Consider the following 57,671-nt stretch of genomic DNA (forward strand, 5'->3'; position numbering starts at 1 on the left):
GGATTAAAGAATTATACAATTAAACTATATGTGTTATTGGCTTTGTATTTTCTGGTTTTTCTTTAAGCAAGTCTTTAACTTGAAGCTCTAGTTTTGAAAGTCTGTCCTCAGTTCTAGGGAGATTTCGAATTTTTGCTATTAGACGATGTATTTCTTGATATGGGCGAGCAGGGGCTCCTCCATAAACTCCTGGAGAGGAAATAGATTTTGTCACTCCAGTTTGAGCCATCATAATAACGTGATCTGTTATAGAGATATGGCCGGTAATTCCCGATTGACCTCCAATAATCACATGATTTCCTATTTTTGTAGAACCAGCAATTCCTGCTTGCGCAACAACAACGCTATGTTTACCAATTTCTACTTGATGAGCAATTTGTACTTGATTATCGATTTTGCTTCCTTCTTTGATGAGGGTTTTTTTGAAACGACCACGATCAATAGTTGTATTTGCTCCGATTTCTACGTCATCTTCGATGATTACTTGACCAAGATGTTTTAGATGCTTATGATGACCAAAAGCATTTGTTATGTATCCAAATCCACAAGAGCCAACGACAGCTCCGGATTGAATAATGACACGCTTCCCAATAGAAATGCGTTCTCGAATAACAACCTTTGGATAAATTAAACAATTTTCTTCTATAGAACTGTGAGCTCCAATCACGCTTCCTGCTCCTACTCTTGTCCCTGATTTTATATGAACATTTTGGCAAATAACAACATAGGGCTCTATATGGACATCTTTTTCTATACATGCAGTTGGATGAATTACGGCAGTTGGATGTATGTTGTTAAACCCTGATTCTGCTGGCTCGATGAAAAGTTCTATACATTTTTGAAAAACTAAAGAGGGGGAATCAGAAGAAATTAGAAAATTTTTATTGAGATGAGAATGCTTGGCTGCTTGAAGTTTTGATATTACAATAGCTCCAGCTTCTGTTCTTTTCATTAAACTTACGTATTTTTCATTATCTAAAAAAGTAACATGATTAGCCTTAGCCTCACCAATTTCTTCTACTCCGGAAATAAGGGTTTCTAAATCTCCTTGAGCTTCAACTTGTAGTATCTTTGCTAATTGTCCAAGGGTATAGCTTGACTCCTTTAACATAGAAAACCTCTTAAATCATAGAATTAATTATTTTGTTTGAAGGATATATCGAGAGCTTTGATAATGGCATCAGTTCTGTCTGATCCTGGAGTAATTGCTAAAACAGCTTCTTCATTAAGAATAGCTTCTAGTTTTTCTTGAGTCCTAACTTCTTCCGAAGCTTTTCTTACAGCTTCAATGAGCTTTTGAATTCTTTTTACATTACTTTGATTAACGGCTTGGTAACATTGAGATTGATAAGCGTTATATTCTGCTGATAGATCGTCAAATTTCTTTTTTAATTCTTCACAAGCTTCTTTAGAGAGGCTTTCAACGTAATCCTCATCTTGTAACTTGTTATAGAGAGATGTAAGTTCTTCTTCCATTTTTCCCGCATTTTGCATAAAACCGCGCTTCATTGTGTCGAGTTCTTCTGACTCTTTTTTCCCTAATTCTGACTCTTCTAAACATCGTTTCAAACTTACAACTCCAATTTTTGCATCTACCGGAATTGTTTGAGTTAATAAAACAAGTGCAGCAACACTAAGTAATTTTTTCATAAAAACCTTCTTGTATCTAAAGATCAACAAAAGAGGAAGCTATAAAGCATCCTCAAGAAAACTTTTAAAATGTCTTCTTTATTTAGAACATTCCTCCCAAAGCAAAGAAAAATCTTTGAGAGACATCAATTTTCTCTCCATTAAAGATTTCTGTTGGTCGAAATGGCCATCCAAACCCTATCATGACCGGAACATTATTCATAACATCAAATCGTAAACCAAATCCTGCACTTCCACAAAGGTCTTTTAAGCGGATAGAATATTCTTTTAGACCGACAAATCCTGAATCTAAAAAGATGAATGCGCCAACGTTAGGTTGATGAACAAGGGGATATTGGAATTCTTCTGAAAGGAGAAGAGAAGTTAGACCACCTTGAGGTTCTGTAGGGGAATACTTGGGACCAAGGATAAAAGATTTATATCCTCGTACAGATGTTTCTCCTCCTAAGAAGAAACGTTCACTAACAGGAATACCTTCTGTTTTTGTATCTCCAAAAGGTTTTATAAATTGAGCTTCACCTTTAATTTTCAAAATACCTTTTCTTGTGAGTTTTCTGTATATAGAACTATTAATTGTAAGTTTCGTAAAGTGATATTTTCCTCCTAAGCCTGAGACTTCGAAGTTAGTTCCTCCTCGGATACCTGTTGTAGGATTGCGAGGATTGTCAACAGAATCGTAGTTTAAATTCAAGCCTATAGCAGAAACAAACCCCTTATTGTTGTCTATATTCGGTCCTAATAAAAACTTACGTTTTTCATGAAGGCTAGTTTGACTACCTCGGTAGTACAGACCATATTTTAAATTATTATTCAAAATATATGTTGTGCTGATATTTCCTCCATATGTCTGAACTGCATAATCTTTAGAAAGAGCTCTATTAATAGACTTATCTAATTCTATGCCTAAAATCCATGGAGTGTTTAGAAAATGTGGACGAGTCCATTTGAGTGTATAATCTGTGACTTTATCTCCAAAATTTGCTTTTAAAAATAAGTATTCTCCTCCCCCTCTTAAACAGCGAAATCCTTTAGAAAATATATGACGAATCCCAAAAAGATCGAAATTGCTTTCTGATAATTCAATGCCACCAAAAAGATTATCTAAGGAACTAAAGCCTAAAAATAAACCTAAATTTCCTGTTGTAGTTTCTTTTACTTCAACAAATACATCTCGATATTGCTCAGAGCTATTCATTGGGTCAAGCTGAGAGCGAACAGTATAAACGCTAACACTTTGGAAATATCCTGTATTACGTAAGCGTTGCTCTGTCTCTTCTAGTTTAAGCCGATTAAATGTATCTCCAGGAAATAAACTGGTTTCATGTAAAATTATATTAGGTTTTGTGTGAGTATTTCCTGTGATTTTAATTAAACCAACTTTGTAAGGGGAACCCTCACTTATTAGATAAGTGATATCATAAACAGGTTTATCTGAATGTGGTGAAAAGATCACATCAACATTTGTATTAATATAACCGTATTTTGCATATGCTTGTTTAACTTTTTGAGCTCCATCCCAAATTCTTTCCAGACAATAAAGATCATTTGGGCCTACACACATTTGTTTTTCTATTAAACGCTTAGGTAAGACGTCTAATCCTTCAATGTGAACATGGCCTAAAGAGTAGCGAGGACCTTTTTCAACGTTTATAGTTAAAAGAATATTATCACTAGAGTCTAAAGAGTATCTTGGTGTGACAATAGCATCAGCATAACCTAAGTTTTGTAAATAATTAGTAATAGCTAAAGTATCTTGCTCTACAATGCCCGGGTGATATAATCCTGCACCAGTGAACCAGCTAGTTGTAGTGGAGTATTGTTTAGTTTGAATAAGCTCTTGGATATCAGTCTTTTCAGATCGAGAAAGACCTTCTATTTTAAGTTGTTTAATTTTTCCACAAGGACCCTCTTTAATTCGAATAGTAATATCAATATGGCCTTGTTGCTGATTATGATCTAACTCATAACTCAAATTAGATTCAAAATATCCTCTCTTAAGATAATACGTTTTTAAGCTATCGAATCCTTTAAGAAATTTTTCTCTTTCAAAAGAATCATTTGTATATACTTGTAATGTTTTAAAAATTTTATGTTCAGGGACAGCTTGGTTGCCAATAACCAGAATTTTACGGACGAAGGGTTTTGGTATTAAGTGTAATGAAATAAAAGCTTTTCCCTGAGAAAAGCTTACTTTTGGTTCAACGCTATCATACTCTTTAGATAAGGCACGAAGATCTTCATCAAAATCTATTTGAGAAAAAAGAGATCCGCTTTTGGTCTTAAGTTTAGTTTGAGGGGGAGGGGATTGATTTGAAGTGTCCTCTCTCTCTACTGTAATGACAACAGAATCTACAATAATACATCCTTCTTTAACAACTTCATTACCCAACAAAGTTAGAGAGGTTAAAGCTAAAATAGAAAACAGTAGAACGATTTTATTTCGCATGATTATTCCAGAGAATCTTCCTAAATTTGGAAGGCTTGTTTATGAAGTAAGCACAAAATAAGGGCTGAAGTGTTTTTTAACAAGGCCTTACTATTTGGAATGTGGCGTGTTTAGAGACTCCTAGGCCATCTTACTGGCTGAAGAAATCTTAAGAAAAAAAAACCTTTTATTTCAATTATTAATATAGACTTCTCCCCGAGAAAGCTCTTGCTAAGGTTCCTGTGTCAATGTAATCAAAAGATAAACCAACAGGAAGACCTAAAGCTAGACGAGAAATTGTACCTTTAAAGGATAAAGCTTCTAGTTCTTGTTTTAAAAAAAGAGCTGTAGCATCTCCTTCAAGGGTTGCGTCAAGAGCAAGAATAATTTCTTTTGGAGAAAGAATTTCTATACGTTGTTTTAGAATAGAAATTCTTTGAATGTCCACATGTTTTCCTGTAATTGGAGAAAAAAGAGATCCAAGAACGTGATAATGCCCCTTGAAAATATGGGATCGCTCTAGAAAGAAAACGTCTTTTTGCGCTGCCACTACACAGAGAATCGATGCATCACGTTCTTGAGAACAAAAGTCACAATCTGTTAGAGATGATTCCTTGAGACAAAAACATTGAGAACAATGACTTCGTGTTGTTTGTGTTTCATGAAAAACGTTTCCCAAAGCTTTAAGTTTTTCGTCATCCCAGGAGAGAAGTTCAAAAGCAAGCTTCTCTGCTGTTTTAAAACCTATTCCAGGGAGTTTTCTTAAAAAAGAAATTAATTTAGAAAGATAATGAGGATATTTGACCATGTTATTTTATCTGTTGTCGTATTTTTTAAGGCAGTTGGTGAATCTAATTTAAAATTAGGGTATAAACTCTTTGAATAGTATACTAGACTTTTTCTTTACTTCGGTTGTTTGTGGATAAAATAAAAAAAGCTGCGATTCTAGCGACTGGTTCATATCTTCCTAAAAAAATTCTTTCTAATGCTGATTTAGAAAAAATAGTAGACACGTCTGATGAATGGATAATTACCAGAACAGGAATTAAAGAGCGTCGTATAGCCGCCGACAACGAGTTTACTTCAGATATGGGTGCTAAGGCTGCGGAAGAAGCTATAAAAGCATCAGGACTTAGTAAAGATCAAATAGATTGCATCATTTTTGCTACTTCAGCTCCTGATTACATCTTTCCTTCTAGCGGAGCCTTAGCTCAAGCTTTATTAGGGATTAAAGAAATCCCAGCTTTTGATTGTTTAGCTGCTTGTACAGGGTATTTATATGGGCTATCGATAGCAAAAGCTTATGTAGAGTCTGGGATTTATAATAACGTACTACTTATAGCTGCAGATAAGCTCTCTTCTTTTGTTGATTATACAGATCGAAACACTTGCGTGCTTTTTGGAGACGGTGGAGCCGCTTGTGTGGTTGGTTTGAGTCGTCCAGGAGCTTTAGAGATAAACAAAGTTTGCCTTGGTGCTAATGGAAACTTAGCTGAGTTGTTAAGCCTGCCCGCAGGAGGAAGTCGTAATCCTGCAACTGAAAAAACATTAAAAGAAGGGCAACATTACATAGCTATGGAAGGGAAAGAAGTTTTTAAACATGCTGTTAGAAAGATGGAAGCTGCGTCTAAAAATTCTATAGCAGTTGCAGGTATTGATGAGGAACAAGTCGATTGGTTGGTCCCTCATCAAGCTAACGAACGCATTATTGATGCTATTGCTAAACGTTTTAATATAAATGAAAATAAAGTTTTTAAAAGTTTACATAAATACGGGAACACAGCTGCTTCGTCCTTGGGGATAGCTCTTGATGAACTACTTCATACTGAAACAATTCTTTCTCATGAGCATTTGCTTTTGACTGCTTTTGGTGGTGGACTCTCTTGGGGTGCTGTAGTTCTGGAACAAGTTTAGGAATAAAGCAATGACTCGGTATGTTTTTTTATTTCCTGGCCAAGGAAGTCAGTATGTAGGCATGGGGAAGGATTTAGTAGAACATTATCCCGAAATCTCAGATCTCTTTTCTACTGCAGATCAAATTTTAGGATTTTCTTTATCTTCTATAATGTTCGAAGGTCCTGAAGAGATTTTGATGGAAACTGTGCATAGTCAGTTGTCAATATATTTACACAGTTTAGCTATTGTAAAAATTCTTGCTTTGCGATCATCTATTTTCCCAACAATAGTTTCGGGACTTAGTCTTGGGGAGTATACAGCATTGGCTGCTTCTAATAGGATTTCTTTAAAAGATGGGTTGAATCTTGTGAAAAAGCGAGGAGAACTTATGAATGAGGCTTGCAAACAATCTTCAGGAGCCATGGTAGCTCTACTAGGTCTTTCTGTCGAGGCTGTAGAAGAAGGCATCAAAAGTTTGGGAGAAAATGTTTATATTGCGAATTATAATGCCCCAAAACAAATAGTTGTTGCAGGAGCTTCTGAAAAAATTGAAGAGGTTGTTAGTGTATTTCAAGTATTAGGAGCCAGAAAAGCTGTTAAGCTCAAAGTTCAAGGAGCTTTTCACACTCCCTTAATGCAATCAGCTCAAGATGGGCTAGCACCATATATATATAACTTAGAGATAAAGGATTCTTTGATTCCTTTAATGTCTCATGTAGATGCGGAGTTTCTAATTGACTCAGAAGCAATCAGGGAAACTCTATCTCGTCAAACAGCTTCTCCAACTCTTTGGTTCCAAAGTTGTTTGCAATTAGAAAAAGAAGCAGATCAATTTTTAGAAGTTGGTCCAGGAAGAGTTTTAGCAGGTTTAAATCGTTCTATGGGAATAACTAAGCCAACACATAGTCTTGGTTCTGTAGAGAGTTTAGAGAATTTTTTCGCGGAGTTATGATTTATGGACATGATGATTACTGGAAAAAAAGTTATAGTCACCGGAGGTTCTCGAGGTATTGGTTTAGGAATAGCCAAGCTTTTTGTTGAAGAAGGAGCTGATGTAGAGATTTGGGGAGTAAATGAAGAACGAGGAAATTCAGCGGCGGAATCTCTTAATAAGGGTTTAGGCTCTGCTTCCTTTACTTGTGTTGATATTGGAAACTTCGAAGCAGTAAAGATTGCAATACAAAACTTTTTAAAGAAACATCAAAAAATAGATGTATTAATAAATAATGCAGGAATTACCAGAGATAATTTACTAATGCGAATGTCGGAAGATGATTGGCATTCAGTAATTCGAACAAATTTAGATTCTCTTTATTATACATGTTCGTCTGTTATCAGATCTATGATTAAAGCTCGTTCTGGGTCTATTATTAATATATCTTCTATTGTGGCAAAAACGGGAAATCCTGGTCAGGCTAATTATTCAGCGGCAAAAGCTGGTATGATTGCCTTTTCACAATCTTTAGCAAAAGAAGTTGCAGGAAGAAATATTCGTGTCAATTGTATAGCACCAGGTTTTATCGAAACTGATATGACAAATGTTTTAAGTGATACTTTGAAAGCTGAGTGGTTAAAGTCTGTTCCTATGGGAAAAGCTGGTACCCCAGAAGATATTGCAGGAGTAGCGTTATTTTTAGCCTCTCCTTTGTCTAAATATATAACTGCTCAAGTATTCGCTGTTGATGGCGGAGCTACATATTAGAAATATACATAGAACAATAGGTGGCTGGAAAAAGAGATTTTTTGCAATACTAGTTTTCTCCTTTTGTTCAAAAATAATAAAAATTCTGTATTAGAAAAATTGTAAAGGACATAGCAATGAGTTTAGAAGACGATGTAAAAGCAATTATTGTAGAACAACTTGGTGTTGATCCAAGCGAAGTTACCGAGAGTTCTTCATTTATCGAGGATCTTAACGCTGATAGTTTAGATTTGACAGAATTAATCATGACTTTAGAAGAAAAATTCGATTTCGAGATCTCAGAAGAAGATGCAGAAAAACTTCGCACAGTTGGAGATGTCTTAACTTATATTCAATCTCGACAAAATCAACAATAAGAAGTACTTTTTAATTAGGTATATCTTTTTCTTTGCAAAAGAGCTGCGGCAATTGTCTCAGCTCTTAAATTAAGTTTTATTTTTAATAATTCTTGCTAGAGTTTTCATGTGATGGAAGTCTAAAGCTTACTTGTCTGCTATAAAGTTCTAGTAAAGATAAAGCAACAGAAGGACATTCCTCAATAATATTGAAGAGTTGTCCTTTGCTAAGAACTAAAGTGCGGACTTGTGTTGTTGCAAAAGCATTATATTCTCTGGATTTATTGCTAAACAAGCTTTCCTCTCCGAAGCAATCTTTAGGTTTTAGATTTACTACTTCTTTAGTCATATTGTGCGTTATTGTCACAAATCCTTCTTTAATTACATAGAGGCTATGTCCTTGCTGTCCTAAAGAAAATATAGTTGTTCCTGGCTTGAAAATCATAATTTCAGTTTTATCTGAAATAGCAAGGAGTAAATCCATATCTAAGGAGTGGAAAAATTGGGTTTTTTTCAGCAAAAATGCTCTATCAATTAGATTCATGAATTCCTTGTCTTGAGATTAACTAGTAAAAAAAGGGATTAACGTATCATCTTTTATTAACCCTTCTTGCTCTTCTTCTAGAATTTCGGTAATCCGTTGAGAACGAAAATCTGAGTCACAGTGCATAAGTTCTTGTTTTAGTTGCCGAGCTGTTAGTTTACTTAAGTGAGAAGGTGAATTTTCCATCATGTTTAGTAGTTCCTTTAATGTTAAAGGAACGACACCACATTTGAAGTAATATTTTTCGTTATGAGATACTATGGACTGGTTTACAAAAGGTTCGAATAGGGAGAATAAATAGCTGTCACAGTTTTTCTCTAGAGATTCTAGAGCTTGAGCCTTTACTTTTTGATTTTTCCCAATGAGTGCTCGAATAAGAATATCAGAATGTTCTACAGAACCTAAAATTCCAAGCAATGTGAGCATAAAATTAACTTCAGCATGATAATTAAAATTTAAAGTATCGACTAATAAACTAAGATTATACGAAGGATTCTTCTTTTGAATAAAGAATTTATGATAAGAATAAAAAAGAGCCTTACTAGCTTTGATTTTGATAATTTTGTATGCGTATTTTTTGAGTAACCAATTATTAATTTTGCAAAGAGCTTTGGCTGCTAAAATACGACAACGATTATGTAAACTTTCATCAGAAAAAACCTGTAGAAGTGCTGGAACAAAATCTTTTGAGAGATCACCAATAATAACTTCTGCATATTTTCTAGATGAACTTTTAAGAGAGGATATAGTGATCAAAAATTCTTTAATAAGAGTTGGATCTAAGGCTGTGTTAATAGTTTTTAAAAGATATTGGCAAGCTTCGTCATTATGGGAAACTTGTTTGAGGGCAGCAATAAGTTTGCGACAATAGGGTTTATGTACAGCTCTTACAGAAGTGTTTAAAGCTTTGCATGCTTGTATCAGAATCTTTTGATCTGAAGTATCGAGAAAATCTAACAGAATTGGAAAGTTTTCCTCATTTTTTTCTAAAGTTAGAATAGTTAGTGCCTGGGATACTCCTTGAATATTATTAGAATTTAGTAACTCTTTGAGACGAGAATCTGCTAGATCTCTGTAGGGACCGCTGATTTTCTGGCGTCGTACAACAAGAATTGCGACTAATAAGCGATCTCCTGAAGAGTCATAAAGGTCGTCCGCTATATTTGTAATGTGAAGAAGATCGTGTTCAGCAAGGTATAAGTGAATGGCTGAAGAAATAAGTGGATGGGGTAGTTTAGTTGTCCATCGTTTTAGAAGCTCTAAAGTTAAAAAATCCTTAGCCCAAAGGCTGTTTTTCAACATATCTATAGCTTTAAGTTTATTAGGAAGGCTGAGTTTGCTCATATGTGCCAAAAGATTAGGTAAAGTGCTACGACTTCCTAAGTCTAATAAATGTTGAAAAGCAAATCTTTGATGATGTTCATTAGGATATTTTAAATGTGTTAGAAGCAAAAGCTCTACCTGGCGCTTTTGCTTTGTGGACATAGTTTTGATCCAATCTTTCATAGATCTATTGAATTGAAGAGCTTGAGTAGAAAGATTCTTAAGAATTCCTTTTGCATAATAAGAACGAACTAAATAGACGAGAATAGTGGCTAAAAGAGAAAGACTAAGACAAAGTATATGTTGTTTTGTTGTTAGAAAGCATACAATAGCCCAAAAAAGCATCCCAACAGGTTCTATAAAGGATTCAATAACAATACGAATTTGGTTACGAATTTTGTTGGGGACGCCATAAATTAAAAGCTGAAGATTATTATCGTCTAGAGCATAGGTAACTCCTTCTCTAACAATCATTGCAATTATGACAATTCCTAGAGGATTTTTGAATGTCCAATAGAAAAATAGATTCAAGAAACATAGAGGAGCAAATAAAATGATATTATTGACTCCTAGTTTTTTAGTAATCCTACTATAAGCGAATAAAGCAAAGCACATGTTTCCAAGAGAAATCCAAAGAGAACATGTTCCAATATAAGATATCAGTTGAAACTCTTCTTTGCCTGCAAATCGTATATCTAAGATTTTCAAGTAATTAAGTTCTGTCGCAATAGCAAGAAGTTGCATTAGAAAATAGAAACAGAGAAGATAGAAAGTATATTTATCTTTAAAGCATAATTTTAAAGCTTGTGATGCTGGCGGTGGATGTCCTGTATCAATAAACAGTTCGTGATCATCAGAAAGTGATTTCAAAGTTTTGGATATATAAAAAACGATTGGGAAAGTCACTATGAGAGCTGCATTAAATAAAAGGAGGATCCCACGAATTCCTATTTCATGAATAAAAAATGCTACGACACCAGAGCCAATAGCGTCGCCGAGAAAGACTATTGCATTAAAAATACAGAAATGTCTTTTACCATCTTGTAAATTAAAAAATTGATCTACAAACCCCCAGAAATTTGTATACGAAAGAATCGTCAAACTCCAAATAAGAATTCGATAAAATGATAATGGAATTTTTGGAAGACTTGGAGTTGCAAGGGTACAGAATAGCAGATATAGATTACAAATTAGAGTGCTTGCAACAGGAACAAGAAAAAGGATTGTTGGAGAGACGCGTTTTTTAAATAAATTATAAAGGATGAAAGAAGAAAAAAGACAAAGAATTAAAGAGGAACCGAGGTAAATTTTGGGAAGTTCAGAAGAACCTAGAGTTTCGATGAATAACCCTTCTGCGAGAGCAAGCGTGCCATAACAACCTACACCCCAAATTAGTCCTAAAGCAAGAAAAAGAAGAGCACGCCTCTCTTCTCCACAGCGCAGATTAAATAGCAGGCGCAAAGCTTTTTGCATGACTTATACTCCATCAAGCAAAAGAAAAAGTTTAAAGGGTGAAGTATTTATTTTCAAGAAGGTTGAAAGGTTTATTTATGTTGCTTAACCCACTAAATTCTATTTAAGTAAGAAGAGTCGGTGTAGGTTTATGTCGGATTAATGTTACGCATAAAACGCTAATCAAGCAAATAACTGTAACAATGGAAGCACTAACCATAGCCCAAATAAGATTGGAGTGATTTTCGAGTAAAAGAGCGAATTGAGGGAGAATACCAGCTAAACCTAAAGCAGCAAGAATAATTATAATGATAGCGACAAAAGAGATTGCAAGTAGAAGTGCTGTTAAAGCCATAGCTCCAGAACATACTCCTGATGGGGTTCCTGCATGTGATACTGTAGTTTTTAATGCTGCTACTTCAGTTTTTAATGCTGCCAAGTTTAGTTGTATTTGGCTTATCTGATGAGTTTGAGATTTTATCACAGGAGAAGATAGTAGCTCGTCATGTGAAAATGCATGTGCTACGGGTGGAGATGGATAAAAGTATGGTAGTGGTTGTTGATGAGGTTGTTGTGGGAAAAAACCCACTAAAGCTGACTGCAAAGCATTCAGCTTTAACGAAATGTCTCTTAAAGAAGTCTCTTGAATCCCTCCTCCGCTAGATTGGGCATTACTTTCTTCTTGACCGAGAAAAACACCTTCTCCAGACAAAGCAGATATGGGGCGACTTGTACTCACTAAGCAAACTTTCTTTTTTCTGATTATGTTTATTTATACTCTAAATACTGGGGAGCTTTAGCTTGTTGATTGTTGCTCTTGAATAACAAACATTGGATTATTTCTACTATTAAGAAGAGTATTTAAAGCAAACATTGCAAGAATCATTAGAGCAATAGAAACGCAACCAATAATAGGAAGAGAAAGACATGCTCCTAGAGTCACCATGTTAAGAGCAGAAACAAAAATAGGGAAATAACCGAATGCAGCAACAACACAAGCAACAAGTAGGGCAATTGCAGCCAGAGCTACTAAACATAGAGATGCTATAGTAGTTTTCTCACATACGCTTAGTTTTTTCTTTTCAATAGAGACTCTACCAGGTTCGCCTGCGCGTGTAACTATCATACCCGTTACAACTTCTTCTAACAGTGACTGTTTATTTAAAATAAGGTTAACATCGGATTGCAAGTTGTCCAAATTTCTTTGAATAGTAGGTATTTTTGAGGATGGTTCCACAGTTTTCTCATAGTTTTTTGTTTTTAATGAAAACAGGATAAAACAAGAATAATTTTATATCAACAATAAAAAATTCTCAATATTATATCAAATTGGCGCTCTTTAATTTACATCTAATTATTTCGAATAAATTTAAGATAGATTTTTTGATTTAGAGTCCAAAGAATCGCAAAACCTGCAAGCCATTGTAGTAATAAACTAGAAAGACTATAGGTTGAAATTGGATTCCACCATTTGCCATCAGTAGGAAAGATTCCTTCATAAAAATACCATCCTAAAAGCATCAATCCTTCAATAGGAAGTAAATATTTTACTATACTATCGAAATAGTTATTTAAATGAATATCGTTAGGAAGTGAGAAAATAGTTTTTTCTTTCAGAATACGGAGACCATAAACAAGGGCTGCATAAATAAAAATAAGACCGTTAACAATAAGGCCTATTCCCCAAACAGTATCTTGGTTAGTAAAGAATGCTAAACTCAAAGCAGAAGGAATTCCTAAAATAAAAGCTATAAATGTTGCTGAGATTTCTGCTAGGTATTTTTTCATTCCTAGCTCAGACAAAGTTTGAGATAAGAGAAAGAGCATAGAAATCATAGAGGAAAGAGCCGCCATACTGAATGCTAAAAAGAAAATCGAACTAAATAAGGTCGTAAGGTGTGAGCTTCCTGGAAAACGTGTAAAGAGTTCTGGAAGATAGACAAAAGCAATACCTATACTGGAAGATCCTAAGCCATCTTTTAATTGTGTAGCTCCTAAAACGTCTAGGGATGCACATGTAGCAAAAACTATGATTCCCATGACAAGAGAAACTAAATTGTTACATATTGCTGTGAGAGCTCCATTTGTAACGATTCCAGTTTTTTTTGTCGCAAATCCGGCATAAACTAAAAGTAAGCCCCAACCAGCTCCTGTATCCCACGCATTTTGTGTAAGAGCTTCTATCCACACTTTATGATTGGTAAGAGATATCTTACTAAATGAAAATAATTGCTTAATTCCACATAAAGCACCTGGTAGAGTAATTGAACGTAGAAGTAGACATAATACACAAAAGAAAAAAGCAGGGATTAAAATTTTATTACACTTTTCTATGCCTTGAACTATACCCTTACGAATAATAAGATAGGCTAACCCTATAGAAATAAAATGAGACCATAGGGGCGTGCTTCCTTGGTGATACATTTCCCATAGTAAAGAGAAATCCTTCCCAGGCTGAATCTTTCCGATTACAGAATAATAGAAATAACTTAATCCCCAACCGACTATTACAGAGTAATAGGCTAGAATGCAGGTTGTTACTAGAGTGATAAACCCTCCTGCCCAAGCATATTTTTTCCCTGCAGTCTTTATAAGAGCACCTATTGGAGCTTTTTTCGTAAGTTTTCCTAAGGACAATTCAATAATTATTAGAGGAATAGACCATAAAAATAAAAATCCTAGCCATAAAAGAATAAAAGCTCCACAACCGTTTTGTGCAACGATTCGTGGGAAACGCCAGATATTTCCTGCTCCAACTGCAATGCCCATCATAGAAAGAATGAAACCTAGTCTGGAAGAAAAATGAACATGTTTTTGAGTCATCTATTTTCTGTCTTATTAAAGTGTTTTTTGAAATTGTTTGTTGGATAAGCTTACTACACAGCAATCGGACCAAACGTTTAGAGATGTCTCAATCATATCTAGAATAGTATAGAAAGGTAGGATAAGTCCTAGAATTGCAAGAGGAACTTTCATAGATACCAAAAGAGATAATGTTAGAAAATAACATCCCATAGGAACTCCAGCATTTCCTATGGCGGCTAGAGTCGCTATGAAAACCAAGGCTAGCATAGAAAGAGGAGAAAAGAATATTCCATTGGATGTCCCAACAAATAATATCGTTATCAGGATAAAAGCTGCACAGCCATTCATATTAATAACAGAGCATAGGGGAAAACTAAACCTTGCAAGTCTAGGATGGATTTTTAGGGAATCTTCAGCGAGTTCCATGGTTAACGGCAATGTTGTTGCTGAAGATTTAGAAAAAAAAGCTGTAACTAAAGCTGGAGACATAGCTCGTGCTATCTTGATGGGGGAAAGACGATGAATTTTTAATAACAAAGGAAGAACTACTAATGCTTGGAATAGATTAGCACAAACTATGCAAATAAGATACTTACTAAAGCTTGTTAAATTACTGCAACTAGTTATATCTCTATAAATAAGAGTAGAGAAAGCCATAGCGGCAATAGGAAGAAGCTTTAAAAAACCTTTGGCAAGGTTTAAAAACATAGAAAATGCTGCATTAAATAAATTTTTAATAATGGTTTTGTCTTGCTCTTTTAAAAAAAGCGTAGAGAAACTAAACATAGCGGCAATAAGTACTGCTGCGATTACATTTCCTTCAAGAAATGGCTTGAAAATATTTTCTGGGATAAGGTTAGAGAGAACCGTTAAATATCCAGTAGGTTCTGTTGAGATGGAATCCACTATTACTGGAGGAGAAACAGTAGGGTGGATGCATACAAATAAGAATAATCCTGTAAAGGCCGCTATTATGGTGGTTAAAAGTGTATAGAAAACCACATGTTTTCCAAGAGAAAATATAGTTTGTACGTTTTCTATAAGGGTTATAGTAGATCCTACAGCGCAAAAAACCAAAGGCAAACTGATTAAACGAAGAAGTTTTAAAAAAACTTCTGAGATTAAGACCGCACCTTGATTTATCCATGGAAAATCAAGAAAACCCAAGCATAATCCAATAGAAATAGAGAAAAGCAGAAACAAATTTTGTTTTGTAAAAGAGGTTTTCTTCTTCATATTGACACTAAAAATTTTTGATAAAATAAGTCAGAGAGTATAATGATATTCGATTTTTTTGTTTTTAATTTACAAAATAAAAAGTGCTTTAGAAATTTTTATGTCGTGCTTCAATCTTCAAGCTGTTAATGAGGCTCTTAAGCCCGTTTGTTCAACAGATTTTCCAGACACATTGTCTTGGAAAAACAGTGTCAAACGTATCATCGATAGCAATAGTGTAAAGAGCGTTTCAGTCACTCCCAAGTATCAAGTTAGTCGGAAAGCTCGAATCTTGGCTGTTGTTATGGGTGTAATTGCAGTTATTGTTTTGTTGGCCATAGCGTTAGGGTCTCTGAAGAGTCATGCATTAACATTAACATGGCCTGCAATTGTGATCGCTATTCTTTTGCCCACTGTTTTAATTGTCGGAGGAATGTTTATTCTCTTTCGAATTGGGAAAAGGACAGATATTCTTTCTGGAACAAAGATCAAGCCTTTTGGGGAGCGATGTTGGGTTCCAATGCCTCTTTACTGGGAAAATAAAGATGGGGTTATTTTAAAGAATAATACAGATGACTGTTATGCTGATTTATCTACGTTGGATACTTCTGGATCTGGGATAGCGCTGGTTTATTCGTATCCTAGAGCTATAGAAGATAGAGTGCCTACATTTGTTTTTCCTTTTATAGGAACCCCTTTTTTTGTTTTGTTGAGAATGGTTTATAATTTGATCCGAGCTATAGTGATTCCTTTTTATATTTTACTTCGGATGCTTATTGATAAGCTTTGCTTTAAAGAATTATCTAAAGAAGAACATTTTACTTTTACAGATATCTTTAGAGAAGAAGCTCGTTCATGTTGGAACGTGTTAAAGGCTCCATTTTATGGCTCAGCTTATTATATGACTTTATTTTATGGTTTATTAGATCCTCTTGTAGGGCGCGTTTCTTTGGCACGTTTGGAACGAAGCTGGAATGATCATGTAATTCGATCTCGAGGTTTCTGGTTGCTTGTTCCTCAGCGTTTTTTTCGTTTTGAAGGTGGGGGTGGACGCTACGGCTTGGGTCAACAGGCTTTTTATTCTATGGGCTGTTTCCAGCCTCAAGCTCTTCTATTGTTTCATAAGGGGAATATTGTTTCTGGAGGATCTGCTTCTTTGAAATATTCTAAAGAAAATTCACCAAAAGCAATTCCTGCAATTAACCTTATTCCCGAGAAGGAATCTTGTACAGATCCTTTGATTTCCAATGTTCAACAAGAGATACAAAATACAAACTCTTAAAATTTCTTTAGTTTCATTTTAGATATGTCCTTTGGATTGGAGGATCTAAAAAAGTTTCTTAGAATTATTTAAAAAGGTCTTAATTTCAGATAGAGAAAACAGTGATATGAAGTTATCTACACCTTTTATCTCCTTTAGAAAGTCGATCTTTTTAGAGGAATCAGATTATGATCAAGATTATCTAGGTTTCTTAATTTCAGAACTAGAGTTCTTAGTGTCTCAAGGAGATGCTAGTGAAAGCTTTTTAGCTTTAGCAGAGACTATCCTCATGCTGACTCATGATCACCCAGTCTTTCTAAAAAAGATTATTTTTTATGGGATGACTTGGGGAATGAAGTATAAGGATCCAAAAGTTTTTACGGATGTTTTAACATATATTGATATTTTATTTCCTAAATTAGGAATCAGTACTTCTGATCGTCTATCTTTATGTTCTGCAAGAGTATGTATTCATTTTGAGATGTTCATTCTTTCTGGGAATATAGATTATATTATGAAAGTTTTAGAGAATGCTAACTTGATTAAACAACTTTTAGAACTTCATTCTCAATTAGAAAATAGTTTAGGATGGGAACATTTCCGATTAGGAATAAATAGGGAAGAGATCTCTTTTATTGCATCTGCAAATGTTTATCATATCATAGGTAAAAGTTTCATAATTTTATATCAAAGATACTTAGAGTTAGATGATCTAACTTATGGAATACAAAATCTTTCGCGATCTGTGGATCTATCTCCTAATAATTTAAAAATGAGAGAGGATTATGCAGAAGCATTGATTTGTGCTGGAGTTAGAAAAGGAAAGTCTTTGTATATAGAACTTGGAATGGAGCAGTTATCTCGAGTGATTTTTTTAAGCTTTGGAAGAATAGAGGATGAGGGAGATCAAGAAAATTATCGTTTTAGATACGCATTAGCTGCTGTACAGTTGTTTGATGTTAGTTATAAAAAGGAACATTTTCAGCAAGCTATACAAATACTCTACCAAACTATTCAAGCTTTTCCTCATCTTATATATTTATGGGAGATTTGGGGAGAGTTATTGATTCGTTTTGGGTGGATCAATAACAATATGAGATTTATTGAATCAGGTTTAGAAAAGTTAGCTTCTGTTCAAAAAAAATCAAGAGACCCTATTTCACTTTCAGGTTCTCTTGCTGCAGGAATTTCTATTTTAGGTTTATATCTAGAAGAACCTGGGTTATTTAGAGAAAGTCGTCAACGCTTAATTACAGTAATGAAAGCATTTCCTGGAAATCATACTCTGGTCTATGCTTTAGGAGTCATACAATTGTGTTCTGCATTGTATTTTGATGATGATACGAATTTTGCTTCGGCGATATCTTGTTTTCAGTCATGTCTTGAATGGGATCACAATTCTTTGGGATCTTTACAAAAATTATTTGATGCATATTTTTCTTGGGGGGTCAAAAAGAAAAATCCGAAGTTGTTGCATAAAGCTGTGGACGTTGCTAGTAGGCTATGTGATTTAAGACCTGAAGTATTTTTATTTTGGAGTGATCGAGGGTTAGCTTTGAAGTGTTTAGCAGAAGCTTCTTCAGATGTTGTATATAAAGAGATTTTCCTTATGGAATCCTTACTCCATTATCAAAAAGCTTGGGAGTTAAGTTTTCGTGTTGAAATTTTAGAGCTTTGGGGACATTCATACTACTTATTGGGAGAGCTACAAGAAAATCTTACTTATTATAATGAAGCTTATAATTTACTATCTAAAATCGATCCTTCTGTATCTTCATTTAAAGTTAAGTTAATATTAGCTGCAACTCTTTTAGGAAAAGGAAGCTTACTTCAAGAAGAGAGCTTTTTTAAAGAAGCTGAAGCTATTTTAAAAATTTTAAGACAAGCATATCCTGAAGATGAAAATGTTTTACTTTTGTCAGGAAAAGTATATTTGTTTTTATTTTGGAAAAAAAACACCTTATCTTTAGGAAAGCAAGCTAAATTTTATTTAGAACAGGCGATCTCTTTGGGATGCCCAGAAGCTTTCTATGTTTTAGGAAAGCTCTATGCAGTAGAGAAAGATGTAGAACGAGCATGGAAAATGGTTGTCAGCTCCATTTGTCATGGCGTGGTAATTACAGAAGCTCAATGGTTAAAAGATCCTTATTTAGCGAACCTTAGAGCAATACATACTTTTCATGAAATTCTAGCTGATCAGAGAGGCGGTCTATGGTTGGGGAGCTAAATCGAAATGAAGATAAAGTAGATGCAACTCTTAGTTCTGGGAATTTGATGGACTCAAAAACAAGTCATCTGGACGATGAACTAAGCTTTAAATTGGAAAAAGCTTTTACATGTTTATCTGCGGATATACACTCACACGATCTCTCTAAAATTGTTAGTGAATATAATCCTATAGACCTTGCTTATGCAGTTTCGTGCCTTCCTTCGGAATCCCGAGCTATCCTTTATAAAAACCTTTCTTGTATGGCTTCTAAAGTTGCTTTCATTATTAATACAGATTCTGCTTCAAGATGGGCTATTTTTCGGAGACTATCAGATGCTGACGTATGTATTTTAATAGAACAGATGCCTCCAGATGAAGCTGTTTGGGTTCTTGATGATATTCCTGATCGTCGTTATCGAAGAATTCTTGAATTAATAGATGCCAAGAAAGCTTTAAAAATTCGTGATTTACAAAAACATGGGAGAAACACTGCTGGAAGGTTAATGACAAATGAATTCTTTGCATTTTTAATGGAAACTACTGTTAAAGATGTTTCAGCCTGTATTCGTAGTAATCCCGGGATAGATTTAACTCGATTGGTTTTTGTTTTAGATTTTAAAGGAGAGCTTCAAGGTGTTGTTACAGACAGAAGCTTGATCATCAATCCTCCAGAAGTTTCTCTAAAGCAGATTATGACTCAAGTAGAACATAAGATTCTTCCAGATGCTACGAGAGAAGAGGTCGTGGATCTTGTAGAGCGTTATAAAATATCAGCTCTTCCTGTAGTTGATGAAGAGAACTTTCTAATTGGAGCGATTACTTATGAAGATGTCGTTGAAGCAATAGAAGATATCGCTGATGAGACAATCGCAAGAATGGCAGGAACAACGGAAGACGTTGGTTATCATAGTTGTCATGTCGTACAGAGATTTTTACTTCGCGCTCCCTGGCTTTTAGTAACTCTATTTGCTGGATTAATTAGTGCCTCTGTCATGGCTTATTTCCAAAAAATTTCTCCAGAGTTACTTTCCTTACTTATTTTCTTTATCCCATTAATTAATGGGATGTCTGGAAATGTCGGAGTACAATGTAGCACTATTTTAGTTCGTAGTATGGCAACAGGGACATTATCTTTTGGTCGTCGCAGAGAAACGATATGTAAAGAGATGGCAATTGGTCTATTGACTGGAGTAGTGCTTGGAGTTCTTTGTGGTGTAGTTGTTTATTTAATGGGCTGTTTACGCTTAAATATTTTTTCTGGAGGTAGCTTACAATTGGGGATTACTGTAGCAGCCGGAGTTCTTGGAGCTTCTTTAACAGCAACAACTTTAGGAGTGCTCACCCCTTTTTTCTTTGCCAAGCTAGGTGTTGACCCAGCTCTAGCTTCAGGACCTATTGTTACAGCATTAAATGATATCATGTCGATGACAATATTTTTCTTAATAGCAGGTTGTCTGAACTATTTCTTTTTTAGTTGATTCATTGAAAATATCCAATATTCAGAGGTGCTATTTCTTCTCAAATCCCCCTTATAAAAGAAGACAATGTTAAAGCTGCTCTTATTGATATAAAGCATTACCACAATCTTGTGTCGAGAGACGTTATTATCACGACAATATTTCTCTCTATTATTGCCTTATTATCGATACTTGCTGTTATTCTTGTATCGTGTCAGGCAATAGTTTTTTCTGAAGCAGTGATATATTTTCTTCCAGCTATTGTTGTAAGTTGTTTTCTAGGGATTCTTTTAATTTTTGTTTTAAATATGGGGAAGTCTTCTGTTCCTCAGTTGCGACCTATTGATGAAATAACATTTTCTAGAAAGGAACGTAAATTTTTAGAATATATTTTGAATCTTTCCTTAAGACAAGATGAGCAGCCTCCTCAACCTATTTCAGCGCACACAGACTTTTTGCAAATCTATATAGAAACTTCATGTTATCGAGAAAATACTCCTTTTTTGAAAAATATTGAAAATCGTTTGAAAATATTAGAAGAACACATTTCATCGTTAATGGTAGAGATCTTTCAAGCGATTTCAGAATGTCAAAAAAAATCGGGTATAATTCTAGGAATTTTAGATGAGATAAAGAACCTCTTCATTCCGAAATTTCTTAGTCGTAGATCGAAGTATTCTTTATGTAAATGTTTGAACGATCTTGCGGAAATTTTAATAAAACATCCTTGTGCAGATTTCATTATTCTTATTCTTAAAAACAAAGATTTGATGCAAGTTTTAGCAAACCAATTAATTTCTTTATCTCCTTCAGATAATAGTCAAAACGGAGTTTATCGAAAGACTTTGGATTTTTTAAATCTTTGGTTTTATGGATGGTTTAGAGAAACTGAAACAATTCAACAAATTGAAGATTATGATTCATCTTTATTAACCCTAGAAATTCGACATTATTTAAATAGTGGGAATTTTGTAGAGCTCGTATTTTCTTTTCAAACAGAAGAAGTTAAAGAACAAATCAAAACACTATTTGATTTAAATACGCAAGCAATTATCCCTGCAATAGATCATGCCCAGTATTCAACTGGGATGAATTCTATAGAATATATGCAAAATGATCTGCGTTTACGAGCTTTTATGGATTCATTGAATTTACATTTTGCTTTTTGTCTAAACTTACGAGATCCTACGGACAGGATGTTTCCTTGGTCTATAGCTAGACATTATAAAGAGCTTATTGGTTTATATGATTTTTATTTTAAAGAACATCAGATAATAACAAAAAACCCCTTTCTCCTCTTAGAGGTCTTTCAAGGTAATACAAAATATCAGAAATTTATTCGCGGTTTATTAAAAAAAGCTATGCCAATAAAACTATGGGAGGTTTTGTTTCTTCCTATAATCTCAGCAATGTTTCGAGTTGGAATTGCTAAAAAGAAAGAGTTAGAAGTTTTATCTACTCATTTAGGAATAAACTTAGAGTCTCTTATAGAGGCTATTAAAATGGGTGAAATCTTAACATTTTTATTACCTCATGTATTTTCTGAGGAGCTTCCTTAGAAATTTTATTCTAAGAAAAAATGAGAGGAAAGATTGATTCTGAAGAAGTTTTTACTATAAACAAGAGATGTTGATAAGGTTGTTTTTCCAAAGAGGTATCTTAATACTTTGGTGGAGTAAGGTATTCTTGTTAAGCATACGATACAACAGCTTTCGCAAACTACTAATGTAGTTAGGCAATTTTAGGTTTATTTTGGTTCTGCTTGGAAAAGAATTTGATATCCTAAAAAAGGATATCAAATTTCATATTAGTTTTTTGATGCGAAGTATTTTCTAGAGAAATAAATTCCAAAAGGAATAAGGCAATTCACACTGAATGCAAAAAGGAGAAGAGTCGTATAGCTTGTAGACAGTTGGGTTAACTCCTTTGGTGGAAGAAAGCTAATCCATAAAGCAAAAATACATGAAATAATTCCTAAACAGGATAATACGCAAATTCCCCAGAATTTCCCTGGAATAGAATAAAGTCTCTGTGCAGAAGGCTCTTTGATGCGCAAAACTGGCCCTGCAATAAATAAGCACATGTACATGGCTAGATACATCTGTATACTAAGAGCACTTAAAATCCAATAAACAAGATCAGCAGAATCTAAACACAGGAATAGTAAAGTAAATATAGTCACTACAATTGCTTGGAATAACATGAGATTCGTGGGAACATTTCTAGAGTTCACCTTTTTAAAAAATCGTGGCAAACAATCATTCTGTGTAGAAACGAAAAGACCTTTAGTACCGGCAAACATCCAGGCATTCAGTTCTCCTAAAGAACCTGTAATTGTCATAAAGACAACAATACCAATCATCCATGATAAGTTATATTTTTCGAAAAATAAGCTAAAAGCTTTCACTAAACCAGAAACCAAGCTGATTTCTTCTTTAGGAATAACGATTGCTATTGATAGAGATCCTAAGACTAAAATTGCTAAGGTTGCAATAGCTCCAATAAAAACTGCTTTAGGATAGTTTTTTCTTGGATTTACCATATCAGAGGCCAAATTAGCATTAGCTTCTAAACCACATAAAGCTAAGAGCATCCCAGACAGTAAAACAAAAGATGATGTATTGCTAAAATCTGGAAGCATATCACCCCAGGAAATAGGCAGGGCTATGGGATTTCCTGATAAAATCCAAAAAATAGCAAGAGCTACTAAAATAACTCCCGGAATTAAAGTTCCTAAGATCACACAAACCGAGCTGAAAATAGCAGAAGTATTGATTCCCAAAAAGTTAAAGAGAGTTAATGCCCAGAATCCTGCAAGAATCACCATGGCTAAGTAAATCTTATTATGAGCCAAATTTGGATTAATTTTATAAACAATACTACTTGCAATGAAAGCTAACATTGCAGGATACCATGTCATATTATGAAACCACTGCATCCAAATAGCGAAAAAACCCCACCATTTACCCAAAGCATCTCTAGTCCACACATAGATTCCTTGAGGCTTAAAAGATGCTAATTCTGCAGCAATAAGTGCATAAGGAATCATGAAACATCCAACAGCAACAGCGTAAAAAAACAACGTAGAAAGGCCATGTTTTGCTGTAAGAGGAAGATTACGTAAACTAATTACCACAGCTAGAGACAGCATTCCTACTGTGAATGTTCCTAGAGGTTTAGTAGATTTTGAATGTGTATGCATAAGAATCCTTATAAAAATTAAGCGATAGTAATATTCGGATCTAGATAGATATCTTGCACCAAATTAAGCAGTTGAATTGCTTCAGAAAATGGTCTTTGGAAAGCTTTTCTTCCTAAAATTAATCCCATACCACCAGCTCTTTTATTAATTACTGCAGTTCTAGCTGTATCTTTAAAATCATTGCTACCTGAGGGACCTCCAGAATTTATTAAACCGATTTTACCGCAATAACTATTTAATACTTGGTAACGACATAAATCTATAGGATGGTCTGAAGATAATTCGGAATAAATTCTATCATCAGTTTTACTGAAATTAACAGCCTTAAAGCCTCCTTGACAAGTGGGAAGCTTTTGTTTCACAATATCTGCTCCTAAAGTCGCCCCTAGATAGTCTGCCTGACCAGTAAGATCTGCAGCAGTATGATAATCCGTACCGTTAACTATAAATGCAGAATTTCTTAAATAGCACCAAAGAATGGTAGCCAACCCTAAATCTCTAGCACGAGCAAATACTTTAGAGACAGCAACTATTTCTTCGTTAGAGGTTTCTGAACCAAAATAAATAGTTGCTCCAACAGCTATAGCTCCTAAATTATATGCGCTTTCTATTTGGCTGAAAAAAATCTGATGATAAGAAGTCGGATAAGAGAGAAGTTCATTATGATTTAGCTTTAAAATAAAGGGAATTTTATGAGCATATTTTCTAGAAAGAAGACTTAACACACCATAAGAAGAAGCAACAGCATTAGACCCTGCCTCCATAGCTAATTTTATAATATTTTCTGGGTCAAAATATAGAGGATTAGCAGCAAAAGAAGCTCCTGCGGAGTGTTCTACACCTTGATCTACAGGTAAAATTGATAAATATCCCGAACCCCCAAGCTTTCCGTGAGAAAATAAAGTTTGTAAAGAACGTAACACACGATTATTTCTATCTGAAAAGATAAAAATTTTATCAACAAAATCGTGAGAAGGAAGGGCAAGACTCTCTTTGCGTATGTGTTTACATTCGTGAGTTAGGAGGTTTTCACCTTCATCACCTAAAAAATCATAAATATTCATTGTAGAAAAAGCCTCCTTAGTAGGGTTCATTATATTGGTTGTATTTTGGTAGTTTTGTCAAGAATCTTTATATGAAAAAGTGTTGAGTACACAAATACTCTAATTAAAGATATGCTTCTATTTTTTCTCCTAATAAAATAAAGATATCACAAGATGTTGTAATTATTTTATGGTTAGTTTGCCAGAAGCTTATTCGAGAATAGCGAGACACACGCTTTCTCCTGAGGACAAGCAAGTAGCAACATCCATTCTGAAGAGGCAAACGATAGCTTTAATTTCTGCAGTTTCGGCTGCAGCTCTTCTTTTAGCTGTAGTTTTACTACAGCTAATTCCTGGAATACCGATTGCTGTCGGTGTTACTCTAGGAGTTGTAGCTATTGTTCTTTCTGGAGTGGCAATAGGTTGTTTAATCTCTCATATTCGCGCGACAGATCGTTTAACAGAAGCTCTTTCGGATTCTATTGAAGTGATGAAATTAAAAAGCCTTGAGGAATCACGTCCGTCGCAATATAAGCATCTGAAAAGACCTACCAAGGTTAAAAAACGTCAAAAGCCTAAGAGTATAGAAATTAAAGCTGATCCTAGACCAATTCCCAAAGATATACCCTCAACAGGTGACTTACCTTCTGAAGAAACAACACTACTTTTCCCGGAAACAAAAGAGGAAGAGCCACCTTCTGAAACAGAGTCTTCGGCAATAAGTTCTAGTAGTGGTGATGAAGAAGAAGTTTTAGAACAACATTTTATGGCAAGCACCTTAGATCTCCGTAAGTACATTGTTCCGAATAAAACAAACCCTTCTGTAGCATCCTGTCCTTTCTATAAAAAACGCCAAGATGCTGTTAAAAAAGCTTTGGACACTCTATGCAAGACTGTATCGAAAATTGTTGCTAGAAAGTTGAAAAAAGAACCGCTCATCTCAAGAGAAGATATTACAGCGATTTTTAATCCTATAGGCTCAAAAGATAGTGTTATTTTAAGTGTTCTTTCTGGAGCTTCAGAATTATTATCTAGCTCAGAACTTGGAGCAACTTGGCTTCACAACGCTTTTCATAATTCAGAAAATGCCTTGCAATTACTAGTTTCTATATCTGAGGCTTTTAGAAGTCAAGAAGGGGGGGCTGATGAACGAAAGAATGTTCTTTTAGGATTAAATATAGTTTTGACAGGTTGGATATTTGGAGATCCAAATCTTTATCCTAATATTGTTGGCTCAGTACAAAGTCTTCCGAATTCTTCTGAAGAAAAAGAAGTCATATTAAATTTACTAGAGAATGGTAACATTATAGGATCTATCATTTCAGCATGTTCTGGGCATTATCCTAATTTTGAAAAAGTTATATTGGACCGTAGATCTCTTGAAGATATAGAAAAATCTCTAGATCAAACCTTAATCCCTCGTAATGAATTGTCTCCTAAAAAACTTCGAAGATACCTCGCTTCTATAGATACTCAAGTAGAAGAGTCGAATGAAAGTCTTGAAGAGTTTTCTTCCGAGTGTCAAAAAGTTCTAGGACAGTTAGAAAAGGTTCTTCCGAATTCGAAAATTCTTCTTGGTGCTGCTATAGCTAAAGGCGCTCCAGAGATAGTCCGTTCTTTTAAAGAATTAAAAGAATTTTTTGATAAAAATAAAAAAATATCTCCACAACGTTTATTCAGACTTTTGGATATTTTTAGAAAAGCTTCTCGTTTACAAAAAGTTTTAAAAACGTATTTACCTTCAAAAGCTATTTTCATAATAAATGGTCTTATTATGTCATGTTTGAGAGGAGCTTTTGTATTGGGAATACCTACTTTACAGCAGCGTTGGGAGCTTGCAACTAATTTAAAAATATCAGAATCAGAACTTACAAGACTTATTACTACAGGAGACTTCTTAAAGCATCTTTTTCCAGATCTTATAAAGTAGCCTTGTTTTTCGATTATCCTTTCTTGTAGAAAGGATAGAACTTTACAGTTTAATTTATAGAAGCTTTACTTTAAATTGGAGTCCTTAAAAATAAAACCAATTAGATTCATGGACTTATTGTGTGTTAAAGGAATCTCCTCCAATTATTTCTGTTCAAAATCTTAGTAAGAAAGTTGGAAATCAAAATCTTCTTAGTGAGATTTCCTTTTCTGTCTATCCAAAAGAGGTTTTTGGTGTCGTTGGACATAGTGGTTCTGGTAAAACAACTTTGTTGCGATGTCTTGATTTTCTTGAAACACCTTCTTCAGGAACTTTTTCAATAGCAGGCTTTCAGAATAATCTAAAACCTTTTTCAAGGCAGAGCTTTGCAAAAAAAGTCGCCTATATTTCTCAAAATTACGGATTGTTTTCTACAAAGACTGTATCAGAAAATATTGCATATCCCTTGGAAGTACATTATTCTAAAATGTCTTCAGCCCATATTCAGGAGAAGGTTTCTGAAATATTAAATTTTTTAAACCTTGATCATAGAAAAAATGCTTATCCAGGGAATCTGAGTGGAGGACAAAAACAAAAAGTTGCTATTGCAAGAGCTATTATTTGTGACCCAGAAGTCTTACTTTGTGACGAGATTACTTCAGCACTTGATCCCAGATCAACAGAAGATGTTATTGAACGATTATTTTATTTGAATGAACATCGGGGGTTAACACTTGTTGTTGTATCCCATGAAATGGATGTGATAAAAAATCTTTGTTCTCACTCTTTAATTTTACATAATGGGAGAGTAGAAGAGGTGGGAGCCACTGATGAGTTATTTTTAAGAACCCAGAACTCTATTACAAAAGAGCTTTTTCATGAAACTTCTAAGAAATATTCTTTATTAAAATCTATTGCAAACCTAACAAAAAATAAAGAACTTCTTAGATTAGGTTTCCCTAAAGATCTCGCTGTACGAGGTATCATTAGTCATATTACTAAAATAGGTCTTGTTTCTGTAAACATTCTTTCAGGAAATATTCATCTATTTCGGAATATTCCTATGGGGTTTCTTATTGTCGTATTAGAGGGATCTCAAGAAAATCGAAAAAAGACCAAAGCCTTTCTTTTAGATCAAGGTGTTATCATTAAAGAACTTAACCCTTAGGTAATTTGAATTCCTATGCAAACAAATATTGTTCAACTTTTACTTCTTGAAACTGGGAGCACTATTTATATGGTAGGAGCAGCCTTTTTTTTTGCTTGTATTTTGGGTGGTTTATTAGGAACAAGTTTATTTTATACGGCTTCAAGAAGCTTGCGTCCTAGAAAAACTCTATATACAACCATCTCTATGGTTCTTAGTTTTCTTTCTGCAATACCCTTTGCCATATTGATAGTCATTCTTTTTCCTTTAACTCGCTGGATTGTTGGAACTTCATTAGGTGCAACAGCCTCTATAATACCTCTTACTCTTGGTGCAACTCCTCTTGTTGCCTTCTCAGTATCCGATGCTCTTCAACATGCTTGTCGTACTCATCTAGAACCTGCAATTGCTTTAGGAATTCCAAGGCGAAAAATTATTCAAGATATCCTTTTTCCTGAGGCTTATCCTCAACTCATTTTTTCCCTTAAAAATCTAGTAATCCACCTTATTGCATGCTCTACTTTAGCTGGTTTTGTTGGGGGCGGGGGATTAGGTCAAGTTTTGTTACAATATGGATATTATCGTTTCGAATGGAAAATTACAGCGCTAGTTTTAATCATTACGCTTTTTTTTATTGAAACCGTACGTATTCTTGGAGATGTTTGTGGTCGAAGTATTCTAAAACATCGAGGTCTTTTATGAGTTTCTTTCAAAAGTTCGGTGGAACTGTTCTATTTTTATCGTTACTTTTAGGATCATGTCATAATCAAGGATCCCAGGATCTTATACGCATAGCAGCAAGTCCAACACCTCATGCGGAGCTTCTTTATTTTTTGGAGAAAGAAGCTCAAGACCTTGGATTACGTCTAAAAATTCTCCCTGTTGATGACTATCGTATTCCTAATCGCTTGTTATTGGACAAACAAATAGAAGCTAATTATTTTCAGCATGAAGATTTTTTTCTAGATGAATGCAAACACTATAGATGTTTAGACGACCTTATTCCACTCATCAAAGTTCATCTAGAGCCCATGGGACTTTATTCCAAAAAATTTGCAACAATAAACGATCTTAAAAATGAAACTAAACTTACTATTGCCATTCCAGTTGATCGTACAAATGCTCAACGAGCTTTAGATCTTTTAAAAACTTGTGAACTAGTTTCATTTAAACAATCAAGTTTTCTAAATGCAACAGCAAGAGATGTGTGCCCTAGAAATGGAATGAAAATCTCTATACGTGAGATTGCTGCTCCATTGCTTATGTCCTCTCTTCCAGATGTAGATGCTGCTATAATTCCTGGAAATTTTGCTATTTCTGGGGGACTTTCTCCACAAAAAGATAGTTTGTTTTTAGAAGATATAACATCTTCTAAATATGCTAATATTGTCGTTGTTCGTAGAGAAGATCTAAACACTATACCAATTCAAAAATTAAAGCAGCTTTTGCAAAGCGATAGAGTTAAAGATTTTTTTGAGAGTCGATATCAAGGAAATATTTTGACTCTAACTTCCTCTTAAAATTTTTCGATTTTTTATGTCTTATTTAGTCCCACCATTAAAGTCAGCTTTCTCAGTATTTTTTTCTCCACAAGATTTCGGAAAAATTCTTCTCGGCTCTATCCCTATTGTTGGGATTTATATGGGGTATAAACGAATCGTGATGATATCAACATACGCCGAAGTAATTGGTAAAAATAAAATTTCTACTATTCTTATTCAAAATGTCGACTTAGGTTTCTTTTCTGAAAAATCGATAGAAGTTGAGACTATAGAAAAATATAAGATAAAACATTATATCCGAGGAGCTCTAGAAATGGCTGGGTTAGGCATTGTGCTGACTATTTTAGAGCTTGTTTTGATTTTGTTTTATCATTGCCTTATAGGTTTTTTGTACGGTCTTATATTGTTTTACATGGTTTGTCCAGGGATTGTTACCATTATTTTTATGCGGGCTTTAGCTTTTCTTATATCTGTTCTTGAGGGAGCTTTAAAGCAAAGATCTCTATCAAAGTCTTAAAAAAAATCATTGAATTGATTGTCATATCTATATAGTATTTTTTTATTTTTTTATTCTAGTAAGCTTATGTCAGTTACTGTAGCTCCTCCAGCTCCCTATGGCTCCGCGTTTTCTCCTTTTGTATCAAAAGATATTGTAACAAACCTTCTCGGCTCTATCCCTATTCTTGGAATTTATATAGGGTATAAACGAATTTGTGCTGTTTCGGCATATATAGGAAGCATGGGAGACGAAAGAAAAGTAGCAAGGGTTATTGTTAGAAGCCTAGGTGATAACGTATGTCAAACAGAATCGACAACAAAATACAAAGTAAAACACTATATACGTGGAATTATGGAGATAGCCGGGTTAGGGCTTGTTGTAACCATTATAGAGATTTTTTCCACTTTCATTTGTTTTTTTATTCTTGCTTTAGGCTATCTCTTAGGACTTTGTTTGCTTATACTTTACCATCCTATCGACTTCTTACATCACCGTGTAGTTAAGTTTTTTATGGATTGGCTAGAAAGCGATAATTTAATCATAGAAGAAAAACCTATCCAGATAGATAATACTACTGCTTCTCCAACAAAATAAATTAAACGGAGGTGTCTATATGATCAGTATCAATCCAAACGTTTCTCCTTTTGGGATTACCTCTTGTTCAAAATTTTTGACAAATTTTCTAGGAAGTATTCCTCTTGTTGGAGCTATTGTCGGCATGGAAAGAATTCGAGCAGTAGCTTTAACAACACCTAAAGAAACGAACATCAAAGTTCTTGAAAATAGCTCTTCTTTCCAATCTTCTCCTGCCTATGCTACAGAACATTGTTTTCGTGCTGTTTTTGAAATTCTTGGTGTTGGAAGTCTCATATTTATTACAGAAATTGTTTGTAAGCTACTAGGTTTTCTCGTTCGTCTTATTGGATATGTTTTGCTTGCTGCAATCTGTAGTTCTCTAGCTATTCTTTTCGTTATAGGTGCAATTGTAGCCGTATTTTTATATGGAATTGTAAAATTAGTAGCCAAAGCTATACCATTGTATGAGCAACCAGAAAAAAGTGTGACAAAAGAAGAAATTCTTGCCGTATTTCATTCTCTTGCTTTTAGAATTAGTGAGCTAGTTTGGGCATCTGCTGATAAGTTAATAACAGCCACTACAGATGCTTCTCACACAAGTAATGAAAATACGCACTCTCAAAAAGACCCTTTTCAAAAAGAAAATGTAAGAAACGAGACTATTGTTTAAAATTTTAAGCAAAAAAGTTTTTGCTAGATTGACTTTTTTCGTTTCACTACGATATACAAGGCTCTTCTTTTGATATAGTATAATATCAAAAATTTATACTCATCGTCTTTCGAGGGAAGTATGTTCTTAAAAAGAAAAAAGCGAGAATTTTCAAAAGCTTATAACAAAAGAACTGCATCTCCGATTAAACATGCAAAACATCGTTTACAAGTTTATTTGAAAGAGATTCAACAAATTATGTCTTCAAGGCCTCACGAAGTCATAGACGCTTGGAATCAGTTTCTGGGTGATAAGTATGTGGGAATGTCTCAAGCTATAGGCTTTAAGAATCATGTTTTATTGGTAAAAGTGTATAATTCTTCTTTATATGCGCAGCTTAAGCAAACGAATCAAGGTGAGTTAATTTCTTGCGTACATAAAATAGCTCCTCATGCCAAGATTCAGGAGATACAGTTTTTGTTGGGATAGTTTATGGACTTAAAAGAAAAAAATTATGACGCCTCGGCTATCACCGTATTAGAAGGGTTACAAGCTGTCCGCGAGCGCCCCGGAATGTATATCGGCGATACAGGTATTTCTGGGCTTCATCATCTAGTATATGAAGTTATCGATAACAGTATAGATGAAGCTTTGGCTGGATATTGTTCTGAAATCCATGTTCGGATATTGGAAGATGGTGGAATAACAGTTACTGATAATGGTCGTGGAATTCCAATAGAAATCCATAAAAGAGAGTCTATAAAACAGGGAAGAGAAATCTCTGCTTTAGAAGTCGTTTTGACAGTACTTCATGCTGGAGGTAAGTTCGATAAAGATAGTTATAAAGTTTCTGGAGGACTTCATGGTGTAGGGGTATCCTGCGTAAATGCTTTAGCAGAAAAACTTGTGGCAACAGTCTTCAAAGATCATCAAATCTATCAAATGGAATTTTCTCGAGGAGCACCAGTAACCCCATTACAAATTTTAGGCTCTACAGAACGTCAAGGTACTGAAATTACTTTTTATCCCGATACAAAGATCTTTTCTGTAAGTACATTTGATCGAGCTATTTTAATAAAACGATTAAGAGAACTAGCCTTTCTTAATCGTGGAATAAAGATTTATTTTGAAGACGATCGAGATGTAAGTTTCGATCAAGTTATTTTCTTTTATGATGGGGGTATACAATCTTTCGTTAGTTATCTCAACCAGAATAAAGAAAGTCTATTCTCAGAACCTATTTATATTTTAGGAAATCGAACTGGGGATGATGGTGATATTGAATTTGAAGCGGCTCTTCAATGGAACTCTGGGTATTCTGAGTTAATTTATTCTTATGCAAATAATATTCCTACCCGTCAAGGAGGAACACATCTTACAGGATTTTCTACAGCACTAACTCGAGTTTTAAATGCCTATATTAAAGCTCACAACCTAGCAAAAAATGAAAAACTTTCTCTCACAGGAGAGGATATTCGAGAGGGATTAACTGCTGTAATTTCCGTAAAAGTTCCAAATCCCCAATTTGAAGGACAAACAAAACAAAAACTAGGAAATGGGGATGTAGGTTCTGTAGCGCAACAAGTGACTGGAGAAGTATTGTCAACATTTTTTGATGAAAACCCTCAAGTCGCTAAAATGATTGTTGAGAAAGTTTTCGTTGCTGCTCAAGCAAGAGAAGCAGCAAAAAAAGCTCGAGAATTAACTTTAAGAAAAAGTGCTTTGGATAGCGCTCGACTTCCAGGAAAACTTATTGATTGCTCAGAAAAAGATCCAGAGAAGTGTGAAGTATACATCGTTGAAGGAGACTCCGCAGGGGGCTCAGCAAAACAAGGTCGGGATCGCCGATTTCAAGCGATTTTACCTATCCGAGGAAAAATCTTAAACGTAGAGAAAGCCCGTCTTCAAAAAGTCTTTCAAAACCAAGAAATAGGTACAATTATTGCCGCTTTGGGATGTGGGATTGGTTCCGACACTTTTAATCTCGGGAAACTTCGTTATAGACGAATTATTATTATGACAGACGCTGATGTTGATGGTTCTCACATCCGTACTTTATTACTTACTTTCTTCTATCGTCATATGACTGCACTCATAGAAAATGAGTGCATTTATATTGCTCAGCCTCCGTTATACAAAGTAAGTAAGAGGAAAGAGTTTCGTTATATTCTTTCTGAAAATGAAATGGATGACTATCTTCTAACTTTGGGTATGAGGGAATGTAAGATTGTTTTTGCTGATACAAAAAGAGAATTATGTAAAGAAGCTCTTGAATCTTTTATAAAGATAATCTTAAGTATTGAAAATTTCATTACAGCTTTAGAAAAAAAAGCTATCCCTTTTTCAGAATTTTTAGAGATGTATAAAGAACCTCTAGGATACCCTTTGTATTATCTTGTCCCGTCAAGTGGGAAACAAGGAGGTGTTTATCTTTATTCTGATGAAGATAAGGAAGAAGCCTTAGTCCAAGGAAAAGATTCATCTAAGATTGTAGAACTTTATAAAATTGCAGTGTTTTCAGAGATTCAGAATCGACTTAAAGATTATGGATTAGAAATACGTCACTATCTTGCTCCACAAGGTCATACTATTCAAATTTTAAGTGATGATCCAAAAAATCCTCCTTACAGTTGTTATACTCTTCAAGAAGTCATTAACTATCTTAAAATCATAGGAAGAAAAGGGATAGAGATCCAACGTTATAAAGGTCTTGGAGAAATGAATGCTGATCAACTTTGGGATACAACAATGAATCCTGAACAAAGAACTTTGATCCGAGTATCTTTAAAAGATGCTGTAGAAGCAGATCATATCTTCACCATGCTTATGGGAGAAGAAGTCCCACCAAGAAGAGAATTTATAGAAAGTCATGCCTTATCCATTCGTATGAATAATTTAGATATCTAGGAGTCTAAACCCCTCATGTTGCACAACGACGAAATCATTATTCCCAAGAATCTAGAAGAAGAAATGAAGGAGAGTTACCTTCGTTATTCAATGTCTGTGATTATTTCTAGAGCCCTTCCAGATATCCGTGACGGACTTAAGCCCTCACAAAGACGTATTCTTTATGCTATGAAGCAATTGAATCTAACTCCAGGAGCCAAACACCGAAAATGTGCGAAAATCTGTGGGGATACCTCTGGAGATTATCATCCTCATGGCGAAAGTGTTATTTATCCAACTTTAGTACGAATGGCTCAGCAATGGGCAATGCGTTATCCTCTTGTTGATGGCCAAGGGAACTTCGGCTCTTTAGATGGGGATCCACCTGCAGCCATGCGATATACAGAAGCTCGTCTAACTCACAGTGCTATCTCTTTAATGGAAGACCTGGATAAAGACACTGTTGATATGGTTGCCAACTATGATGAAACCAAACATGAACCCATAGTTTTTCCTTCAAAATTTCCGAATCTCCTTTGCAACGGATCATCAGGAATTGCTGTTGGAATGGCAACAAACATCCCTCCTCATAATCTTGGAGAGCTGATTGAAGCAACTTTACTGCTTTTAAGCAATCCCACTGCTTCTATCGAAGAAATTCTTCAGGTTATGCCTGGTCCAGATTTTCCTACAGGAGGAATTATTTGTGGTTCCGAAGGAATTCGCTCGACTTATCATACAGGCAGAGGAAAAATAAAAGTTCGAGCACGTTTTCATATTGAAGAAAATGCTGATAAGCATCGTGAAAGCATTGTAATCACAGAAATTCCTTATAATGTAAATAAATCTCGTCTCATAGAGCAAATAGCAGATCTTGTGAATGATAAGACTTTAACAGGAATTTCTGATGTTCGAGATGAATCTGATAAGGAAGGAGTTCGTGTTGTTCTCGAGTTAAAGAAAGGAGAATCTTCAGAAATTACGATTAACAGGCTCTATAAATTTACCGATATTCAAGTGACTTTTGGAGCGAACATGTTGGCTTTGGATAAAAATCTTCCAAGGACTATGAACATCCATAAAATGATTTCAGCATGGGTTCGCCATCGCTTAGAGGTTATTCGAAGAAGAACACGTTACGAACTTAATAAAGCTGAAACACGAGCTCACATCTTAGAAGGTTATCTAAAAGCTTTATCATGTTTAGATGCTGTTGTTAAAACAATTCGAGAAAGTGATAATAAAGAACATGCTAAACAACAAATTATAGAATTATTCAGTTTTACAGAAGCTCAAGCTATTGCAATTCTAGATCTTCGATTATTTCAACTTACAGGACTAGAAGCAGAAAAAATACAAAAAGAATACGATGAACTACTTAATAAAATTATTTATTATAAAAAAGTTCTCTCTAGTGAGGAATTAGTAAAAGATATTATAAGAACAGAATTACAAGATCTTTTAAAGCACCATAGAATTCCCCGCAAAACAACAATAGAATTTGACGCTGATGATATTCGTGATATCGAAGATATCATTACAAATGAATCTGTAATCATTACCATATCTGGAGATGATTACGTAAAAAGAATGCCAATAAAAGTTTTTAGAGAGCAGCGCCGAGGAGGACATGGCGTTACAGGCTTTGATATGAAAAAAGGCTCTGATTTCTTAAAAACTGTGTACTCCGCTTCAACAAAAGACTATCTTTTGATTTTCACAAACTTAGGACAGTGTTATTGGCTAAAAGTTTGGCGGCTTCCAGAGGGAGAAAGAAGATCCAAAGGAAAGCCTATTATTAACTTTTTAGAAGGTATTCGTCCTGGAGAACAACTTGCAGCAATTTTGAATGTTAAAAATTTTGAGAATGCAGGATTCTTGTTCCTTGCAACAAAACATGGAATTGTAAAAAAAGTTTCTTTAAATGCTTTTAGTAATCCAAGAAAGAAAGGTATTCGAGCATTGGAAATAGACGACGGTGACGAGCTTATTGCCGCCTGTCATGTTACTAGTGAGCAAGATCGGGTAATGTTATTTACAAAATTAGGAATGGCAGTACGCTTCCCTCATGATAAAGTCCGCCCTATGGGAAGAACTGCTCGTGGAGTTCGTGGAGTGTCATTAAAAAATCAAGATGATTGCGTTGTTAGTTGTCAAGTCATTACAGATAACCAATCTGTGCTTGTAGTTTGTGAAAATGGATTCGGAAAACGTTCTCTAGTTACAGATTTTCGAGAAACTAATCGAGGCGGCATTGGAGTTCGCTCTATCCTAATCAACGAAAGGAATGGAGATGTTCTAGGAGCAATACCAGTTACAGACAATGATAGTATTTTACTCATGTCTGGGCAAGGGCAAGCTATCCGTATTAGTATGCAGGATGTTCGTGTTATGGGAAGATCCACTCAAGGAGTTCGTCTCGTACATTTAAAAGAAAGAGATGTTCTCGTTGCAATGGAAAAATTATCTTCTAATGAAAACGATGAAACAGAGTTACTAGAAGAAGAAAATGTTTATAGTTCTTGAAGGAGGTGAAGGGGCTGGAAAGAGTTCTTTAGCAAAAGCTTTGCAACAGCGTTTGATTGCTAACAATCATTCTGTTGTTATGACGAGAGAACCTGGTGGTTGCCCTTTAGGAGAACAGATTCGAAATATTATCTTACAAAAATCTGAAACAGAGGTTTCTCGATATGCTGAGCTTTTTCTATTTTTAGCGACAAGAGCTCAGCATATACAAGAAACTATAATACCAGCTCTAAAAAAAGGACATATTGTTCTCTGCGAAAGATTTCATGACTCTACAATAGTGTATCAAGGAATTACAGAAGGACTTGGTACAGATTTTGTTTCTAATCTTTGCAATCATGTTATAGGAGATGAACCATTTCTTCCTGATCTTGTTGTATTGCTTGATGTTCCTGCTGAAGTAGGACTTCATAGAAAAATACAACAAAAAACTTTAGATAAATTTGAAGAAAAGCCCTTAAGTTATCACCAAACAATTCGCGAAGGTTTTTTAAGTCTTGCTCAAACTCATCCTGATCGTTATTTAATTTTAGATGCTCAACAAACACTTGAGAATTCTATAGAACAGATTTTACATTTTATACGGTAAGCATGTCAGCAGAAAATTCAGATTCTTTAAGTTGGTCTGCTTTATTACGTAAAATTCAAATTCAAGAGACTCCTTCAACAATTTTATTACATAATCTTCAACAAGAAATTCTTAAAACTAAAGCATATTATCTTGCTTCGGAAATCATTCTGAGAACATCACCAGAAGCTAAACATAAAATTCTTAAAAGACTTCATCCAGATATTTATGAATTTTTTCCTGGGGGGAAAGGACAAATACATTCTATAGATCTTGCCAGAGAAATTAAAAAGGAGATTTGGATAAAACCTTATGAAGCATCTCATAAGGTTTATATTATACAAGAAGCTGATCGTATGCCATTAGCTGCGATTTCAGCTTTTTTAAAAATATTAGAAGAACCTCCTATACATGCAGTTTTAATATTAACAACAACGAAGCTACAATGTTTACCCTCAACAGTTTTATCTCGAAGTTTAACAATTTTTATAGAAGGGGGAGAGGCTTTTTCACCAAATGAAGAGATTATAGAATATCTAAAATGTTATGCTTTAGGAAATCTACCTCTTACAAAAGTAGCACAGATCGTAAAAGGCGGTGCAGAAGAAGAGAAATATCTTCTTAGAAATAAAGTAAAGCACCTGTTAGAAGTTCTTTTATATCTATATCGTGACCGTTATATGCTTAATTTGGGATGCAAAGCTTCAGAATTAACTTATCCACAATATATAGAAATCTCCCTTCAACTACCATTACTCTCTTTAGAGAAGGTTCTAGCAACCATTGAAAATGCCTATCAAGCATTGGAGAATTCTTCATCAGCAGGTAGCATTTTGGAATGGGTTGCCTTGCAACTTATATCTTTAAAAAATCAAGCTTTGCAAAAAAAATCTTAGCTATAATTTGCCCAAAAAGGGACAAATTCTTGCATCTTTTGTAAAACACTTGTTCCAATTTCATGTCCTCCAGAGAAAGAAACAAATTCCCCATGTAATTTTTCTGATAACAAACTTTGAAGCTGCGTCCCCAAGAAATAGGGTAGTATGGCATCTTCGAATCCATGACTTTGTAAATAGGGAACATCAGCACATGTTTGTATCCCAGTTTCCCAACCTTTATTAAATAAACGCGCTCCAGAAAGAATTAATGCTCCACCGTAAGCGTTTTGTGATGTTAAAACTAAGTGCGTTGTTAAAATAGCTCCTTGGCTGAAACCTCCTATGAAAATTTCTTTAAAAGGACGATTAAGACTTGCTATAAGATTTTCTATTGCTTCTTTGGGACGTTCTAAATCTATATCAAAGAGTTGTTTGTACTTAAGTTCTTTTGTAGGAGAGACTGAATTATCGGATATTAAAGATTCAAATAAAGGAACATCTAAAGGAAACCAAGCACGTCCATAATCTAAATTTTGAGGCAATCGCTCTATTCCATTAGGAAAAATCCATGTGGGACGCATATTTGCAAAGACACAAACAGAAGGAAAAAAAGTTAGATTATCAGCTGTTGCTCCATAACCATGACATAAGATAATCACAGGATCCTTGGGATTTCCTGGGCATTCAATGACATCAATACCAGCAATATTGCGACGAAAAAAAGAATACTTTGTCATAAGAACTTTAAAAAATAAAAAAAATAATCTTAATCTTATTAGATATCAAGAATTTATTCTGTTTCAAAAAAAAAGGTGAAGCGTATAATTGTGATGAAAAAAATAGATTTGGAATGTTTTGATCTTATTTTTATTGAAAAGCTTACTCTTCAATTCGTAAAACCTAAGTTAAAGTTTTGTGTCTAGAGCTTACTTTACCACCTCTTTAAAAGACCTTATAGAGCACATATACTCTGAAAAAGTTGTAGCTATTCCTACAGACACTGTGTTTGGTTTGGTATGTTCTATTAATTCTCTTAAAGCACAAGAGTGTCTCTATCAAATAAAAAATCGTAATAAAAATAAAAACCTAGCAGTTTATGCGAATTCTTTAGAAGCTATAGAAAGCTTGACTTTACGGTCTCTAAATGATAAAGAACTTAAACTGATAGAATCTTTTCTTCCAGGGCCTCTTTCTTTAGTGGTTAAAAATAACAACCTGTCTTACCCTCAAGAAACTCTTACATTTCGCATAATAAATCATCCAATAGTTCAGAGTCTCATAGAAGCTTGTGGACCTATAGTTGGGACCTCAGCAAATATTTCTAATAAACCTCCAGCTCTATCTGCAGAGGAAGTTTTTGAAGATTTTTCATCTGAAGACCTCTGTGTATTCGATGGAGTTTGCTTTAAAGGCTTAGAATCTACAGTTGTAGCTGCAGATCCTCTTGTTCTTTATCGAGAAGGCTTGATTCCATGTTCTTTAATAGAAACGCGCTTACAAACATTAGCTCTTCGTTCTTGTACCACTCAGCATTCTTTTTCTAAAAGAATTACTATTCAAACGATTTTAAATACCAAAGATCTGAGAAATTTTTTAGATCTTCATCAAAAATACCAAGGTCTTATTTGTGAGAATCCAGAGCCAAAAAATTTTTTTCCAACACTAAGAAAAGCTCTTCAATTAGGCTCACCTTCAGCTCTTTTTATTTATAATCCTCAGACTTCCATTTACCCCGAACTTTCCCCATATCTATCTCCCTATATTATAAAAGAACTCGTAGGACCATTATGATTATCGATATTCATGGAGATCTTCTCTCTCACCCAACGTTTTCCTCTTGCGACCCAGCAGTACGTTGTTCTCCAGAACAATTACGCTTAGGAGGAGTAAAAAAACAGGTCTGCGCTCTATTTGTTTCTCACAATGAAGACAATCCTAGCTTTGCTCAGCAAAATCAGCTTTTCTTTTCTCTCCCAGAACAAGATCCTCATGTTGTATTAGCTACCTACGAAAATTTTCGACCTTTAACAATATTAGAGAGACCCTACCTAGCAATTATTCGAAGTCTTGAAAATGCTTCTGGGCTTGGGTCTGATAATCAACCCCTCCAAGAACTTTTTACTTACCTTATACAACTAATAAAAGAAGGTCCTATAGCCTATCTCAGCCTAGTCTGGAATTGGAAAAATCGTTTTGGGGGAGGTGCTTTAGAACCTGGAAAACTTTCCTGTGACGGGAAAAACTTATTAGATCTTATGAATCAACTTGCTATTCCCGTGGACTTAAGTCATTGTAGTGATAAGCTTACAGAAGATATCTTAGACTATACCTTAAACAAACTTCCCAATTTAAAAATCCTTGCTAGTCATTCAAACTTCAGATCAGTAGCAAACCACCCTAGAAACCTCCTTGACGCTCATGCTAAAGAAATTGCCGCACGCGGAGGAATTATCGGTTTAAATGTTGTAAAAGCTTTTGTGGGGGAATCTTTGAACGACTTACGTCTTCATCTTTTTCATGCAGAAAAATTGGGGATTTTATCAAGTCTTGTTCTAGGAACAGATTTCTTCTATGCAACTAAAGATGAAGATAAGTTCTTTATAGAATGTGGTTCAGCGGCAGATCATCCAAAAATTCATCAAATTATTCAAGAGCACACAAGTGTAGAGAGTTCCCAAGAAATTCTATTTAAAAAAGCAGAAGACTTTTTAAACCAAGTGATAGTGTCTCAAGCAAACATGGAGGCTGAATCCTAAAGATAGGAAAGTTTTTATTTATTTGGATCCTCTTGATCCTCCTTATCCTTCCTTTTTTCCTTTATCCTAGACCATGCAGCTCCCAAGGCTCCTTTCAAAGTGGTTTCTTGTTGAGTTGGGGTTGCTCCTGCTCCACCGGTAGTAGTTAATTTATTAAGATTTTCTCGTAAACCATCGATTAATATCTTTTGCTGTTCTATCGTTTTTGATAAAGCTTTATTTGTTTCTTCAGTGTTCGCTAACTCATCTAAACTATTTTTTAATTCTATATTTAAGAGTTTTTGGTCTTCTAATTTACTTTGCAAATCTCGATTATTTTTTGTGTATTTGCCAACGTCAATAGTCAAATCTGCATTCAATTCGGTTAAAAGAGCCAACCGCGATAATAAGGTCTCTTTTACTGAACTTAGTTCTACAAGTTTGCTTTCGAGATATTTTTTTTCTGCTTTCTGTTCTTTAAGCGAAGCTTCTAACTTTGTAACCTTCTGTCCTAATTCATTCTTAAAACAAACTTGTTCTTCTTGTACTCTGATTCTTTCTTTGATTTCAAGCTCTTGAGCACTCTGAGCTGTTTTTAAACGATTTCTCAAAGATGTTTCTTCTTGACGAAGCTTCTCAATCTCTTCTTTAAGATCGTTAAGTTCTTCATTAAGATTGGCATTTTCTGTAATAACTTGTTCATGAAGACGCTTTAATTCGGCATCTTTATTCGTTAAAATCTTACGGGTATCTAATAACTGTTCTGTTAAATCTATGATTTGTTTTATCGGTTGACGTCTTTTAAAAATATAGATAGAAATAGAAATAGCAAGTAGAGCTGCTCCTATTCCAATACTAATTGTTCCAAGGGACATAGCTATTGCGGGGACAACTCCAGGAAGTGTGAGTAGGAGAACCCCTGCAAGAAGAAGTAGAATTCCTAAAACAAGAAAAGAGATGCTTATAGCTTTAGGACTCATTTGAGATTCTCGAATCATTTGTCCTAAAACATTAGTATTGACTAACGAGGTTTCAATTTGAGAATGTGGATTTGAGTTTATACTCATAATAACAAGTTGACATTCAAAATATAAATACTTATTGAATTATATAATATTTTATTATTTATCTCTCTTTAATAAAAAGATTACTAGAAGTTCAACTCATTAAATCCAGAAAAAAGTATTTTTATAATTTCTTAACATAAATTTTCTTCTTATCCGTCTGTTTTTAGAGAAAAAATAAAGATATTGTAAATTCAACAAGCCTTTTTAAACTTTTTAAAGAAGAAAAATATTTCTTGATTTTTTTATTAAAATTATCTAACAGTTACTTCATCTAGCGATTCTTAATAAAAGAATCTTGACCATTCCCAAACGCTACTACCATTACTTCCAAAAGGTAGAACTTTTAGTGAGCGAGATAAGCTCGCTATCTCCTGACGCGCTTTATGAAGCTCTTCTTCCAATTTTTTATTCTTTTCTTCAAGAAGAGCTATTGTTTGATTACTCAACTTCTGATTCAATTTTAATGATGTATTGAGGTTTTCTATTTTCTTTTTTTTAACAATAAAAGAAGCATATAGGTCATCGTATAGACATTTTTGATAACGGTTTAAATAAATATAGGAAGCCCCTTGAGCAGCAAGACTGTAAAAACGAGTCGCAGATAAACCAGCGACTAAAAAACAAGTCCCAACAATTCCAAGCCCTAAGTCTAAACGTATTTTTAAAGAACACCACAAAATAGAGGCAACAACAGAAAGTATAACGAGGCTTATGCCAATGATAATGCTTGCTATTGAAAGTACTACTCGTGATGATGATAAGGGGTGAAGCCATGATTTCCCATAAAACTCTACATCTAGGGGGGAGCTACATAAAAATGTAGAAAGCCAAGAGGAATGTTTTTGTTGGGAGATCACTTGAGGGAAATGTGACTGAATAAATTTTTTTAACTTAACGAAATCCTTTAGCCATACACACATTTTTTGAACAGTTACTACTAAAACGTAAACGAGAACACAGCTGCCAATAATTGTAGTGCATAAACCTAAGACTATAGAAGCCACAAAACTTAAACCTATAGAAACGTTAGAACATAGCAAAAAGGTTCCAGTTAAGATAAGAATCATAGCAATGGCAACAGCACTAACTACAGCCAAAAATATTTGCCTATCATTGTTTATGTAATTACTATTCCAAGCTAAAATTGGTGGGGGATTACTACTTTGGAACAGCGAAGTAGAAAAATTTAAAGCCATATTATAGATAAACTCTTTACCAATCTAACTATACTAGTATAGATAAACTTTTCTATATAGAGAAAATAGTTGTAATGTTAAAAATATTTTTTAACTTTTTATTTATTTAATACTCCTTTAGAAAAACAATCTATGCACTCTTTCGAAGAGGATATCTGATTACAACCTGCGAAGATTTTTTTTCTATGATATCAGATGCTTCTTCTGCAGAATCCACGATATACACGTAACTTAAATCTTCTATAAAATTATAATTTTCAATAAAAGTTTCTTGTAACCAAGAGAGAAAAGGAAACCAAAATTCTCTTCCTACAAATACTAGGGGACAAGTTTTATTAAAACTTCTCAATAAGTGAAAGGTTGTTACTACCCCATCCAAAACTCCTAGCCCTCCTGGGAAAAAAACACAGGCAGAGGCGCCATAAACCATAAGATTTTTTCTGTCAGACCAACTTGGCAAAGACAAAAGATGGTTTTCAGAAATTGCACTATTTACAAACTCTCCAGGTAAGTAAATCCCTGCAGAAATTCCTCCAGCAGCAGTAGCACCAAAATTAGCTGCTTCCATAACACCTTTTCCTGCTCCGGTAAGGACAGTTCTGTATTCCTTCGCCAACCTAAAACCCAACTCATAAGCCTGTTGGTATTCTTTTGTACAAGAAATTAATGTAGAGGATCCGAAAATTGCAACCCATGGGGCGTGACCTCCTATAAAACTTTCGGATAGCTGAGCAATATCTTTTAAAGAAGATTGGGCAGAGTTTCCAAAAACAATTGTAGGAGAAAAAACAACAAAATAACAAAACAAACGAATTAATTTTGGGCGCAAAATTTTCCCTTTTTATGTGTTTTTTAAACAAGAGAGAAGTATTATAGCCGACTTAATAAAAAAGACAAGCCCTGTAAAACAGGGCTCTTTAAAGATAAGGCCGAAGCCAAAGTGAAGAGAGTATACTATAAAGTTACTATAGTTAAACAAATAAAGTATTGTTCGCATCTAAGTCAACAATGAAATTAGATTTTTTTTTAAAATTAATCAATATTAAAAGTGTTGTTTTTTCTTTATTATTTTTATTAGCCTCTTCTTTTTTTGCCCTCTCTATTCCAAGAATCTCTGAAAAACTTCTCTTTCGACAGACCCTTTTTATTATGAGTATAGGAGGAGGTGCTACAATTTTTGCTCGAATCCTAGGAATTGTCATCAATCAATATATCGATAGATTTATAGACAAAAAAAATCCCCGTACAACATCTCGAATCTTGCCTAGCGGGCTCGTTTCTTTAACTTCTGTAAAAATCCTATTATTTATTTGCTGTTTAATATTTTTATTTTCTTGCATTCTCTTAAATATTTTAGTGTGGGGGCTTCTTTCTATTTTGCTCTTCGTGCTCTATCCCTATATGAAGCGCATATCCCTACTGTGTCATTGGGTATTGGGTTTTATTTATACTATCGCCATTTTGATGAATTTCTCAGCTCTATCCCAAGGAGAGATTCCTAAATCTTTAAAAATTGTCGCAATATCTTGGGGAATAAGCGTAGGACTTGTGATTTCAGCAAACGATATCATTTATGCTATTCAAGATATTGCCTTCGATCGCTCAGAAGGACTTTGTAGTGTTCCAGCACATTTTGGAAAAGAGAAAAGTATATGGATTGCTTCAGCGTGTTTAATTTGCAGCTTAGTGTTATATCTATCTTTAGGTTGGCAAGGATCTTTAAATAAAATCTTTTATCCTTTAGCTGCTCTTCCTTTAGGAACCATTTGTTATGTTCTTAAAAGCTACCATGCAATAAGAAAATCTAAAATAGCAAAGGAGTCGTGCTTTTTCTTTGCAAATATTTTTATAGCATTATCTTTTTTTATTAGCATGACCTTATTATTTTTAATCTCAACATGTACTAAGCCGTGAAACGTTTTGTTATTGGTATCTCAGGGGCTTCGGGGATCATTTTAGCTGTAAAGCTGATAGAACAACTTGCTGCTATGAAGCATCACGTCGATGTTGTGATTTCTCCCGCAGGCATGAAAACATTATATTACGAACTCAGTTGCCAATCTCTCACAGCATTATTTTCCCAGGATATTCTTCCATACATCCATGTTCACAGGATAAAAGCTATAGAAAGTCCGTTAGCTTCAGGATCTTATTCCGTAAATGCAACTATCATTATTCCTTGCAGCATGGCAACAACAGCAGCTATCGCTATTGGACTTGGAGACAATCTCTTAAGACGCGTTGCAGATGTTGCTCTTAAAGAAAAACGCCCCCTCATTTTAGTTCCTAGAGAAACTCCTCTTCACACAATTCATTTAGAGAATTTATTAAAATTAAGTAAAAATGGGGCTATAATTTTCCCTCCTATGCCTATGTGGTACTTTAAGCCTCAATCAGCAGAGGATATAGAAAATGCTATAGTGGGTAAACTTCTTGCTCTTCTAGAAGTTCCAAATACTCTAACTAAAGAATGGTCAGGCCCTTCTTATTGTTAGCTAGTACGCCTTCCATTAATAACTTCATGAAGGTTTTCAATGGCGATAAATGCTGTAGGGTCTTCTCTATGCACAATTTCTTTTAATTGCGAAAGTTGAAGACGCTCAACAACAATGTAAAGTAAATTCCTAGGTTCTCCAGAATATCCGCCTTCAGCATGAATATAAGTAAGACCTACTCCCAAAGAATCCATAAGAATATGACCAAGTTTTCTTGGAGAAGATGTGATAATTGTTACAGATTTAGTGTCTTCAAGTCCTAAAATTACTGTATCCATTACCTTTGTTGCAATTCCATAAGTTAGAAAAGAAACAAAAGCTGTATGCCAATTTTGATAGGCAAAGCCTGCAAAAGCAAAAATAAAAAAGTTTACAAATAGAATAACTTGTCCAACTGTATAACCTCTTTTTTTGTTGATTATAATTCCAAGAATCTCTGTTCCATCTGTGGAACCACCATGACGAATAATCAAACCACAACCAACGCCAATAACAGCACCCCCTAAAACTACGGTTTCCATTTCAGATCCTTTGAAAACCACGGGACTAATCCCTAACCATAAAGGAAGCACATCTATTAACCATAAGGCAAAAGAAAAGATTATCACTGCAGTCATCATCTGAATGACAAAATATTTTCCGATTTGTCGAAAAGCTAAAATGACAAAAGGAAGATTGAAAATAGCTAAACAAAAGGGGAGATATTTATGCCCAAGAAAATGCGAAGCGATAATAGATACTCCAACAATCCCCCCATCAATAAGTTTATTGGGAACTAGAATCATTTGGATCCCACAGGCAGCAAGAAACCCTCCTAGAACAAACCAACTTAAAGTCTTAGAGAAATATAAAGGAAAACTAAATTTTTCAGGGCGAGGGCCGTGGGACATCTTTAGACCTTTAAGTGAAAATTTCGCGAGAGACGGGGCTTGAACCCGCAACTTCCGCCTTGACAGGGCGGTGCTCTAACCAATTGAACTACTCCCGCAATTTGGACACGACAGGATTTGAACCTATGACCCCCTGTGTGTAAGACAGGTGCTCTAACCGCTGAGCTACGCATCCAAAGAAGATAGGATGGTTAGGCTACCAGAAAAAATAGTTTATCTACAATCATTTTGTGATGATTCTTAATCAAAATTCACTCTATAAAGGTAGAATCTTAGCTAAAAACTTGACTAAGGTCAAAGTTGGTTAAGAAAGTTTCAAAACTCTTTTGGGTTTGCTGAAATTCCTGCTCACTAATGACTCCAAATGGCGAATTTTGTATAAACAAAGGACTCATACTAATATAGTTTTCCGACACAGTAGCATATTCTGAAGAAGGATCCCCGTATATTTTTGGTCCAAGAAGTTCTCCAATGTAATAATGATTTTTATTAACAGAGCCTAAAAATAGGGGTTTTTCATAAATCATTTCTTCTCCAGGAGGCACAAGTCGTACACCCTTCCACGACGTTAACTCTGGACTTGCAGGAAAATTAACATTCAAACCCGTTAAACAGGGAAAAGGACTAGATAAAAGATATTCTATCAATATTTTTAAAATGAGAGGAGCCTTCTCTTGTTGAAAACAAGAAATATGTTGATCTTGAGATAAAGCTATTGCCGGAATATCATCCAATAAAGCTTGTTTAGCTGCCCCTATAGTTCCTGATAACCAAGCATTCTTTCCATAATTATTTCCACAATTAATTCCAGAAATCAAAAGATTTGGAGGAGAATCTTGAAACATTGTTCTCAAAGCAATCTTAACACAGTCTACTGGAGTTCCTTTTACAGCCCAAGCTTCTTGAACTTCTTGATGATACGAATAAGGAGAAGCACAAAGAACTGTACTAAAAGAGAAAGACATACTTTTCCCAGATTGTTCTGTATGAGGAGCAACAATATAAAGATCTGCTATATCTGTAGCGGCTAAAGCAGAAACTAAATAACTCATACCTTTAGCTTCAATTCCATCATCATTAGTTAAAACTATTTTCAATCTTTGAGACACAAAATACCAATTACGAGAGCTTATAAAATGCAGATTCTCTTCTATTTCTTTTTTTGAGATTTAAATGAACCATTTTGATGAACGGCCAAAGCGATATTATGACGAGTTAAGGGAAAAATCTCTTCTAATATTTTTAAGCTTTGTTCCGCTTTAGATCTTAAAGAAATTACAGGACAACGGCAAGTTACTCGAGCAAAACCATTTTCTTTTGAGAATTTTTTTATTAAAAACTCTGGAACAAAAATTAATGGACGCAAAATTGTCACTCCGAAATGTATCATATCTAAAACAGGAAGCATTCCCGCAAACTCAGCCTTGTGCAAAAGATTCATAAGAGTTGTCTGCACAAGATCATCTCTATGATGACCAAAAGCTATGGCAGTAGCTCCACAATTTTTAGCTTCCTGAAATAATAGACGTCGCCGAACTTGAGAACATGAATAGCATTCAGGAATTTCTGGAGCATAAGGAGAAACGAGAGAGACAAAGGGGATTTGAAGCCGATCGCAAATCTGCATTAAATAAGTTTTGCTAACCTCTGTTCCACATGAATATCTTCCTCCAATGTTTACTGCGTGAATATCTATTTTTGGGAATCCTCTTCCAGAAATAGCTTTAAGCATTATCAATAAAGAAAGACTATCTTTCCCTCCGCTTAAAGCCACAACAATTTTTCGATGATTTTCTAGCATAGAATAGGTATACAAAGCTTTTCGTATAAGGCTTTCGATTCGCTTCCCAGTTTTCATCCATGGAGGTTGTAACAATATTGTTGGCATATAAACAAATGAGTTTTCTTTTAAAAAAGATATATTCTTAAGTATGATCTTTTTAAAAGCTAGTAAACTCATCATTGGTTTTTATCTCTAATTCAACTAAACTTTTTCAAAACTTCGTACTTAAGAGCGTACTATGTCTAAAAAGATCAACAGAAATGATCCTTGCCCTTGTGGATCTAATAAAAAGTACAAGCAATGTTGTTTAAAAAAAGAAAGCCTTACAGCAAGACATACTTCAGAAGGAAAGTTTAAATTCTCTGCGACAGTTCTTTCTAAAGAAGACGTAGAAAAATCTAAAGAAAGCTATACAAAATTATTCCAAAGGGTTTCAGCTCCCTTAGCAACAAAACAAAAAGAACAACTTTCTAAATATCATACGATAACGAAGAATAAAGAAACCATTAATAAGAAGGCGCTAAATCGAGCAAAAGCGAAAGAAGATCTCCTTGTTTCTGAGAAACTTAAGCAATACGACTTCCAAGTTTTGTCTACAATAGAGCAGCAAACAAAGAAGCAAGAAGTACCTTCATATTCCATAGAGAGTAGTTCTCAGAATACAAATTTTTCTCCTGATGTTTTTATTCCAACTCAAGAAGATTACCGTATAGCACCAAAACAAGCTCCTTCTTCTGAAGAGCCATCTAATGAAGAGTCACCTAATTAACATATTCATTAGTTTCTCATTGAGAATAAAGTTTTCTTTTTGAGATAATCGTTGTTTATTGTGCTGGAGTAGCTCAATTGGCAGAGCATTCGATTTGTAATCGAACGGTTGAGGGTTCAAGTCCTTTCTCCAGCATTTTTTTAAAGGGGGGTGTCGCATAGCGGTCAATTGCATCGGACTGTAAATCCGACTCCTTACGGATACGTTGGTTCAAATCCAGCCACCCCCAAAACTTTCTTTTTTTTTCAAAACTTTAATTAAAGTAAATTAATTCCATAATTTTTTAATTAATTGTTTTGACTATTTTTGTTTTCTCTGTTTTTTTAAAAAAAAAATGGAATAAAACAAAAAATGACAACACCCAATAATAATGAATGTTATTTCAAAGTTGATACTATTGTTGAAAACAACCTTTCAACATCGAATATAACAACATTTGATACCAAAGCTAAATCTATTAGCTCTAGTGCAACATTTTCTGTGGATGGCAATGCCACAGTGAAGATGGATACAAAAACTACAGAACTCACCTCTGCAGAAAAATACAATCTTAATACAACAAACATTGCAAATCGTATTTCTATAAATCTTCACGGGAATCGTCTTAGCAATGCTGCAATTCCGAAAAATGATTGTGAGCCTGTCCCAGCTTTTTATATTCGCTCTCCCGAATTTTATTATACAACACTTCCAGCAGATGCTCGAGCCAGATTTGGTGTAGGGGAAAAATCTCCAATGGAACTGATTACATATCAAACAGAGACGTATCAATCGAGAAATATAGGAAGAGCATGCCGTATTGTTAACTATGATCCTAAAACAAAGATCGCAACATTCCCGGGAACAAGCTATGTACAGCTACTTGCCAAAGGAACTTACATATTTTCTTTTGGAGTAACTAAGCGATGGGGATGGAATAACGGTTGGGGATCATCTATCTATTTAAAAAATGCAGCAAAAAATGACAAAAATTTTTCTAATACAACTATTAATGGAGGAGGAGGTTACCCCGAACAGGGGAATTTTGGAACAATAGTTCAAGTTACAGATCCAGCACCGAATCCCAACGTTGCTCTAGGAGATTATGATAAACATATTTTCTATATAACACAGGATAATGATTTCGCTGCTTTAAATTCTTTCTTTTTTAGCATTCTTTTCTACCCTTTGGAGGAATTTATCGTATGAAGAAACGACAAATCAAACAAACAATTTCAAACTCAACAAATTTTCCTCTTGACGAAACTAAAACATCTGGGGTCAAAGATCAAAATCTTTTCATGGATAACGCCACTCTTTCTGTAAAAGAAAATGTAAATATCGATAACTCTTTGTTTATCCGTAATCTTGCAGTAACAGACACGATAATATCCCCATGTGATGTTAACATAGGAGGGGACCTATCTACAGAAAAAACAGATCTACATCAGACTACGATTTCCAATGGTCTAAATATAACCTCCTTAACAGAAAAAAATCAGACACCAGTATTCGAAAATCTTAGCGATCCGCTTTCTCAAAGGGATGCTCTAACTTATGCATATTATAGAAAATTTAGCGTACAAGCTTATCAAAATAGTATTGAATATCAAAGTACATACAATATCAACACTGGAGCTGTGAAACTTTATGGGGGAAGCAGAGCATGGAGAACATATACAAGTATTACACCCAGATGTGCTCAATATTTTGATGTATTTGATGATCGAATTATTCCAAAACAGGCGGGTATTTATCAAGTCACACTACAATGTACTCGTTGGGAAGGAGATCATAGCGGTAATGATGATGCGAATTTTCTCTTATTTTTAATTTCTGGAAGTAATCGAAGCTTACTTTCTAGTACAGATACTCGTGGAATTTGGTTTTCTGATCGCACGACAAGAGTACTTCACGCCATCTTTCCTATTCCAAAGTTGACTACGAACCAGTTTTATATACAAGCGCAGACAACAAAACACTTAAAAATAAAATTTTTCTCAACCAATGTTATTTGGTTTCCTTTCAATACAAACTTCTCTGAGGTAGATTAATCATGACAAATTCTACAACAGCAAACTCTACACCAAAAACTAAGATATCTTTTCCTACATTTATCCGCCTTGACATTACGTCAAAAAATTTGACTGAAGATAAGAAAAAACAATCTTTTACGGTTGAAGGAGGAATTTCAACAGAAAACACCAAAGTTACAGAGAACATCAGTATCACAGAAGGAGGTTTAGATTGCCAACAAAACCTAAAAGTCGGAAAAGAGATTAATGTGACCCCAACGACATCCTCTTCTATGGATTTTCGTGGTCGTCTAAACCTCGCAGACTCTCATCTATATTATAAAAATTCTACGTCTAATTTACGCTCAGATTATAGAAACATTAATGATCGAGCTAATCAACAGTATGTCCCTTTTGGAGAATTCAAACGTAATAAAGTTTTATATACAGAGCGATCTGCAACCTCAAATGGAGCAGCATTTTGGGGAGACTTTCCTGGAGGAGCTCGAATTCCTTGGATGAGATTCAATACACAAAGCCTTAATTCAACAGGAGCAGTTAGTATCAATGATAATAAATTAGAATTCACAGCCACTTCACTAGAGCCTAAACTTTTGTGTATAAGAGTTTTTATGACTAAAGACGGTCGATGGCTTGATAATGGCACTGGAGGAGAATGTGCCTTAGGAGTTTCTTTGCCAAATGGCACAGAAACAATCTTGGCAGTCTCAACTTGTTCAGGACAAAGTAATTATAGAACTCGACCAATGGTATGGTTCTGCTCTACATTCTATGCCACTACAAATGGACATTTTTTCTTAAAAAATAACGGAGGAACCTTCCGGGTAAGATTTTTCTCTTGGAATGTAACTATTCTTCCTTACGTTCTTTAAAACTATCTCCCAAGTAATCTTGGGAGATTTTTGACTATTCAGTTAAACTAGTGTGACTTTACTTAAATATAAAAATCACCTAGATCAATAAATCAATTTTATTTTAATAAAAATAGAGCGATATAAGTCCGATTTTGAACCGTCATACAAATCCTCTTGTTGTTTTTTAGAGGAGAACTTGATTCTTTTTGAAAAAATATAGCATAATAAGTGGTTTATCATCACTTGAAAGGGTTTATTTATGGCAAGCAAGAACCGTGAAATCATCAAATTAAAAAGTTCAGAAAGTTCTGACATGTATTGGACCATAAAAAATAAAAAGAAAACAACAACTCGACTAGAACTTAAAAAATATGATAGAAAACTGCGTAAACATGTAATCTTTAAAGAAGCTAAGTAAAAGATTTTGTATATCGGCTCTACAAAACCTTTTATATAAAATTGTAGGCTGAAAATTGTGAAGCTAGAATTATTTATAGCTATAAAATATTTAATCCCCAGAAGAAAGCGAATTTCTTCCTCTATCGTTTCTTTATTTTCTATGGGGATTATTTCTCTTGTTGTTTGGTTATCTGTTGTCTTTATTTCTGTAATTCATGGCTTGGAGCAAAGATGGCTTAATGATCTTTCGCAGCTTCACGCCCCCATTACAATGCTTCCATCTAAATCTTATTATGATTCTTATTTTTATCAAATAGACAAACACTCTGAGCTCTCTAACTATACGACAAAAACGCTCGGAGAAAAACTGCTCTCTTCGTGCAAAGATCCTTATGACTCAGAAACAGATTACCTTCTCTCTCAAACGTTCCCTAAGCCAGATTTAGACTTTGATGGAACTTTAAAAGATCCAGTAGCAACAGCTGTACAAGCTCTAACTCCTTATTTAGTACAAAAACAGGCACAAATTTTAGAGTTTGAAGAAGGGATTGGGAACCTTTATATTGATACAGATACACAAAAATCTTTATCTCAAACATTTTCTCACTTTATTGCCTATTCTTCTAAAAATTTTTATGAAAATAGAATCTTGCCTTATGAAGAATCTGACTACTGCTCAAAAGACCTCAACAACCTGAATCGCAGCCCTCAAGGATGGAAGGAAGACTTTCACAGATTACAAGAGCGTTATCAAGGCTCTTCTATTATCCTCCCAATCAATTACAAAGATTTGGGTTATAAAATTGGAGATAAAGGAAGTTTCAGTACATATACCTTAGAAACACAGAAAGAAACACATTATAAAGTTCATATTATCGGTTTTTATAACCCAGGACTTTCTCCACTAGGAGCAAAAACCATCTTCATAGATTCGGATCTTGCAGCATCCATTCGATCCAGCTCAGAAGGACTTGGAATGAATAATGGATTTAGAATTTTCTTCGCTAACACAAAAGATATTCGTACAATTAAAGCTAAAATACAAAAGATTTTAACAACAGTAGGGATACATGATTATTGGGAAGTAGTTTCTCTTTATGATTATGAATACTTTAAACCTATTCTAGACCAACTACAAAGCGATCAAGTTTTATTTCTTTTTGTAACGATTATTATTCTTATTGTGGCCTGTTCCAATATCGTGACCATGTCCATACTTCTAGTAAATAATAAAAAGAAAGAGATCGGAGCTCTCAAAGCCATGGGAATCTCATCAAAAAGCCTCAAACAAATTTTTGCTTTTTGTGGAGCAATATCTGGAAGTTTTGGGATGCTACTGGGAACGCTTCTTGCAATAATAACTTTAAAAAATCTAGAGGTGATAGTAAAAGGCCTGAGTTATTTACAGGGGAGAAATGCTTTTAACCCAATTTTCTTTGGAGAAAATCTTCCAAATATTATTCATCCACAGGCAATATTATGGTTAAGCTTTGGAACTCTAATTTTAGCTACAATTTCAGGAGTTTTACCTGCAAGAAAAGTTGCAAAAATGCAAGTTTCTGAAATTTTAAAGGCTGATTAATTATGACTCCTCTTATAGAAGCCAATAATCTTACAAAAAATATTTCACAATATGATCAAGAAATTTCTATACTAACAGATGTTAGTCTCACCCTTCATGCCGGTGAGACAGTAGCTATCACTGGTCCCTCAGGAAATGGTAAAACTACTTTACTTCACTTATTAGGAACTCTAGATACTCCTTCGTCTGGAAGTTTAAAATTTTTTGGAAAAGAATTAAAGAATGTAAACCATTCCAATTTTCGAAATCAACATATAGGATTTGTCTTTCAAAATTTTTATCTACTTGAAGATGATTCGGTGTTAACCAATGTTTTGTTACCAGCAATTATTGCTAGAGTAAATACTTCCAAAGGCTCTTATATCTATAAAAGAGCTTTAGAGCTTCTAGAATCTATAGGTCTTTCTCATAAGCTTTCGACTCTTTGTGCAAAACTTTCTGGAGGAGAAAAACAACGCGTAGCCATTGCTAGAGCTTTAATAAATGAACCTGTAATTATTTTGGCAGATGAACCTTCAGGAAACTTGGATAATATAGCTTCGCAAAGTATTCACGAATTACTTCTTTCTCAAGCAAACTCTAATCGAGGAGTTCTTATTGTCACGCATAATAAAAAACTTGCTTCCCAATGTCATCGAGAAGGGAATTTAGTCGAGGGTCGACTTCTTTTTTGATTTATTTCAATTCAGATTTTGCTATGGTCTCATTTCAATTAATAACTTGAAATTAGAGAAAGAATAATTAGAACAACTTAAAACGCTTTTTGTTTGGAAAAAAAATTGAACAATTTTTATAATCCTGTCCTCTGATAAAGCGGTTACACTGTTATGGAAAAAAGAAAAGATACAAAGACGACTCTAGCTAAATCTTCTGATCCAAAGTCTTGGTACGTGATAGATGCTGCAGGAAAAACTTTAGGACGATTATCTTCTGAAATAGCAAAAATTTTACGTGGCAAACATAAAGTCACATTTACTCCACACATTGCTATGGGAGACGGAGTCATTGTTATTAACGCAGAAAAAATCCGTTTAACAGGAGCAAAAAAAGCTCAGAAAGTTTATCGCTACTACACAGGATATATTTCCGGATTAAGAGAAATTCCCTATGAAAACATGATTGCAAGAAAACCTACATATATTATCGAGCATGCAGTTAAAGGAATGATGCCAAAAAATCGTTTAGGTAGAAAACAATTAAAGTCCTTAAGGATTGTTAAGGGAGAGTCATACGCAGAGTTTGAAGCTCAAAATCCGACTGTAATAAATTTTAATTTAGGGTAATTTGTGGCAAAAAATACATTACAAGAATCCGTAGCTACAGGGAGAAGAAAACAAGCTGTTTCTAGCGTGCGACTTCGTCCAGGAAGTGGAAAAATTGATGTTAATGGAAAAGCTTTTGAAAATTATTTTCCTTTAGAAATTCAAAGAAACACGATTTTATCTCCTTTAAAAGCTATAGGAGATAAGACTCAATATGATCTTATTGTTCGTGTTCATGGAGGGGGGATTCAAGGGCAAGTTATTGCTACTAGATTAGGCTTAGCTAGAGCATTGCTTAAAGAAAACAGTGAATCTAAACAAGAATTGAAAAGTTATGGATTTCTTACACGAGATCCAAGAAAAAAAGAACGTAAAAAATATGGTCATAAAAAAGCTCGTAAAAGCTTCCAATTTTCAAAACGTTAATTTCAAAAAGCCTTTCTTTTTAAAGAAAGGCTTTTCTTCTTTTGGGAATTCCAAAATAAGCTGTTTGTTTTTTGTTTCGATAAGCTAAAGAGTAAAAGCGATTTCCAAACAACTCAAAATCCTTTCCTACAACATATAAATTAACTTTTCCGACACTTTCTGAAGAATGAAGGAGACTTTGAGAATCTTTCTTTAACAATACGTGAGACATATGAGATTCTCCTTGAGTCTGAAGAAATACTAACCCTCCTATAGGAAGATCCTCAAACTTTTTTACAGGAATGCAATCTAAATATTGATCTTGAGCATTTCTTGGAATGCTTAGCCCTTGAGACTGATACAAAAGATTTATAAATCCTGAACAATCTACTCCAGAAGAAAAAAGATTATTGTGTAAGCTACGTCCACCCCATAAATAAGGGCGATTTAAAAACCTTTCAGCATCTTGCAATAAATTTTTAATTGAAATCTTTTCCTCAAAGCGACGTACATGTAGAGGGTTACACGAAGGTTTTTCTATGCCAAAAAATTTAGACAGACAGTTAGAAACAGTAGAAGGAAGAAGCAATCTATGGTCAGAATCTAAGGTTAATAAACTTCCAAAAGGTAATGGAATATTCCAAGGATCTAATGTTGCTGAAAAAGATATTACAGCGGCATTTGGATGATAATTTGTTGGAAATGTGCAGGGGGAAACCTGTTTAGAAAATAAGTTTCCAGGGTAGGGGCGCCAAAAATCACCATCTTTTATGAGTTGTGAACATGCGTAATATCTTCCACACTTATATAATACACGCTCTCCAAAAAGTAGTTGAGTCTCCAAACCACCAGTTTCAGAGAATAAATCTGCAACAGGAGAATACAGTTGATAGCGTTGCATAGACTTCAAAGTAATTCAGATTCATATTTAAGAATAGCTGTGTTGAAGAATTTTTTGAAAGACTTGTTCCTCAGAACCTTCAGCAGAAATTCTATCAACTTTTCCTAAAGTTTCATAATAAGCTAGAACAGGAACAGTTTTTTCAAAATAAGTATTAAGTCTTTGTTTGATAACATCAGGATTATCATCAGTTCTACGAACCAACGCAGTCTGACATTTAGGGCAATCCAATAGTCCTTGTTCTTGCTTATATATCTGATGACAAGATGGGCAGACATATCGAGAACAAATTCTATAAATAATTTGTTGTTCAGAAACTTCTAAGAAAATTACTCGACAATCAAAATTTAAGTTTTCTAAAAAATCATTCAAAATATACGCTTGATCAACGGTTCTTGGAAATCCATCAACTATACAGCCTTTAGCACAGTCTTCTTCTTGTAATCTTTCTGCAACAAGTCCCCAAACGAGCTCGTCGGGGACAAAAAACCCTTGATCTAAAAATTCTCTAGCTTGTAAACCTAAAGGGGAATTTTTATTAACTGCTGAACGCAGTAAATTTCCAGAACTAATGTGGGGGATTCTTAGTTTATCAGAAAGATATTTTGATTGTGTTCCTTTTCCAGATCCAGGGGGACCCATAATAATATAAACAAAACTTTTAATCATAACTTTGCCTCGAACCCCTTCTAGTATAATACAAGACTGATTTTGAAAACTATCTTCCTTTATCGGCACTTTTTCTCGACCTAGTATAAAATTCTGTACATAGCACATATTCAACTTAAAGAAAAATACCTGTGACTCATTAGTTTATAAAAATCTCTCTTCTATTTAGCAATAAGAATACTTCATGGTAAAATGTTTCGTTGTATGGATATTGAGTATAGTTAGATATAATAAAAAAATGTTTCTTATCCTGAGTTAAATATAATCCAATGACTCTGATTTTTTTTCTAAAAACAAATTTTTAAATCCTTCTTGATTTTCTTGGCTTCGTTATGACGTGTTACTTATTGGCAGATAGGGCAGGTGTTGACATACACCTATACAGCACTCCTGTGCTTATAAAAGTTATTTGTATTTTGGGGGATTTGCTTCTTCTTCCATTAGTTTCTCTCATTGCAGGAGTCGTTGGAACCTTTTTTCTTCTAATTAAAATTCTGAGTCTATGTATAACCTACTTTTTAAATACTATCTGGAGAAAACCACAACCTTCTTTATTCTCAAGATTTTCTTGTTTAACAAAAGATCTCTTTATGCCTCATTTAGCGCCAGTTCTATTAATACCAATTCTCGGCCTTTCTATTTACTTGGGAGTTCTTATTCAAAGTTTCTCAAAAAAATATGGAATGCCTTCGTATTTGGATATTACCGCTTTCGCTGTTATTGCCCCAGTATCCTTAATGGTCGAGTCTGCAACTTCTTGGAAGCCTTCTCCAAACGAAATTACAAATAATATATCTTAGGCTGTTCTAAAGATCCGTAAGATTTTTTGTCTTTAAAAAAAATATTGTAGTGTTCTTCTTCTAAACGGAGGTCTATCTGTTTAGACTATCTCCCCTTTTTAGAAGCTATTACAAGCAGAAAGAAAATATTTCTAGAGCTTTTTTTAGAGCAACCTTTCTCAAAGACAATTTTTTTCATTTCTAAAAAAAA

The 57,671-nt window shown here is 34.5% G+C and carries 55 protein-coding genes and 4 tRNA genes; 36 read left to right on the top strand and 23 right to left on the bottom strand.

Annotated elements, in window-relative coordinates:
• Positions 1-19: 19 nt before the first annotated feature.
• The 4 genes from lpxD to recR form a co-directional block, all read right to left on the bottom strand.
• Positions 20-1,111, bottom strand: a complete 1,092-nt coding sequence (gene lpxD / locus JMS40_RS03410; protein WP_201456881.1) for a UDP-3-O-(3-hydroxymyristoyl)glucosamine N-acyltransferase — start codon at positions 1,109-1,111, stop codon at positions 20-22.
• A gap of 23 nt (positions 1,112-1,134) precedes the next feature.
• On the bottom strand, positions 1,135-1,650 hold the full coding sequence (locus JMS40_RS03415; protein WP_201456882.1) for an OmpH family outer membrane protein: 516 nt from the start codon (positions 1,648-1,650) through the stop codon (positions 1,135-1,137).
• Positions 1,651-1,732: 82 nt separating this feature from the next.
• Positions 1,733-4,096, bottom strand: a complete 2,364-nt coding sequence (gene bamA, locus JMS40_RS03420) for an outer membrane protein assembly factor BamA (RefSeq protein WP_201456883.1) — start codon at positions 4,094-4,096, stop codon at positions 1,733-1,735.
• A gap of 178 nt (positions 4,097-4,274) precedes the next feature.
• Positions 4,275-4,883 (bottom strand): recombination mediator RecR, encoded by a 609-nt coding sequence (gene recR, locus JMS40_RS03425; protein ID WP_201456884.1) that lies wholly within the window; start codon positions 4,881-4,883, stop codon positions 4,275-4,277.
• A 110-nt stretch (positions 4,884-4,993) separates the two neighbouring features.
• On the opposite strand from recR, the gene fabH reads away from it, so the two are divergent.
• The 4 genes from fabH (at position 4,994) to acpP (ending at position 8,029) form a co-directional block, all read left to right on the top strand.
• Complete coding sequence (gene fabH / locus JMS40_RS03430; protein WP_201456885.1) at positions 4,994-5,989, top strand: beta-ketoacyl-ACP synthase III; 996 nt, start codon at positions 4,994-4,996, stop codon at positions 5,987-5,989.
• A gap of 10 nt (positions 5,990-5,999) precedes the next feature.
• Entirely contained in the window at positions 6,000-6,923 is a 924-nt protein-coding gene (gene fabD / locus JMS40_RS03435; RefSeq protein WP_201456886.1) for an ACP S-malonyltransferase, read from the top strand.
• 3 nt (positions 6,924-6,926) lie between these two features.
• Entirely contained in the window at positions 6,927-7,673 is a 747-nt protein-coding gene (gene fabG, locus JMS40_RS03440) for a 3-oxoacyl-ACP reductase FabG (RefSeq protein WP_201456887.1), read from the top strand.
• Positions 7,674-7,789: 116 nt separating this feature from the next.
• On the top strand, positions 7,790-8,029 hold the full coding sequence (gene acpP, locus JMS40_RS03445) for an acyl carrier protein (protein ID WP_201456888.1): 240 nt from the start codon (positions 7,790-7,792) through the stop codon (positions 8,027-8,029).
• Positions 8,030-8,111: 82 nt separating this feature from the next.
• On the opposite strand, the gene JMS40_RS03450 is transcribed toward acpP, so the two are convergent.
• The 6 genes from JMS40_RS03450 to JMS40_RS03475 form a co-directional block, all read right to left on the bottom strand.
• Positions 8,112-8,552, bottom strand: a complete 441-nt coding sequence (locus JMS40_RS03450) for a cyclic nucleotide-binding domain-containing protein (RefSeq protein WP_201456889.1) — start codon at positions 8,550-8,552, stop codon at positions 8,112-8,114.
• Between the two features lie 18 nt (positions 8,553-8,570).
• Entirely contained in the window at positions 8,571-11,348 is a 2,778-nt protein-coding gene (locus JMS40_RS03455) for a hypothetical protein (RefSeq protein ID WP_201456890.1), read from the bottom strand.
• A gap of 103 nt (positions 11,349-11,451) precedes the next feature.
• Positions 11,452-12,066, bottom strand: coding sequence for a hypothetical protein (locus JMS40_RS03460; RefSeq protein WP_201456891.1), 615 nt, complete (start codon positions 12,064-12,066; stop codon positions 11,452-11,454).
• 57 nt (positions 12,067-12,123) lie between these two features.
• Entirely contained in the window at positions 12,124-12,564 is a 441-nt protein-coding gene (gene incB, locus JMS40_RS03465; RefSeq protein ID WP_201456892.1) for an inclusion membrane protein IncB, read from the bottom strand.
• Positions 12,565-12,677: 113 nt separating this feature from the next.
• The gene (locus tag JMS40_RS03470) at positions 12,678-14,150 is read right to left on the bottom strand and encodes a sodium-dependent transporter (RefSeq protein WP_201456893.1); all 1,473 of its coding nucleotides are present in this window, start codon (positions 14,148-14,150) and stop codon (positions 12,678-12,680) included.
• A gap of 15 nt (positions 14,151-14,165) precedes the next feature.
• Positions 14,166-15,368 (bottom strand): dicarboxylate/amino acid:cation symporter, encoded by a 1,203-nt coding sequence (locus tag JMS40_RS03475; protein ID WP_201456894.1) that lies wholly within the window; start codon positions 15,366-15,368, stop codon positions 14,166-14,168.
• 100 nt (positions 15,369-15,468) lie between these two features.
• Between JMS40_RS03475 and JMS40_RS03480 the strand changes: the two genes are divergently transcribed.
• From JMS40_RS03480 to JMS40_RS03495, 4 genes are all read left to right on the top strand, one after another.
• Positions 15,469-16,629 carry a hypothetical protein gene (locus tag JMS40_RS03480; protein WP_201456895.1) on the top strand — a complete coding sequence of 387 codons (1,161 nt, stop codon included), beginning with the start codon at positions 15,469-15,471 and terminating at the stop codon, positions 16,627-16,629.
• A 106-nt stretch (positions 16,630-16,735) separates the two neighbouring features.
• Positions 16,736-18,835 carry a hypothetical protein gene (locus JMS40_RS03485; RefSeq protein WP_201456896.1) on the top strand — a complete coding sequence of 700 codons (2,100 nt, stop codon included), beginning with the start codon at positions 16,736-16,738 and terminating at the stop codon, positions 18,833-18,835.
• Positions 18,836-18,882: 47 nt separating this feature from the next.
• Complete coding sequence (mgtE, locus tag JMS40_RS03490) at positions 18,883-20,295, top strand: magnesium transporter (protein ID WP_201456954.1); 1,413 nt, start codon at positions 18,883-18,885, stop codon at positions 20,293-20,295.
• Between the two features lie 110 nt (positions 20,296-20,405).
• Positions 20,406-21,833, top strand: a complete 1,428-nt coding sequence (locus tag JMS40_RS03495; RefSeq protein ID WP_201456897.1) for a CT214 family putative inclusion membrane protein — start codon at positions 20,406-20,408, stop codon at positions 21,831-21,833.
• 248 nt (positions 21,834-22,081) lie between these two features.
• On the opposite strand, the gene JMS40_RS03500 is transcribed toward JMS40_RS03495, so the two are convergent.
• Both JMS40_RS03500 and JMS40_RS03505 read right to left on the bottom strand, forming a co-directional pair.
• Positions 22,082-23,476: an amino acid permease gene (locus JMS40_RS03500; RefSeq protein WP_201456898.1), complete on the bottom strand. Its 1,395-nt coding sequence runs from the start codon at positions 23,474-23,476 to the stop codon at positions 22,082-22,084.
• Positions 23,477-23,493: 17 nt separating this feature from the next.
• A complete protein-coding gene (locus tag JMS40_RS03505; protein WP_201456899.1) occupies positions 23,494-24,540 on the bottom strand; it encodes a class I fructose-bisphosphate aldolase in 1,047 nt (348 codons plus the stop codon).
• A 169-nt stretch (positions 24,541-24,709) separates the two neighbouring features.
• Between JMS40_RS03505 and JMS40_RS03510 the strand changes: the two genes are divergently transcribed.
• The 12 genes from JMS40_RS03510 to JMS40_RS03565 all read left to right on the top strand — a co-directional run bounded on the left by JMS40_RS03510 (position 24,710) and on the right by JMS40_RS03565 (position 37,677).
• Complete coding sequence (locus tag JMS40_RS03510) at positions 24,710-26,449, top strand: CT214 family putative inclusion membrane protein (protein WP_201456900.1); 1,740 nt, start codon at positions 24,710-24,712, stop codon at positions 26,447-26,449.
• Positions 26,450-26,570: 121 nt separating this feature from the next.
• The gene (locus tag JMS40_RS03515) at positions 26,571-27,596 is read left to right on the top strand and encodes a methionine ABC transporter ATP-binding protein (protein ID WP_201456901.1); all 1,026 of its coding nucleotides are present in this window, start codon (positions 26,571-26,573) and stop codon (positions 27,594-27,596) included.
• Positions 27,597-27,611: 15 nt separating this feature from the next.
• Positions 27,612-28,277: a methionine ABC transporter permease gene (locus tag JMS40_RS03520; RefSeq protein ID WP_201456902.1), complete on the top strand. Its 666-nt coding sequence runs from the start codon at positions 27,612-27,614 to the stop codon at positions 28,275-28,277.
• A complete protein-coding gene (locus JMS40_RS03525) occupies positions 28,274-29,095 on the top strand; it encodes a MetQ/NlpA family ABC transporter substrate-binding protein (RefSeq protein WP_201456903.1) in 822 nt (273 codons plus the stop codon). Before JMS40_RS03520 ends, JMS40_RS03525 begins: the two co-directional genes overlap by 4 nt.
• A 16-nt stretch (positions 29,096-29,111) precedes the next feature.
• Entirely contained in the window at positions 29,112-29,594 is a 483-nt protein-coding gene (locus JMS40_RS03530) for a hypothetical protein (RefSeq protein WP_201456904.1), read from the top strand.
• A 66-nt stretch (positions 29,595-29,660) separates the two neighbouring features.
• Complete coding sequence (locus JMS40_RS03535; protein ID WP_201456905.1) at positions 29,661-30,170, top strand: hypothetical protein; 510 nt, start codon at positions 29,661-29,663, stop codon at positions 30,168-30,170.
• A 19-nt stretch (positions 30,171-30,189) separates the two neighbouring features.
• Positions 30,190-30,822 (top strand): hypothetical protein, encoded by a 633-nt coding sequence (locus JMS40_RS03540; RefSeq protein ID WP_201456906.1) that lies wholly within the window; start codon positions 30,190-30,192, stop codon positions 30,820-30,822.
• Between the two features lie 120 nt (positions 30,823-30,942).
• Complete coding sequence (locus JMS40_RS03545; protein WP_201456907.1) at positions 30,943-31,290, top strand: DciA family protein; 348 nt, start codon at positions 30,943-30,945, stop codon at positions 31,288-31,290.
• A gap of 3 nt (positions 31,291-31,293) precedes the next feature.
• Positions 31,294-33,708, top strand: coding sequence for a DNA topoisomerase (ATP-hydrolyzing) subunit B (gyrB, locus tag JMS40_RS03550; protein ID WP_201456908.1), 2,415 nt, complete (start codon positions 31,294-31,296; stop codon positions 33,706-33,708).
• A 15-nt stretch (positions 33,709-33,723) separates the two neighbouring features.
• Positions 33,724-36,213, top strand: a complete 2,490-nt coding sequence (gene gyrA, locus JMS40_RS03555; RefSeq protein ID WP_201456909.1) for a DNA topoisomerase (ATP-hydrolyzing) subunit A — start codon at positions 33,724-33,726, stop codon at positions 36,211-36,213.
• The gene (gene tmk, locus JMS40_RS03560) at positions 36,197-36,802 is read left to right on the top strand and encodes a dTMP kinase (RefSeq protein WP_201456910.1); all 606 of its coding nucleotides are present in this window, start codon (positions 36,197-36,199) and stop codon (positions 36,800-36,802) included. Before gyrA ends, tmk begins: the two co-directional genes overlap by 17 nt.
• A gap of 2 nt (positions 36,803-36,804) precedes the next feature.
• Positions 36,805-37,677: a DNA polymerase III subunit delta' gene (locus JMS40_RS03565; RefSeq protein ID WP_201456911.1), complete on the top strand. Its 873-nt coding sequence runs from the start codon at positions 36,805-36,807 to the stop codon at positions 37,675-37,677.
• On the opposite strand, the gene JMS40_RS03570 is transcribed toward JMS40_RS03565, so the two are convergent.
• Positions 37,674-38,396 (bottom strand): alpha/beta hydrolase, encoded by a 723-nt coding sequence (locus JMS40_RS03570; protein WP_201456912.1) that lies wholly within the window; start codon positions 38,394-38,396, stop codon positions 37,674-37,676. The genes JMS40_RS03565 and JMS40_RS03570 overlap by 4 nt on opposite strands.
• 178 nt (positions 38,397-38,574) lie before the next feature.
• On the opposite strand from JMS40_RS03570, the gene JMS40_RS03575 reads away from it, so the two are divergent.
• The gene (locus JMS40_RS03575) at positions 38,575-39,450 is read left to right on the top strand and encodes an L-threonylcarbamoyladenylate synthase (protein WP_201456913.1); all 876 of its coding nucleotides are present in this window, start codon (positions 38,575-38,577) and stop codon (positions 39,448-39,450) included.
• A complete protein-coding gene (locus tag JMS40_RS03580; RefSeq protein ID WP_201456914.1) occupies positions 39,447-40,415 on the top strand; it encodes a membrane dipeptidase in 969 nt (322 codons plus the stop codon). The genes JMS40_RS03575 and JMS40_RS03580 overlap by 4 nt, the downstream gene beginning before the upstream one ends.
• A 14-nt stretch (positions 40,416-40,429) precedes the next feature.
• Here the strand turns inward: JMS40_RS03580 and JMS40_RS03585 are convergent, their stop codons facing one another.
• From JMS40_RS03585 to JMS40_RS03595, 3 genes are all read right to left on the bottom strand, one after another.
• Positions 40,430-41,461: a hypothetical protein gene (locus tag JMS40_RS03585; RefSeq protein ID WP_201456915.1), complete on the bottom strand. Its 1,032-nt coding sequence runs from the start codon at positions 41,459-41,461 to the stop codon at positions 40,430-40,432.
• A gap of 281 nt (positions 41,462-41,742) precedes the next feature.
• Positions 41,743-42,657: a hypothetical protein gene (locus tag JMS40_RS03590; protein ID WP_201456916.1), complete on the bottom strand. Its 915-nt coding sequence runs from the start codon at positions 42,655-42,657 to the stop codon at positions 41,743-41,745.
• 130 nt (positions 42,658-42,787) lie between these two features.
• A complete protein-coding gene (locus JMS40_RS03595; RefSeq protein WP_201456917.1) occupies positions 42,788-43,486 on the bottom strand; it encodes an LOG family protein in 699 nt (232 codons plus the stop codon).
• Between the two features lie 179 nt (positions 43,487-43,665).
• On the opposite strand from JMS40_RS03595, the gene JMS40_RS03600 reads away from it, so the two are divergent.
• Positions 43,666-44,571 (top strand): UbiA-like polyprenyltransferase, encoded by a 906-nt coding sequence (locus tag JMS40_RS03600; protein ID WP_201456918.1) that lies wholly within the window; start codon positions 43,666-43,668, stop codon positions 44,569-44,571.
• The gene (locus JMS40_RS03605) at positions 44,568-45,152 is read left to right on the top strand and encodes a flavin prenyltransferase UbiX (protein WP_201456919.1); all 585 of its coding nucleotides are present in this window, start codon (positions 44,568-44,570) and stop codon (positions 45,150-45,152) included. Before JMS40_RS03600 ends, JMS40_RS03605 begins: the two co-directional genes overlap by 4 nt.
• On the opposite strand, the gene JMS40_RS03610 is transcribed toward JMS40_RS03605, so the two are convergent.
• From JMS40_RS03610 to JMS40_RS03630, 5 genes are all read right to left on the bottom strand, one after another.
• Positions 45,149-46,042, bottom strand: a complete 894-nt coding sequence (locus tag JMS40_RS03610) for a YitT family protein (RefSeq protein WP_201456920.1) — start codon at positions 46,040-46,042, stop codon at positions 45,149-45,151. The genes JMS40_RS03605 and JMS40_RS03610 overlap by 4 nt on opposite strands.
• Positions 46,043-46,066: 24 nt before the next feature.
• A tRNA-Asp gene (locus tag JMS40_RS03615) sits at positions 46,067-46,140 on the bottom strand.
• Positions 46,141-46,144: 4 nt separating this feature from the next.
• Positions 46,145-46,217 (bottom strand) — tRNA-Val (locus tag JMS40_RS03620).
• A gap of 97 nt (positions 46,218-46,314) precedes the next feature.
• Positions 46,315-47,151, bottom strand: a complete 837-nt coding sequence (surE, locus tag JMS40_RS03625; RefSeq protein ID WP_201456921.1) for a 5'/3'-nucleotidase SurE — start codon at positions 47,149-47,151, stop codon at positions 46,315-46,317.
• 41 nt (positions 47,152-47,192) lie between these two features.
• A complete protein-coding gene (locus tag JMS40_RS03630) occupies positions 47,193-47,930 on the bottom strand; it encodes a tRNA 2-thiocytidine biosynthesis TtcA family protein (protein ID WP_201456922.1) in 738 nt (245 codons plus the stop codon).
• 133 nt (positions 47,931-48,063) lie between these two features.
• Between JMS40_RS03630 and JMS40_RS03635 the strand changes: the two genes are divergently transcribed.
• The 11 genes from JMS40_RS03635 (at position 48,064) to rpsI (ending at position 55,132) form a co-directional block, all read left to right on the top strand.
• The gene (locus JMS40_RS03635) at positions 48,064-48,594 is read left to right on the top strand and encodes a YecA family protein (protein ID WP_201456923.1); all 531 of its coding nucleotides are present in this window, start codon (positions 48,064-48,066) and stop codon (positions 48,592-48,594) included.
• Positions 48,595-48,656: 62 nt separating this feature from the next.
• Positions 48,657-48,729: transfer RNA gene (locus JMS40_RS03640), tRNA-Thr, on the top strand.
• Positions 48,730-48,740: 11 nt separating this feature from the next.
• Positions 48,741-48,823, top strand: a tRNA-Tyr gene (locus JMS40_RS03645).
• A 122-nt stretch (positions 48,824-48,945) separates the two neighbouring features.
• Complete coding sequence (locus JMS40_RS03650; protein ID WP_201456924.1) at positions 48,946-49,782, top strand: hypothetical protein; 837 nt, start codon at positions 48,946-48,948, stop codon at positions 49,780-49,782.
• Positions 49,779-50,627 carry a hypothetical protein gene (locus tag JMS40_RS03655; RefSeq protein ID WP_201456925.1) on the top strand — a complete coding sequence of 283 codons (849 nt, stop codon included), beginning with the start codon at positions 49,779-49,781 and terminating at the stop codon, positions 50,625-50,627. The genes JMS40_RS03650 and JMS40_RS03655 overlap by 4 nt, the downstream gene beginning before the upstream one ends.
• Before the next feature lie 2 nt (positions 50,628-50,629).
• A complete protein-coding gene (locus JMS40_RS03660; protein WP_201456926.1) occupies positions 50,630-51,481 on the top strand; it encodes a hypothetical protein in 852 nt (283 codons plus the stop codon).
• A gap of 241 nt (positions 51,482-51,722) precedes the next feature.
• A complete protein-coding gene (gene rpmG / locus JMS40_RS03665; RefSeq protein WP_201456927.1) occupies positions 51,723-51,881 on the top strand; it encodes a 50S ribosomal protein L33 in 159 nt (52 codons plus the stop codon).
• A gap of 57 nt (positions 51,882-51,938) precedes the next feature.
• Positions 51,939-53,444 carry an ABC transporter permease gene (locus JMS40_RS03670; protein ID WP_201456928.1) on the top strand — a complete coding sequence of 502 codons (1,506 nt, stop codon included), beginning with the start codon at positions 51,939-51,941 and terminating at the stop codon, positions 53,442-53,444.
• Positions 53,445-53,446: 2 nt separating this feature from the next.
• Positions 53,447-54,118: an ABC transporter ATP-binding protein gene (locus JMS40_RS03675; protein ID WP_201456929.1), complete on the top strand. Its 672-nt coding sequence runs from the start codon at positions 53,447-53,449 to the stop codon at positions 54,116-54,118.
• A gap of 153 nt (positions 54,119-54,271) precedes the next feature.
• The gene (rplM, locus tag JMS40_RS03680) at positions 54,272-54,727 is read left to right on the top strand and encodes a 50S ribosomal protein L13 (RefSeq protein ID WP_201456930.1); all 456 of its coding nucleotides are present in this window, start codon (positions 54,272-54,274) and stop codon (positions 54,725-54,727) included.
• 3 nt (positions 54,728-54,730) lie between these two features.
• On the top strand, positions 54,731-55,132 hold the full coding sequence (gene rpsI, locus JMS40_RS03685) for a 30S ribosomal protein S9 (protein WP_201456931.1): 402 nt from the start codon (positions 54,731-54,733) through the stop codon (positions 55,130-55,132).
• A 19-nt stretch (positions 55,133-55,151) separates the two neighbouring features.
• Here the strand turns inward: rpsI and JMS40_RS03690 are convergent, their stop codons facing one another.
• On the bottom strand, positions 55,152-56,012 hold the full coding sequence (locus JMS40_RS03690) for a C40 family peptidase (protein ID WP_201456932.1): 861 nt from the start codon (positions 56,010-56,012) through the stop codon (positions 55,152-55,154).
• Positions 56,013-56,039: 27 nt separating this feature from the next.
• Positions 56,040-56,681 carry an adenylate kinase gene (locus JMS40_RS03695; RefSeq protein ID WP_201456955.1) on the bottom strand — a complete coding sequence of 214 codons (642 nt, stop codon included), beginning with the start codon at positions 56,679-56,681 and terminating at the stop codon, positions 56,040-56,042.
• Positions 56,682-57,271: 590 nt separating this feature from the next.
• Between JMS40_RS03695 and JMS40_RS04605 the strand changes: the two genes are divergently transcribed.
• On the top strand, positions 57,272-57,481 hold the full coding sequence (locus JMS40_RS04605) for a hypothetical protein (RefSeq protein WP_236558945.1): 210 nt from the start codon (positions 57,272-57,274) through the stop codon (positions 57,479-57,481).
• Positions 57,482-57,671: the final 190 nt, after the last annotated feature.

Origin of the sequence: Chlamydia sp. 17-3921 (genome assembly GCF_902705545.1) — a bacterium.
In the GTDB taxonomy this organism is placed as follows: Bacteria; Chlamydiota; Chlamydiia; order Chlamydiales; family Chlamydiaceae; genus Chlamydia.

Coding starts and splice junctions, on each gene's coding strand:
- JMS40_RS03675 (WP_201456929.1), top strand. CDS start 53,447: ATGACTCCTCTTATAGAAGCCAATAATCTTACAAAAAATATTTCACAA.
- mgtE (WP_201456954.1), top strand. CDS start 18,883: ATGGACTCAAAAACAAGTCATCTGGACGATGAACTAAGCTTTAAATTG.
- JMS40_RS03415 (WP_201456882.1), bottom strand. CDS start 1,650: ATGAAAAAATTACTTAGTGTTGCTGCACTTGTTTTATTAACTCAAACA.
- JMS40_RS03590 (WP_201456916.1), bottom strand. CDS start 42,657: ATGGCTTTAAATTTTTCTACTTCGCTGTTCCAAAGTAGTAATCCCCCA.
- JMS40_RS03695 (WP_201456955.1), bottom strand. CDS start 56,681: ATGATTAAAAGTTTTGTTTATATTATTATGGGTCCCCCTGGATCTGGA.
- JMS40_RS03660 (WP_201456926.1), top strand. CDS start 50,630: ATGACAAATTCTACAACAGCAAACTCTACACCAAAAACTAAGATATCT.
- JMS40_RS03585 (WP_201456915.1), bottom strand. CDS start 41,461: ATGAGTATAAACTCAAATCCACATTCTCAAATTGAAACCTCGTTAGTC.
- JMS40_RS03475 (WP_201456894.1), bottom strand. CDS start 15,368: ATGAAGAAGAAAACCTCTTTTACAAAACAAAATTTGTTTCTGCTTTTC.
- recR (WP_201456884.1), bottom strand. CDS start 4,883: ATGGTCAAATATCCTCATTATCTTTCTAAATTAATTTCTTTTTTAAGA.
- JMS40_RS03525 (WP_201456903.1), top strand. CDS start 28,274: ATGAGTTTCTTTCAAAAGTTCGGTGGAACTGTTCTATTTTTATCGTTA.
- JMS40_RS03535 (WP_201456905.1), top strand. CDS start 29,661: ATGTCAGTTACTGTAGCTCCTCCAGCTCCCTATGGCTCCGCGTTTTCT.
- fabG (WP_201456887.1), top strand. CDS start 6,927: ATGGACATGATGATTACTGGAAAAAAAGTTATAGTCACCGGAGGTTCT.
- gyrA (WP_201456909.1), top strand. CDS start 33,724: ATGTTGCACAACGACGAAATCATTATTCCCAAGAATCTAGAAGAAGAA.
- rpmG (WP_201456927.1), top strand. CDS start 51,723: ATGGCAAGCAAGAACCGTGAAATCATCAAATTAAAAAGTTCAGAAAGT.
- JMS40_RS03565 (WP_201456911.1), top strand. CDS start 36,805: ATGTCAGCAGAAAATTCAGATTCTTTAAGTTGGTCTGCTTTATTACGT.
- JMS40_RS03545 (WP_201456907.1), top strand. CDS start 30,943: ATGTTCTTAAAAAGAAAAAAGCGAGAATTTTCAAAAGCTTATAACAAA.
- JMS40_RS03650 (WP_201456924.1), top strand. CDS start 48,946: ATGACAACACCCAATAATAATGAATGTTATTTCAAAGTTGATACTATT.
- JMS40_RS03610 (WP_201456920.1), bottom strand. CDS start 46,042: ATGTCCCACGGCCCTCGCCCTGAAAAATTTAGTTTTCCTTTATATTTC.
- JMS40_RS03505 (WP_201456899.1), bottom strand. CDS start 24,540: ATGAATATTTATGATTTTTTAGGTGATGAAGGTGAAAACCTCCTAACT.
- JMS40_RS03480 (WP_201456895.1), top strand. CDS start 15,469: ATGTCGTGCTTCAATCTTCAAGCTGTTAATGAGGCTCTTAAGCCCGTT.
- acpP (WP_201456888.1), top strand. CDS start 7,790: ATGAGTTTAGAAGACGATGTAAAAGCAATTATTGTAGAACAACTTGGT.
- JMS40_RS03630 (WP_201456922.1), bottom strand. CDS start 47,930: ATGCCAACAATATTGTTACAACCTCCATGGATGAAAACTGGGAAGCGA.
- JMS40_RS03500 (WP_201456898.1), bottom strand. CDS start 23,476: ATGCATACACATTCAAAATCTACTAAACCTCTAGGAACATTCACAGTA.
- tmk (WP_201456910.1), top strand. CDS start 36,197: ATGTTTATAGTTCTTGAAGGAGGTGAAGGGGCTGGAAAGAGTTCTTTA.
- JMS40_RS04605 (WP_236558945.1), top strand. CDS start 57,272: ATGCCTCATTTAGCGCCAGTTCTATTAATACCAATTCTCGGCCTTTCT.
- rplM (WP_201456930.1), top strand. CDS start 54,272: ATGGAAAAAAGAAAAGATACAAAGACGACTCTAGCTAAATCTTCTGAT.
- JMS40_RS03510 (WP_201456900.1), top strand. CDS start 24,710: ATGGTTAGTTTGCCAGAAGCTTATTCGAGAATAGCGAGACACACGCTT.
- JMS40_RS03520 (WP_201456902.1), top strand. CDS start 27,612: ATGCAAACAAATATTGTTCAACTTTTACTTCTTGAAACTGGGAGCACT.
- JMS40_RS03600 (WP_201456918.1), top strand. CDS start 43,666: ATGAAATTAGATTTTTTTTTAAAATTAATCAATATTAAAAGTGTTGTT.
- JMS40_RS03690 (WP_201456932.1), bottom strand. CDS start 56,012: ATGCAACGCTATCAACTGTATTCTCCTGTTGCAGATTTATTCTCTGAA.
- JMS40_RS03580 (WP_201456914.1), top strand. CDS start 39,447: ATGATTATCGATATTCATGGAGATCTTCTCTCTCACCCAACGTTTTCC.
- JMS40_RS03450 (WP_201456889.1), bottom strand. CDS start 8,552: ATGAATCTAATTGATAGAGCATTTTTGCTGAAAAAAACCCAATTTTTC.
- gyrB (WP_201456908.1), top strand. CDS start 31,294: ATGGACTTAAAAGAAAAAAATTATGACGCCTCGGCTATCACCGTATTA.
- JMS40_RS03455 (WP_201456890.1), bottom strand. CDS start 11,348: ATGCAAAAAGCTTTGCGCCTGCTATTTAATCTGCGCTGTGGAGAAGAG.
- JMS40_RS03530 (WP_201456904.1), top strand. CDS start 29,112: ATGTCTTATTTAGTCCCACCATTAAAGTCAGCTTTCTCAGTATTTTTT.
- JMS40_RS03635 (WP_201456923.1), top strand. CDS start 48,064: ATGTCTAAAAAGATCAACAGAAATGATCCTTGCCCTTGTGGATCTAAT.
- JMS40_RS03540 (WP_201456906.1), top strand. CDS start 30,190: ATGATCAGTATCAATCCAAACGTTTCTCCTTTTGGGATTACCTCTTGT.
- bamA (WP_201456883.1), bottom strand. CDS start 4,096: ATGCGAAATAAAATCGTTCTACTGTTTTCTATTTTAGCTTTAACCTCT.
- JMS40_RS03485 (WP_201456896.1), top strand. CDS start 16,736: ATGAAGTTATCTACACCTTTTATCTCCTTTAGAAAGTCGATCTTTTTA.
- JMS40_RS03655 (WP_201456925.1), top strand. CDS start 49,779: ATGAAGAAACGACAAATCAAACAAACAATTTCAAACTCAACAAATTTT.
- lpxD (WP_201456881.1), bottom strand. CDS start 1,111: ATGTTAAAGGAGTCAAGCTATACCCTTGGACAATTAGCAAAGATACTA.
- JMS40_RS03470 (WP_201456893.1), bottom strand. CDS start 14,150: ATGACTCAAAAACATGTTCATTTTTCTTCCAGACTAGGTTTCATTCTT.
- fabD (WP_201456886.1), top strand. CDS start 6,000: ATGACTCGGTATGTTTTTTTATTTCCTGGCCAAGGAAGTCAGTATGTA.
- JMS40_RS03570 (WP_201456912.1), bottom strand. CDS start 38,396: ATGACAAAGTATTCTTTTTTTCGTCGCAATATTGCTGGTATTGATGTC.